The sequence below is a fragment of the Pseudomonadota bacterium genome (genome assembly GCA_039024915.1).
GTDB lineage: Bacteria > Pseudomonadota > Alphaproteobacteria > Rhizobiales > MH13 > MH13.
Genome location: JBCCPK010000009.1, coordinates 57,672 through 108,890, shown reverse-complemented (window position 1 = coordinate 108,890; position 51,219 = coordinate 57,672). Strand labels below are relative to the sequence as shown.

Annotated in this window: 43 protein-coding genes and 1 riboswitch (1 of these 44 cut by a window edge); of the genes, 11 read left to right on the top strand and 32 right to left on the bottom strand. The window is 61.4% G+C overall.

The window, feature by feature from the left end; genetic code table 11:
• The coding region (locus AAF739_16525) for a calcium-binding protein (GenBank protein MEM6384280.1) at nucleotides 1-688 on the top strand (688 nt) is incomplete at its 5' end.
• A gap of 51 nt (nucleotides 689-739) precedes the next feature.
• On the opposite strand, the gene AAF739_16520 is transcribed toward AAF739_16525, so the two are convergent.
• From AAF739_16520 to AAF739_16470, 11 genes are all read right to left on the bottom strand, one after another.
• Entirely contained in the window at nucleotides 740-1,150 is a 411-nt protein-coding gene (locus AAF739_16520; protein MEM6384279.1) for a rhodanese-like domain-containing protein, read from the bottom strand.
• A gap of 15 nt (nucleotides 1,151-1,165) precedes the next feature.
• Nucleotides 1,166-2,320 (bottom strand): lytic murein transglycosylase, encoded by a 1,155-nt coding sequence (locus AAF739_16515; protein MEM6384278.1) that lies wholly within the window; start codon nucleotides 2,318-2,320, stop codon nucleotides 1,166-1,168.
• Between the two features lie 112 nt (nucleotides 2,321-2,432).
• Nucleotides 2,433-3,374, bottom strand: a complete 942-nt coding sequence (locus AAF739_16510) for an ABC transporter permease (protein ID MEM6384277.1) — start codon at nucleotides 3,372-3,374, stop codon at nucleotides 2,433-2,435.
• Between the two features lie 17 nt (nucleotides 3,375-3,391).
• A complete protein-coding gene (locus tag AAF739_16505; protein MEM6384276.1) occupies nucleotides 3,392-4,441 on the bottom strand; it encodes an ABC transporter permease in 1,050 nt (349 codons plus the stop codon).
• On the bottom strand, nucleotides 4,431-5,963 hold the full coding sequence (locus AAF739_16500) for an ABC transporter ATP-binding protein (GenBank protein MEM6384275.1): 1,533 nt from the start codon (nucleotides 5,961-5,963) through the stop codon (nucleotides 4,431-4,433). The genes AAF739_16505 and AAF739_16500 overlap by 11 nt, the downstream gene beginning before the upstream one ends.
• A gap of 38 nt (nucleotides 5,964-6,001) precedes the next feature.
• Nucleotides 6,002-7,366 (bottom strand): amidase, encoded by a 1,365-nt coding sequence (locus AAF739_16495; GenBank protein ID MEM6384274.1) that lies wholly within the window; start codon nucleotides 7,364-7,366, stop codon nucleotides 6,002-6,004.
• Between the two features lie 11 nt (nucleotides 7,367-7,377).
• The gene (locus AAF739_16490) at nucleotides 7,378-8,304 is read right to left on the bottom strand and encodes a BMP family protein (GenBank protein MEM6384273.1); all 927 of its coding nucleotides are present in this window, start codon (nucleotides 8,302-8,304) and stop codon (nucleotides 7,378-7,380) included.
• Nucleotides 8,305-8,385: 81 nt separating this feature from the next.
• Nucleotides 8,386-9,705: an amidohydrolase family protein gene (locus AAF739_16485; GenBank protein MEM6384272.1), complete on the bottom strand. Its 1,320-nt coding sequence runs from the start codon at nucleotides 9,703-9,705 to the stop codon at nucleotides 8,386-8,388.
• 176 nt (nucleotides 9,706-9,881) lie between these two features.
• Nucleotides 9,882-10,211 (bottom strand): hypothetical protein, encoded by a 330-nt coding sequence (locus tag AAF739_16480; GenBank protein MEM6384271.1) that lies wholly within the window; start codon nucleotides 10,209-10,211, stop codon nucleotides 9,882-9,884.
• Between the two features lie 12 nt (nucleotides 10,212-10,223).
• A complete protein-coding gene (locus AAF739_16475) occupies nucleotides 10,224-13,403 on the bottom strand; it encodes an efflux RND transporter permease subunit (GenBank protein MEM6384270.1) in 3,180 nt (1,059 codons plus the stop codon).
• Nucleotides 13,403-14,653, bottom strand: coding sequence for an efflux RND transporter periplasmic adaptor subunit (locus AAF739_16470; protein MEM6384269.1), 1,251 nt, complete (start codon nucleotides 14,651-14,653; stop codon nucleotides 13,403-13,405). Before AAF739_16470 ends, AAF739_16475 begins: the two co-directional genes overlap by 1 nt.
• Before the next feature lie 102 nt (nucleotides 14,654-14,755).
• Between AAF739_16470 and AAF739_16465 the strand changes: the two genes are divergently transcribed.
• Nucleotides 14,756-15,376, top strand: coding sequence for a TetR/AcrR family transcriptional regulator (locus tag AAF739_16465; GenBank protein MEM6384268.1), 621 nt, complete (start codon nucleotides 14,756-14,758; stop codon nucleotides 15,374-15,376).
• Nucleotides 15,377-15,437: 61 nt separating this feature from the next.
• A complete protein-coding gene (locus tag AAF739_16460) occupies nucleotides 15,438-15,770 on the top strand; it encodes a hypothetical protein (GenBank protein ID MEM6384267.1) in 333 nt (110 codons plus the stop codon).
• On the opposite strand, the gene AAF739_16455 is transcribed toward AAF739_16460, so the two are convergent.
• The 5 genes from AAF739_16455 to AAF739_16435 form a co-directional block, all read right to left on the bottom strand.
• Nucleotides 15,752-17,461: a serine protease gene (locus tag AAF739_16455; protein MEM6384266.1), complete on the bottom strand. Its 1,710-nt coding sequence runs from the start codon at nucleotides 17,459-17,461 to the stop codon at nucleotides 15,752-15,754. The two genes, AAF739_16460 and AAF739_16455, sit on opposite strands and share 19 nt — an antisense overlap.
• Nucleotides 17,461-18,237 (bottom strand): hypothetical protein, encoded by a 777-nt coding sequence (locus AAF739_16450; GenBank protein ID MEM6384265.1) that lies wholly within the window; start codon nucleotides 18,235-18,237, stop codon nucleotides 17,461-17,463. Before AAF739_16450 ends, AAF739_16455 begins: the two co-directional genes overlap by 1 nt.
• An 18-nt stretch (nucleotides 18,238-18,255) precedes the next feature.
• A complete protein-coding gene (locus tag AAF739_16445; protein ID MEM6384264.1) occupies nucleotides 18,256-20,997 on the bottom strand; it encodes a S8 family serine peptidase in 2,742 nt (913 codons plus the stop codon).
• A 50-nt stretch (nucleotides 20,998-21,047) separates the two neighbouring features.
• The gene (locus AAF739_16440) at nucleotides 21,048-22,727 is read right to left on the bottom strand and encodes a hypothetical protein (protein ID MEM6384263.1); all 1,680 of its coding nucleotides are present in this window, start codon (nucleotides 22,725-22,727) and stop codon (nucleotides 21,048-21,050) included.
• A 136-nt stretch (nucleotides 22,728-22,863) separates the two neighbouring features.
• Entirely contained in the window at nucleotides 22,864-26,211 is a 3,348-nt protein-coding gene (locus AAF739_16435) for a toll/interleukin-1 receptor domain-containing protein (protein ID MEM6384262.1), read from the bottom strand.
• Nucleotides 26,212-26,514: 303 nt separating this feature from the next.
• Between AAF739_16435 and AAF739_16430 the strand changes: the two genes are divergently transcribed.
• Nucleotides 26,515-27,369, top strand: coding sequence for a sugar phosphate isomerase/epimerase (locus AAF739_16430; protein MEM6384261.1), 855 nt, complete (start codon nucleotides 26,515-26,517; stop codon nucleotides 27,367-27,369).
• Here AAF739_16430 and AAF739_16425 read toward each other — a convergent pair.
• A complete protein-coding gene (locus AAF739_16425; GenBank protein MEM6384260.1) occupies nucleotides 27,321-28,220 on the bottom strand; it encodes a KpsF/GutQ family sugar-phosphate isomerase in 900 nt (299 codons plus the stop codon). The genes AAF739_16430 and AAF739_16425 overlap by 49 nt on opposite strands.
• A gap of 388 nt (nucleotides 28,221-28,608) precedes the next feature.
• Between AAF739_16425 and AAF739_16420 the strand changes: the two genes are divergently transcribed.
• Nucleotides 28,609-28,953 (top strand): hypothetical protein, encoded by a 345-nt coding sequence (locus AAF739_16420; protein MEM6384259.1) that lies wholly within the window; start codon nucleotides 28,609-28,611, stop codon nucleotides 28,951-28,953.
• Nucleotides 28,954-29,006: 53 nt separating this feature from the next.
• Here AAF739_16420 and AAF739_16415 read toward each other — a convergent pair whose 3' ends face one another.
• Nucleotides 29,007-30,626 (bottom strand): hypothetical protein, encoded by a 1,620-nt coding sequence (locus AAF739_16415; protein ID MEM6384258.1) that lies wholly within the window; start codon nucleotides 30,624-30,626, stop codon nucleotides 29,007-29,009.
• A gap of 392 nt (nucleotides 30,627-31,018) precedes the next feature.
• On the opposite strand from AAF739_16415, the gene msrA reads away from it, so the two are divergent.
• The gene (msrA, locus tag AAF739_16410; GenBank protein ID MEM6384257.1) at nucleotides 31,019-31,699 is read left to right on the top strand and encodes a peptide-methionine (S)-S-oxide reductase MsrA; all 681 of its coding nucleotides are present in this window, start codon (nucleotides 31,019-31,021) and stop codon (nucleotides 31,697-31,699) included.
• Between the two features lie 526 nt (nucleotides 31,700-32,225).
• On the opposite strand, the gene mepA is transcribed toward msrA, so the two are convergent.
• The 3 genes from mepA to AAF739_16395 all read right to left on the bottom strand — a co-directional run bounded on the left by mepA (nucleotide 32,226) and on the right by AAF739_16395 (nucleotide 35,180).
• Nucleotides 32,226-33,146: a penicillin-insensitive murein endopeptidase gene (gene mepA / locus AAF739_16405; GenBank protein ID MEM6384256.1), complete on the bottom strand. Its 921-nt coding sequence runs from the start codon at nucleotides 33,144-33,146 to the stop codon at nucleotides 32,226-32,228.
• Between the two features lie 388 nt (nucleotides 33,147-33,534).
• The gene (locus tag AAF739_16400) at nucleotides 33,535-34,194 is read right to left on the bottom strand and encodes a pyridoxamine 5'-phosphate oxidase family protein (GenBank protein MEM6384255.1); all 660 of its coding nucleotides are present in this window, start codon (nucleotides 34,192-34,194) and stop codon (nucleotides 33,535-33,537) included.
• Nucleotides 34,194-35,180, bottom strand: coding sequence for a LysR substrate-binding domain-containing protein (locus AAF739_16395; GenBank protein ID MEM6384254.1), 987 nt, complete (start codon nucleotides 35,178-35,180; stop codon nucleotides 34,194-34,196). The genes AAF739_16400 and AAF739_16395 overlap by 1 nt, the downstream gene beginning before the upstream one ends.
• 310 nt (nucleotides 35,181-35,490) lie before the next feature.
• Here AAF739_16395 and AAF739_16390 point away from each other — a divergent pair, with 310 nt between their 5' ends.
• The gene (locus AAF739_16390) at nucleotides 35,491-35,775 is read left to right on the top strand and encodes a DUF1127 domain-containing protein (protein MEM6384253.1); all 285 of its coding nucleotides are present in this window, start codon (nucleotides 35,491-35,493) and stop codon (nucleotides 35,773-35,775) included.
• A 61-nt stretch (nucleotides 35,776-35,836) separates the two neighbouring features.
• On the opposite strand, the gene AAF739_16385 is transcribed toward AAF739_16390, so the two are convergent.
• From AAF739_16385 to lepA, 4 genes are all read right to left on the bottom strand, one after another.
• Nucleotides 35,837-37,129 (bottom strand): D-amino acid dehydrogenase, encoded by a 1,293-nt coding sequence (locus AAF739_16385; GenBank protein MEM6384252.1) that lies wholly within the window; start codon nucleotides 37,127-37,129, stop codon nucleotides 35,837-35,839.
• 220 nt (nucleotides 37,130-37,349) lie between these two features.
• Nucleotides 37,350-37,463, bottom strand: a riboswitch (glycine riboswitch).
• Between the two features lie 141 nt (nucleotides 37,464-37,604).
• Entirely contained in the window at nucleotides 37,605-38,372 is a 768-nt protein-coding gene (locus AAF739_16380) for an SDR family oxidoreductase (GenBank protein MEM6384251.1), read from the bottom strand.
• 137 nt (nucleotides 38,373-38,509) lie between these two features.
• The gene (locus AAF739_16375) at nucleotides 38,510-39,373 is read right to left on the bottom strand and encodes an extensin family protein (protein MEM6384250.1); all 864 of its coding nucleotides are present in this window, start codon (nucleotides 39,371-39,373) and stop codon (nucleotides 38,510-38,512) included.
• A 504-nt stretch (nucleotides 39,374-39,877) separates the two neighbouring features.
• Nucleotides 39,878-41,737 carry a translation elongation factor 4 gene (lepA, locus tag AAF739_16370; GenBank protein ID MEM6384249.1) on the bottom strand — a complete coding sequence of 620 codons (1,860 nt, stop codon included), beginning with the start codon at nucleotides 41,735-41,737 and terminating at the stop codon, nucleotides 39,878-39,880.
• A 307-nt stretch (nucleotides 41,738-42,044) separates the two neighbouring features.
• On the opposite strand from lepA, the gene AAF739_16365 reads away from it, so the two are divergent.
• Nucleotides 42,045-42,719 carry a DUF3471 domain-containing protein gene (locus AAF739_16365; GenBank protein ID MEM6384248.1) on the top strand — a complete coding sequence of 225 codons (675 nt, stop codon included), beginning with the start codon at nucleotides 42,045-42,047 and terminating at the stop codon, nucleotides 42,717-42,719.
• Between the two features lie 68 nt (nucleotides 42,720-42,787).
• Here AAF739_16365 and AAF739_16360 read toward each other — a convergent pair whose 3' ends face one another.
• The 5 genes from AAF739_16360 to fabA form a co-directional block, all read right to left on the bottom strand.
• Nucleotides 42,788-43,834: a 2-oxoglutarate and iron-dependent oxygenase domain-containing protein gene (locus AAF739_16360; protein MEM6384247.1), complete on the bottom strand. Its 1,047-nt coding sequence runs from the start codon at nucleotides 43,832-43,834 to the stop codon at nucleotides 42,788-42,790.
• A 95-nt stretch (nucleotides 43,835-43,929) separates the two neighbouring features.
• A complete protein-coding gene (locus AAF739_16355; protein ID MEM6384246.1) occupies nucleotides 43,930-44,775 on the bottom strand; it encodes an SDR family oxidoreductase in 846 nt (281 codons plus the stop codon).
• A gap of 12 nt (nucleotides 44,776-44,787) precedes the next feature.
• A complete protein-coding gene (gene fabI, locus AAF739_16350) occupies nucleotides 44,788-45,606 on the bottom strand; it encodes an enoyl-ACP reductase FabI (protein MEM6384245.1) in 819 nt (272 codons plus the stop codon).
• Between the two features lie 12 nt (nucleotides 45,607-45,618).
• Nucleotides 45,619-46,833: a beta-ketoacyl-ACP synthase I gene (gene fabB, locus AAF739_16345; protein MEM6384244.1), complete on the bottom strand. Its 1,215-nt coding sequence runs from the start codon at nucleotides 46,831-46,833 to the stop codon at nucleotides 45,619-45,621.
• A gap of 76 nt (nucleotides 46,834-46,909) precedes the next feature.
• Complete coding sequence (gene fabA, locus AAF739_16340) at nucleotides 46,910-47,425, bottom strand: bifunctional 3-hydroxydecanoyl-ACP dehydratase/trans-2-decenoyl-ACP isomerase (protein ID MEM6384243.1); 516 nt, start codon at nucleotides 47,423-47,425, stop codon at nucleotides 46,910-46,912.
• 560 nt (nucleotides 47,426-47,985) lie between these two features.
• On the opposite strand from fabA, the gene irrA reads away from it, so the two are divergent.
• Nucleotides 47,986-48,381 carry an iron response transcriptional regulator IrrA gene (gene irrA / locus AAF739_16335; protein MEM6384242.1) on the top strand — a complete coding sequence of 132 codons (396 nt, stop codon included), beginning with the start codon at nucleotides 47,986-47,988 and terminating at the stop codon, nucleotides 48,379-48,381.
• A gap of 64 nt (nucleotides 48,382-48,445) precedes the next feature.
• On the opposite strand, the gene AAF739_16330 is transcribed toward irrA, so the two are convergent.
• Nucleotides 48,446-49,039 carry an SH3 domain-containing protein gene (locus tag AAF739_16330; protein ID MEM6384241.1) on the bottom strand — a complete coding sequence of 198 codons (594 nt, stop codon included), beginning with the start codon at nucleotides 49,037-49,039 and terminating at the stop codon, nucleotides 48,446-48,448.
• Between the two features lie 269 nt (nucleotides 49,040-49,308).
• On the opposite strand from AAF739_16330, the gene AAF739_16325 reads away from it, so the two are divergent.
• Nucleotides 49,309-50,310: a D-glycerate dehydrogenase gene (locus AAF739_16325; protein MEM6384240.1), complete on the top strand. Its 1,002-nt coding sequence runs from the start codon at nucleotides 49,309-49,311 to the stop codon at nucleotides 50,308-50,310.
• A 12-nt stretch (nucleotides 50,311-50,322) separates the two neighbouring features.
• Nucleotides 50,323-50,814: a cupin domain-containing protein gene (locus AAF739_16320; GenBank protein ID MEM6384239.1), complete on the top strand. Its 492-nt coding sequence runs from the start codon at nucleotides 50,323-50,325 to the stop codon at nucleotides 50,812-50,814.
• 101 nt (nucleotides 50,815-50,915) lie between these two features.
• Here the strand turns inward: AAF739_16320 and moeB are convergent, their stop codons facing one another.
• Nucleotides 50,916-51,219: the 3' end of a molybdopterin-synthase adenylyltransferase MoeB gene (gene moeB, locus AAF739_16315; GenBank protein MEM6384238.1), read on the bottom strand. Its footprint extends 434 nt past the window's final position; the window shows 304 of its 738 coding nt (coding positions 435-738); its start codon lies off the right edge, out of view — the gene reads right to left on this strand; the stop codon is at nucleotides 50,916-50,918.

The following is a 51,219-nucleotide window of genomic DNA, read 5'->3' as shown; positions in this document are numbered from 1 at the left end:
CTCCAACGATGTCCTTGATGGCGGTGGCGGGGATGACACGCTGATCGGCGGCGATGGTAATGACAATCTTAGCGGCGGCGGGGGTATCGATGATCTGTCCGGCGGCGCGGGCAATGATGTCATGGCTGGCGGGGCGGACAATGACACGCTGAACGGTGGCGACAACAATGACCGGCTGTTTGGCGGCGCGGGTGATGACACCTCGAACGGCGATGCGGGCGCTGACTTCATTTCATCAGGCTCGGGTGACGACATCCTCAATGGCGGCACGGGAGATGATTTCCTGTTCGGCGGCTTCGGTGCGGACACCATGTCCGGCGATAATGGCAATGATTTCCTGCAGGCCGGCGCGAGCAATGACATCCTCAACGGCGGCGCTGGTGATGACACGCTTCAGGGTCGCGAGGATAACGATATCCTCGACGGCGGAACGGGAACCGATACGCTGACCGGTGGTACCGAGACAGACACCTTTGTGTTCGCGCCCGGCTACGGGAACGACACCGTGACGGACTTCGAAGATGATATCGACCAGCTCGATCTAACGGCGTTTAACTTCGCATCCGTCAACGGAGCTCTATCATTTGCGAGCGAAGTTGCGGGCGATGTGGTGTTCACCTTCGGGCCGAACACGTTCACGATTCAAAACACCACCGAAGCCCAACTGGCTGACGACATTCTGATCTGAGGCGGCGACCGCTGACCTAGGCGGGCCGGCGCTCAATCAGCGCTGGCCCGTTCAGGCCCGATGATCGCTTTCGGGCCTCTCGACAGGTCCGCCTGCGTCAACCCAATCATTGAAGCCGTCTTTGAGGTGTGCCGCTTCAAAACCCATGTCCTGGAGCGTTGCGACCGTCAGCGCAGAACGCCAGCCGGAGGCGCAATGAAAGACATACCGTTTGTCTGGCTGCGCGAAGATGGGCTTGTGGTAGGGGCTCACGGGATCGACCCAGAACTCGATCATGCCGCGCGGCGCATGCACGCTGCCGGGTATCCAGCCTGAGCGCTGGCGCTCGCGCACGTCGCGAATATCGACGATCACCCAGTCGGGATCGCCGTGACGCTCAAGCAGCTGCGCTGTTTCAACCTCGGCAATACGCGCACGCGCTGCGGCAACCATGTCAGCGGCTGAGAGCTTCAAAGGGGCCATCAATTGCCTAAGGCGCTACGAGCGCAAACGCTCCAGCAGCGCCTGCGACGGCGTACCCGTCGCCTCAAGTCCCTGGCTTTGCTGATAAGCGCTTATGGCGCGCTGCGAGTTGGGACCAATGACGCCGTCGACCCCATCTGTGTCGAAGCCCGCCGCCGTCAGCCGCTCCTGCAACTCGGTGCGGTCTGCTTTCGTCAGCCCGTTGCGGTCGGGCGGAAAAGGCGTCTGCAGCGGCCCGCCGCCGGCGATCCGGTCAGAAAGGTGGCCGACGCCGATCGCGTAACTATCGGAGTTGTTGTAGCGCTTGATCACATCGAAATTGGAGGTGACCGCAAAGCGCGGGCCACCCGGCTGCGGTTGGATGATGCGTCCGCCTCCGCCGCCGCCGCCGCCGAGCGCTTCACGCCCCCATGGCACACCCCTGTCCCAGCCCATACGATTGAGGTAGGCGGCGGCTGAGGCGAGCGCATCGGTGGGGTCGTCCGACCAGATATCGCGGCGGCCATCACCGGTAAAATCAACCGCGTATGCCTCATAGGTTGTCGGGATGAACTGCGTATGCCCCATGGCGCCAGCCCAGCTGCCGGTCATCAGGTTAGCTGGAATGTCGCCGTTCTGGATGATCTTGAGGGCGGCGATCAGCTGCGCCTCAAAAAAGCGACCACGCCGACCATCATAGGCCAGCGTCGATGTGGCTGAAATGACGGGGATGTTGCCCCGGCGCTCGCCGTAAGAGCTCTCCAACCCCCAGATTGCCGCGATGACTTCGGCTGGCACGCCGTAACGGTCTTCGAGTTGGGCAAGCACAGTGCGGTGGAAGGTGAACGCCGTTCGCCCACCGCGCACGCGGCGGTCTGAAGCCGCGATGGCAAGGTAGTCTTCGAGCGTGCGCGTGAATTCAGTCTGGTTGCGGTCGCGGCTGACCACTCCCGGAAGAAAGCCCGCGTTGGCGAAGGCTACATCAAGGGTCTGCTGCGTAATCCCCTGCCCGCGTGCCCTGCCCTGGAATGAGGAGACCCAAGCGTCGTAGCCCGCGTTCGCGGTCGGCAGAAGATCGTCGTCCAAGCTGTTATTCGCATAGCTGTAGGCGTCGACAAGGCTGCCGCTGGCGCAGCCCGCGAGCCCAAATGCAAAAACACCAAATCCCATGGTCCGTCGTGTCAAGGTCATCGCATCACGCGCCGGCAAGCTCGCCGGTCCATCGCCTCTGATTGATGAAAAAGCTCTGATATCGATAGCTACGATTGATTAACCCTGTGTCAACGGCTCTCTTGGGCCGTCCCTAGCGCTCGCCACGTCGGTAGGGCGTCATCAACGCCTCGGGAACCTGTGCGCGGCGAGCGACAAGGATCAGCGCAGCGATCGACAACAGGTAGGGCGCCATGAGGAACAGCTGATAGGGTACGCCCTCGACGCTGGTCTGAAGCCGCAGCTGGAAGGCGTCGAAGAATGCGAACAGAAGCGCACCAAGCAGGGCCTTGCCAGGCCTCCACGAGGCGAAGACCACCAGCGCAATGCAGATCCAGCCGCGCCCCTGCACCATTTCCGGAAAAAAGCTATTGAACGCCGCCATGGTCAGGAACGCCCCGCCGACCGCCATCAGCGCCGAACCCGCCATAACCGCGCCGTAGCGGATGGCAAGCGGGTCAAGCCCTTGCGCGTCCACCGCGTGCGGGTTTTCGCCCGTCATGCGGATCGCGAGCCCCAAGGGCGTGCGGGCCAGGACATAGGCCACCACGACCACCGTCAGGAGCGCCAGGTAGGTCGGCGCGCTTTGCTGGAAGAGGACCTCGCCGACAAAGGGTAGGTCCGACAGACCTGGGATGTAGAGCGCCTGAAAGGGCTCGATGGTCGGCGGCAGATCGCCCACTTCAACGAGCAGGCGGTACAGGTAGTAGGACAAGGACGCAGCGAACAGCGTGATGCCAAGCCCGGAGACGTGCTGCGACAGGCCAAGTGAGACCGTCAAGCCTGAGTGCAGCAGCCCGAAGATCGCGCCCGATAACGCTGCGGCGAGAAGGCCTGTCCAGAGATCGGCTCCGAGGTAAACCGTCAGCCAGCCGACCATCGCCCCCATGGTCATGATACCCTCAATGCCGAGATTGAGAACGCCTGACCGCTCGCACAAGAGCGCCCCCAATACACCAAAGATCAGCGGCGTTGCGATGCGCAGAACCGCAGCCCACAGGCTGGCACTCGTCAGGATATCGATCGTCTCGGCCATGCTTTCGAGCCGCGCCCCTAGCGCCGTATCCGGTAGGTGGTGAACAACAGCGCGACGAGCATGCTCAACAGGCTGACCGATAGGATGACGTCGGCGATGAAGCTGGGCACACCCGTTGCCCGCGCCATCGCGTCGGCCCCGACAAAGATCATCGCGACGAAGACCGCTGCCGCAACGACGCCAATCGGGTGGAGCGCCGCCAGCATCGCAACGACGATGCCCGAATAGCCGTAGCCCGGCGACAAGGTCGTGGTCACATGGCCGGTCACGCCGAGGACTTCGACGACGCCAGCAAGGCCGGCCAATCCACCGGACAGGAAAGCGGTACCAAGGACGGTCTTGGGAAGCGCGACACCTGCGAAAGCCGCCGCCTTTGCGTTGTGGCCGACCGCGCGGCTTTCGAGCCCGAACCGTGTACGCGCCAAAACAAGCCAGACCAGGAGAGCAGCGGCGCAGGCGATCAGCAGCCCGACATGCAGACGCGAGCGTTGCACCAGATCCGGTAGCCGCAGGTCACCATCCACCGGGATCGAACGCGGCCAGCCGAAGGCGAGCGGGTCGCGCATCGGCCCCTCGATCATCAGGCCGACAAACAGGATGACGACGAAATTCAGGAGCAGCGTCGTCACCACCTCATCGACGCCAAAGCGCAAACGCAAAATCGCCGGCCCAGCGAGGAGAAGCGCACCGACAAACATGCCAGCGACAATGATGATGGCGATCGCGAGCGGTGCGGGCAGCCCGGTCACGATGGAATGGCCGAGCCATGCGGTCATCAGCGCGCCGACGTAGAACTGGCCCTCGCCGCCGATGTTCCAGAGCTTGCAGCGAAAGGCGACAGCCGCTGCAAGGCCCGTCAGGATCAAGGGCGTGGCGCGGGTCAGCGTTTCGGTTATCGCGAGCCGAGAACCGAGTGACCCTTCGATAAGGTGGACATATGCGCCCAGCGGGTTAACCCCGGCGACGCCGATGAGGATCGAGCCAAGTGCGAGCGCCAGCGCTATGGCAGCCAACGGCGCGGTGGCGATCAGTGCCAGCGACGTATCCGTCCGCCGTTCAAGCCGCATGGCTTTTCCCTTGCGGTCCAGCGTCCCGGTCTGGCACCGCATCCCACTGTCCGGCCATCATCAGACCAAGCGTCTGCGCATCGATGTCTTCGCTTGCGACGGGTGCGGACAGCTTGCCTTTGACCATAGCCTGTACCCGGTCCGCGAGTGCCGTCGCTTCCTCAAGTTCCTCGGTGATCAGCAGAACCGCCGCGCCTTGCTGGCGCGCCTTCAGCAGATGGCCGTGCACGGCTGCGATGGCGCCTTCGTCCAGGCCGCGCGTTGGCTGGTTGGCAAAAAGGAAACGCGGCCGCGCTTCGAGTACGCGGCCAAGAATGAGCTTCTGCATGTTACCGCCGGACAGGAGACGTGTCCGCGTGGCCGGCCCCGCGCCACGGATATCGTAGGTGTCGATGAGATTTTGGGCGTGCTGCCGTCCCGAGGCCTGGCGAATGAAACCAAGCGAGGAAAACCGCCTGCTGCGCAGCTGTTCGAGAACGGCGTTTTCCCAGACCGACAGATCGCCGACAACGCCCTCAGCGTGGCGGTCTTCGGGCACGCGACCAATCCCAAGCCTGACGCGTTCGCGCGGCGCCAGATTGCCAAGATCGATCAGCGCCCCATCGTCGCCGCGCACGTGCAAGGTTCCAGCGCTTGGCAGCTCCAGCCCGCTAAGAAGGCCGCCAAGCGCCGCCTGACCATTGCCGGACACGCCGACAATACCCAGGATTTCTCCCGCCCGGACGTCCAGCGTCAGCCCATCGAGGGCCCGCGCTTCGGGCGGGCCGACGCATACGTCCTTGGCAATCAAGACGGGCTCGCCAGACTGCTGCACCTCGCGCTTGGGCCTTGTGACCTGCCGCCCGACCATCAGTTCGGCCAACTCTTGCGGCGAGGTATCAGTCGTCTTGCGCTCGGCCACAACCTTACCTCCGCGCAACACCGTCACGCGGTCGGAACCCGCCATAACCTCGTGCAGCTTGTGCGAAATGAAGATGATCGACAACCCATCCGCCGCCATCTCGCGCAAGGTGATAAACAGTTTCTCCGCTTCCGGTCGCGCCAGCACGGCCGTGGGCTCATCAAGGATCAGGATACTGGCATCCCGATAGAGGGCCTTGAGGATCTCAACACGCTGTCGCTCGCCGACCGAAAGGCTGGCAACGCGCGCGTCGGGGTTGATAGGCAGGCCGAACCGATCCGCGAGCGCTAGCAACTTCTTCCGCGCCGCGCGACGCCCGCTCGTCGGCGCGCTGAGACGTTCCGAGCCAAGCGTGATGTTGTCGAGTACGGTCAAATTGCCCGCCAGGGTGAAGTGCTGATGCACCATGCCAACCCCTGCATCGATTGCGGCGCGGGGCTTGCCCGGCGGCAGCTGTTTGCCGTGCACTTCGACGGTGCCGTCATCGGCCTTGTAGTGGCCGAACAGGATGTTCATCAGCGTGGTCTTACCCGCACCGTTTTCGCCCAGCAGCGCCAGGATTTCGCCCTTTGCCAGCGACAGCGAGATGGCATCGTTTGCGACCAGATCACCGAACCGCATGGTGATCCCATCAAGCTTGAGGACGGTGGGCTGTTCGCTCACGCGCTCAACCCCGCGATCGGATTGGGAAACGCGATCGGCGGCGCAAGCGCTTCGATCTTCGAGGCCAGTTCGAAAAGCGCCTCATCGCTCCCAGACGGCCCCATGATCTGAAAGCCGAACGGCAGATGAGCGCGTGGTGCCGGCATCATGCCAAAGGGTACGGCGAGCGCGGGTAGCCCCGTCACGTTCGCCACCGCAACATTCGGTGCCAGCGCGTTCATCTGGTCGAGGCGCGCCTCAACGTCGGTCTGGTTGGGATCGAAAAACCCAACCTGCGGCGGACCGTCCGCAAGGACGGGCATGATGAGCGCATCATGACCTTCAAACAGCCCGGCCACCTCGTGGCTGAGCCGCATCATCTCTGTGGAGTTCGCAAACAGAGTGGGTGCATCCATCGCCCGGCCGCGCGCTGCCATCGCGGCGTTGATCGGTGTGATCTGCGCATCGTCAATGCCAACGCCATCAAGCCAGTTCGCGAGAGACGCGGCGAAGATAGGGATCGTCAAGGCTTGCGCCCGCGTACCCCACTCGTCGATCGGCGGTAGGCGCGCAACATCGCATCCCGCTTCTGCAAGAGCGCCGGCCACCTCATCCATCTTTGCGGCGCTGTCGGCGCTCGCCGCTGCGGGGAGGCAGATACCAACCCGTTCGATGCTGTGTGCGGGCCCGGTATCAAGCTTCACCGCGTCGAAAACAGCGCGGGCATCCCGCACCGAGCGCGTGACGACTTGCTCGCTGGCGATCCCCATGAGGAAGTTGTTGAAATGGGGCGCTCCTGGCACCCTGCCCTGTGTGGCTTTCAGCCCAACCAGCCCGCAGCATGCTGCTGGCACACGCGTTGAACCGGCGGCATCGGTTGCATGGGCGATGGCAGCAATCCCAGCTGCGACCGCTGCGGCAGCACCGCCTGATGATCCGCCCGGCGACAAGGCCGCATCGAAGGGGTTCAAGGCGACGGGGCCCTCCGGCGGCTCGCTGGTCAGTGCGAGGCCGAATTCCGGCACCGTTGTCAGCCCGAATGACACGAGCCCCGCAGAACCGAACGCTTCGAACAACTCATCACTGGCTTCGGGGTCCGGCGAACGCGCTCGCAGCGCCGCGTTACCAGCAGCCGGGGCGAGGCCCGCGCCATAGCCGCCCAAATCCTTGGCGAGGAACGGCACGCCTTCGAAAGGACCGCGTTGTGATGCGTATCGCGCATCACTGGCGTCCGCGCGGGCAAGGCCAAGCTGCGGTTCGACCCGCGCAAGCGCGCCCAAATGCTGGCTCCGCTTAGCAGCATCGAGCGACGCCGCCATCGCGGCTTTCGCCGTCAGATGCCCCGCCGCGATCGACGCGGCGAGAGCGGTTGCATCATGCACGAAGGCGCGCCTTAGGCGGGTTCTTCATTGTTGATCGGCACGTCGAAGTCACCAGCCTCGATCATCGCCTGCTTTTCCAGCATGGGCGCGATCGCATCGGCGGGCACCATATCTTCAACGAAGATCAGCGCGTTGCCGCCGTGCACCATGAAGGAGAACTCGGTGTAGTCCTTGCCGACCGGATTGCCTTCGCCGATGTCGGCAACGATCGCATCAATGGTCGGGCCATAGTTCCAGATCGCGTTCGCAAATACCGTTTCGGGGTAGCGTGGCGTGTAGTCGATCAGCGAACCAATGGCTTTGATGCCCCGCTCCTGCGCGGCGTCCGCCGTGCCGATGCGCTCACCGAACAGGATGTCCGCGCCAGCATCGATCTGCGCCAGCGCCGCCTCTTTGGCGCGCGCCGGATCAAACCAGGCGCCGATGAAACCGTTGAGGAACGTGGCGTCCGCGTTGACCTCGGAAACGCCAGCGCGGAAAGCGTTGATCAACAGATTCACTTCCGGGATCGGGAAGCCGCCCACGGAGCCGAAGACATTCGATTCCGACATTTCCCCGGCGAGCATACCGGCCAGATACGCCGCTTCGTGGTTGCGGGTCCCGAAAACGCCAAAGTTGTCGCCCTGCGGTCCACCCGACGAGCCCATCAGGAAGGCAACATCGGGATAGTCTTCGGCGACCTCGCGCGCTTCATTCTCGACGGCGTAGCTCTCGCCCCAGATCAGCTTGACGCCAGACTCGGCATATTCGCGCATCGCGCGCGGATAATCGGGCGCGGCAACGGCTTCGGAAAACTCGTACATGATCTTGCCAGCTTCAGCGGCTTCCTGAAGCGCCAGATGGATGCGGGAGTTCCAGGCGTTTTCGACCGGAGAGTTGTGAACGCCTGCAACCTTGATGGGGTCCATAGCGGATGCGCCGCGCAAAACAGCCGGCATGGCGAGGGTGGTGGCTGCGCCAAGCACGGCGGTGCGGCGGGTGATTGTGAAGCTCATGGGTTCAGTCCTTCCTGTCAGTGTTCAATGTGTTGTTTGAGGAGCATAGCTAGCGGGGTCGACGGTCGGTGGCCGGCCTTCGATCGATAACGTCGTGACACGGGGCGGGGTGTGGGCGATGGGTTTGCCGTTGCGAATGACTGCGAGGCGTGTGGGCTTGAGGCGCACCGCTTCGATTGGTCCCTGCGCTTGCACGATGACCATTGATGCCGGCCCGCCGACGCGCAGAGTGGGGTCGGGCAGGCCCATCGCACGGGCGCCGCCGAGCGTGACGGAATCGAACGCCCACGCCATGCCCTCGCGCGCCGTCATCGGCAGCGCATGAACGGCCATGTGTGCGACCTCCAGCATGTCTGCGGAGCCCAGGGGGTACCACGGATCCATGCAGCAATCTTGCCCGAAGGCGACGTTGACCCCCGCCGCGCGCAGTTCCGGCACACGCGTAAGGCCACGGCGTTTGGGGTAGGCGTCGGATCGGCCTTGCAGAGTGATGTTGATCAGCGGGTTGGGAATGATCTGCATGCCGCTTTCCGCAATGAGCGGCATGAGCTTGGTGACATAGTAATTGTCGAACGAATGCATCGAGGTGCAGTGTGAGCCGACGACGCGTTCGCCCAATCCAAGGCGCGTGGTCTCATAGGCCAACGTTTCGATGTGGCGCGAGTTGGGGTCGTCGGTTTCGTCACAATGGATATCCACCTGCAGACCGCGTTCGGCGGCGATCTCGCATAGCTGTGTCAGCGAGCGGGCACCATCGGCCATGGTGCGCTCAAAGTGCGGTATCCCGCCGACCACATCGACCCCCATATCGAGCGCGCGAATCAGGTTACCCTCAGCCCCGGGAGACCGGTAAAGCCCATCCTGCGGGAAGGCGACCAGTTGCAGGTCAATGACGGGCGCGACCGTCTTCTGAACATCGAGGAGCGCCTCAACCGCCAGAAGGCGATCATCGCACACATCAACATGGGTCCGGATTGCGAGCAGGCCCTGCGCGACAGCCAGATCGCAGTAGCGCAACGCCCGCTCCTTGACGGCGTCCTGGGTCAGATGCGGCTTGAGTTCGCCCCACAGGCCTATGCCCTCCAGCAAGGTGCCCGATTGGTTGAGCCGGGGCATGCCAAGGCTCAGCGTTGCATCCATGTGAAAATGGGGATCCACGAAGGGGGGCGCAACGAGATAGCCACCCGCGTCGATCTCCTGGCCTGTACCTCCTTCAAGCGCCGGCTCGATGGCGATAATCGTGTCGCCTTGAACGCCGATATCGCGCAACTGGGGGCTCTCTGTCACCTCGCCCCCCTCCACCGGACGGTGGACGCGGGCGTTGCGGACGATGAGGTCAAACATCGCAGCCGCCGCTACGGTTTACGGGGCCAGGTGAGGAAAAAACAACGTCTAAAGCATGCATGACGCGCCACTGTTGCGCCCTGCCAACCCCAAGTCAATGTGCACCAACCGCTTGGCTTTGCATAACGCAGGGGCACGCTCAATTTGCGTGCATGGATATGGTTCGGTCAGGCTCGCTAGGCGGCCGTGGCGTCCCGCCGCCAGACCTCAAGCGCTTCGGACCAGTCGGGCATGCATTCGGCTCTATAGCCGCAAGTCCTGCCCATGCCGAGAGCGGGATAGGCTTTCATGGCCTCCCGGTGTGCACCCTTCCGCAAATAGGCAAGCATGGACTGCCGGTCATTCCAAACCGTGAGAGTGTGGTGAACGCCACCAAGCATTCGCGCATCGGTGAACAGATTGCCAGGTGCTTTGCTCGCCTGCGCAAACGCGCGCATGGCGTGCCACGCAAAGCGCGGCCGCTGCATGATCGAGCGCAATTGGAGACCGGTCACGGAAACGTACATGACTGCCTCTTCCTATTCAGCCGCCAACTGCGCATGCACCGTGACCGGCATGTGTGCGTCGCGATCATTGTCAGCGTTCAGCGGAGTTGCCTGCGGAAGGGCGGCTCGTCGCGCAGCCTGGAGCTTCTTCGCTTTCCGCGCATAGGCGAGCACGAACATCGGCGGTGTGAAGTAGAACGAGACGACAGTAGACAGGAGCACCCCGCCCGCAACGGACATTGCAAACGGTGGCCAGAAGCCCCCGCCTGCAAGGATCAGAGGAAGGAAACCGCCAAAGGTTGTTATGGTGGTCGACACGATGTGCCGGCTCGATCCCATGAGCACATCGACCATCGCAGCCTTGTCCCCGGCCATCGCATCTTCATTGGCTTGGAGCCCGGTCAGAATGATAATGGCCGCGTTGATGGACACGCCTATGGAGCCGATGACGCCGATGATGGCGTTTATGCCGAAGGGGTACTGGAAGACCGCCAGCGCCAGCATCGACAGCCCCGCTGACAGGCCAGCGACGACAAGCGCGATGGCTGTCAGACGGAACGCGTTGAAGGTCAGAGCGATAGCCGCAATCGACAAAGTCACGATGAGGCCGAGCGATGCGAGCAGATCGCTCAGCGTGCTGGCGCGTGCATCGCTGTCCCCGCCCAATTCCAGCCGGTAGCCCGCCGGTAACGCGAATCCGGCCTCGTCAAGAGCGGCCTGAACGTCGACCAGCGCTTCCTCGGGCAGGACACCGCGGAGGATGAACCCCTGAACCGTGTTGGCACGCTCGCCGTTGCGGCGGGTGATCGCGCTGGCGGCCGGTTCGAGGCGCACGTCTGAAATCGCCGACAAGGGCATGGCTGGCCAGCGGCCTGCCGCAGACAGTTGCGCCGCGTTGGGCAGCAGGATCGGCAGATCGCGAACCGCCTGCAAATCGTTGCGGTTCGCGTCCCCGAAGCGGACCCGGATGGGCAACTCTTCCGCCCCTTCGAGCATCGAACCACCGGTCACCCCTTCAAGGCTCGCCTGCAGCTGGCTGGCCACGCCGCCAAGGTCGAGGCCCAGGAGGCGAGCCTGCGCTTCATCCACATCGATGATGGCTTTTGGCGCACCCGGCCCGATCGTGCTGCGTGCAACCACAACACTGTCGACCCCGGCCATGATCTGCCGCGCCTGGTTACCCAAAGTTCGCAGCGTTTCAAGATCATCGCCGACAAGCCGGATTTCGACCGGCGCCGTCACGGGGGGGCCTTGCACAAGGCCACGAACGAGAACTTCTGCCTGCGGCGTTACCAACGAAAATTCGCGCTGAAGCTCAGGCAGAAGCTCTTCGGTCGCCGCTGCGGAGGCAGTCGTGATCAGTGCTTGGGCGTGGCTGGGGGCGTTCTCCCGCGCGCCAACGATATTGTAGTAAAACGCGGGCGCAGAGCGACCGATGCTCCACATGACCTGACGGATGCGCTCGTCACCGCGCAGGACCTCATCGAGCTCGCGCACTGCCGCCTGTGTCGCGGTGATCGCGCTGCCCGGCGGCAGTTCGACTTCAATGTAAAACTGGTCACGGTCCACACCGGGGAAAAACTGCGCGGTCAGAGTGGGCAGGCTAAGGAAGCCCATGATCGGCAGAACCAGCGACAGCGCGATGGAACGCAGCGGGTTGGCAACCGCCCAACGCAGCGACGCCTTGAATGCGGCCGCAACGAAACCGCCAGGGATGCCACCACGTTTGCCATTGGCGGGCAGCAGATGACCTGCCACCGCAGGAGTGATCGTGATGGCAACGATGAACGACCACACGAGCATGATCACCACCGCGATGGCGATGGAACCGACGAAGTCACCTGCCGGACCAGGCAGCAGGATGAGGGGCGTGAAGGACAGGGCCGTTGTGACGGTCGAGGCCAACAGCGGCGCAAACAGCCGCCTGACCGACCGCTTGACTGCGTCTACCCGCTTCAGTCCCGCGGCCAGCCTTTGGCCAACCTCATCTGTCATCACGATCCCCGCATCGACCAGCAGGCCGAGCGCGACGATCAGCCCGGTCACCGACATCTGGTGGATGGCGAGACCGATGAAGTTCATCGTGAAAAGGCTGGCGAGCGTGACGACCGGCAGGATCAACGCAACGATCATCGCTGAGCGCAGGCCAAGCGTCAGCAGAAGCACGCCAACCACAAGGCCCACGCCGATTGCCATGTTCCGGCCAACCTCAACGAGCCGATCAGCGGTGTAGCCGCTTTGGTCAAAGGTCAGATCAAGCGACAGCCCGCCGGGAACCACTTGCTGGTAGTCGGCGACGACATCACGGACAAAGCCCGCCCAGACGTCGACCTGCAGGCCCGATTCCAGCATGGCGCCAAGAAGGATGGCGTCCCGTCCATTGTAGATGGCGCTTTCGGTGACGGGCAGACGCGGACCGCGCGTGATCGTCGCGATCTGATCAAGATAGGTCACCGCCCCGTCGGCGCCCTGTCGGACAACGATCTGGCGCAAACGATCCAGCGCGCGAACCTCTCCTTCGACGTTGATGAGGAAGTCACTGCCTGTGCCGCGCACCCGTCCGGCCTGCCCCTTGGCGTCAGCCTGCGCGATGGCGCGGGACACATCAGCAGCCGTCAGGCCAAGCGCCGACGTTGCGAGGGGGTCAAGAGAAACCAGAACCTCGTCTTCCGGCACGCCGAAAAGATCGACCTCTTCGGTGCCGGGAATGTTGCGCAGCTCTTGCGCAAGGTCGCGGGCGTAGCGCGCGAGAATCGTAGGCGAAACGCCCGCATGGTTGGCGCTGACGGCGACGATCGCGGCGTAGGCGCTGCCACCTCCGGTGTCGAACTCCGGTTCCAGCGCATCCGCCGGCAAGGTGGGTGCAAGCTCGGCCAGATCGTCGCGTATCTCAGCCCAGACCTGTTCGATCCGATCATCGGGAACCGTGACGCCAAGCTCGACGGAGACAATGGAGATGCCTGTCGAGGACGTGGAGCTGATGACATCGACTTCGGCGATCTCGCGCAGCGTGTCTTCGATCTCGGACGTAACGAGCGCCTCCACCCGCGCCGGATCGGCACCCGGCATAACCGTGGTGACGGTTCCAAACAGATTGGTGATGGTTGGGTCTTCCTGCCTGCCGATCGCCAGAAGCGAAGATGCACCAGCGGCAATGATCACAAGGAGGAACAGCGCGATCAGGCGCGGCTGGCGAAAGGTGAGGCTTTCCATCACCGTGCCTCCCCATTGACGGGAGTCGAGCGGACAGCACCCGAGATCAGCACCGTCTCACCGGGTACAACACGATGGGTGCCGTCAGCGACGATTTTAGTTTCGCCGTTTAGCGTGCCCGCCACGAACGCCGTTTCGCCTTCAAGGTGCAGAAGCTCGACCGCTTCGAGCCCAACGGTGAACCGGTCTGCCTCACCGTCCGTCGGGTTCAGCGAAAGCAACGTCCAAAGCCCGCGAACGCCGTCCTGAACGGCGGCGAGGGGCACCAGATAACCGCGCTGGTCGACCGTCACGGAGAGCGTCAACGTGCCTGCCTGGCGGTAGACCGGCTCATCGGTTTTCAAGCTGAACAGCGCTGTGCGGGTGCGCGTCTGCGGGTCGAGATCGGGGCGGAAACTGTCAAAGGTCGCGTCGAAGGTCCGGCCGCCGATCTGGATGGACGCGCTCGCAAACGCATCGTCGTTAGCGAGGGTCGGGTCGATGCCAACGCGAAAAACGGGCTCCGAGGCTTCGAGCAGCTCAAGAACAGCCTGCCCGACGCCGACCACGGTGCCAGAATCGGCTGTCCGCGTGGCGATGACACCATCAAAGGGCGCAACCAGCTCGGTCTGCGAGAGCTGAACATCAATGCGGACAAGCGCCGCGTCGACTTCCGCGATCCGCGCTTCAAGGTCGGCCAGCCCGAGGCGGGCAGTGTCCAGCTGCGACTGGGAGGCAAAACCACGTTCACGCAGTTCCGACTGGCGATCTGTGGTCAACGCGGCCAGTTCAACCTGCGCTTCCAGCGCCCGGCGGGACGCCTCAAGGCGGGCGCGTTCGGCATCCAATATGCGGGTGTCGAGGCTGGCCAGCAGATCGCCTGCTTGAACCCGATCCCCCTCATCAACGGCGATACGATCGATCTCGCCGGGCTGCTGAAAACCAAGCTGAACCGTCTGCGCTGGCTCAACTTGGCCCTGGAAGGTCCGGGTCACCGTGTAGCTGTCTTGCGGACGGATCGTCATGGCGCGCACCGTGGGCACAGGTGCGGGATCAGGCCCCACCACGGCGTCCGCACGGTCGGCAAGAATGCCCGAACCGCCGACAATAAGGCCCCCAGCCACGACAAAGACCGTAGCAGTGACCGTGACGGTCACGGCTCGTCGGGTGAGGCGCGCGAACCAGTGCTGTTTCGGTGAGGAATGCGCTGACACGGCTGGCTGCCCGGTGGCGTCGGGTTCGTAGTCTTGCTTGGACGTGGCCTCGGTCATGCTGTATCCCTCTGGACAAGTTGACGATAATGTAAGTGGCACTTACTTGTCGCTCAGGTATATGTTAAAGCCACTTACATTGACAAGCCTACGCAGGAAAAAATGTCCAGATCACCCGCAAAACCGGAAAACACGGGCAATAAAGCCGCGTATCATCACGGTGATTTGCGCGCCCACCTGATCGAAACGGTTCGGCAATTGGTGGAAGAGAAGGGCGCGGACGGCTTCTCTATTTCCGAAGCCGCGCGGCGAGCGGGTGTTTCGAGCGCGGCGCCCTACAAGCACTTTCACGACAAGAATGCGATCGTTCGCGAAGTGGCTATCGACGGCATTCGCCGGCTCGGCCACGACATGCACACGGCAGCGGAGCGTGCTCCGACCCAGGAATTTGCGAAGATAAACGCCATTGGACAGTCCTATGTGGATTTCGCGCGCGCCCAACCTGGCGTATTCCGGCTTATGTTCGGGCTGACTGAGGGGCACACCGATCATGAGGAAATCAGGAAAGCGGGAGAAGAAACCTATGGCGTCGTGATCCGTGAAGTCGCGGCGGCGATGCCGCCCGGTAGTTCAGAGGACGATATCCGGTTCCGCTCCTACATGCTTTGGACCTTCGTGCACGGGCATTCATTTCTGCAGATTGATGGCAAGGTCGACAAAGGCGCACACGGGAAGAGCGAAGCGGACATGCTCTCGGAACTGTCCAAGCGTATTCTCGGCTGACCGAAGCTGCTAAAGGGTCGGACCCCTGTCCTGAATCCAATTGCCGAAAGGGAGGGCCGCCATGCTTCGCAGCACCGACCACATTCTAACCACCCATGTCGGTAGCCTGCCGCGTCCGCACGATCTGCTTGATGTTCTGAAGGCCCGGCTTGATGGGGAGCCTGTCGATCAGGCGGCTTACGACGCCAAGATCGCCGATGCCGTGGACCGGATGGTGCAGCAGCAGGTCGAGGCGGGGATCGACATTGTCGCTGACGGTGAGATGAGCAAGCCCGGCCACGCGATCTACAAGACGGAAGTTGAGAATTGCGTCGTCTGGGCAAAGCTCAAATCCCTCGCAGAAGGGGCGGAAATCGCCTCCAAGCAGCTCTGGGGTTACCGCGCGGCGAGCTGACGCTTGACGTCCGCAACAACGGACTGAATCCAATAGCCCTCGTTCGCCGCGTATGTGCCGGGCAGGCCATTGAGCTTGCGGATGCCGAACAGGCCCCACCCCGGGTCGACCCGGTAACCGGCATGGTGGAGCGCGATGCAACGCCATTGATCATCAAAGACAGGGCTGCCTGAGCTGCCTGGCTCGGTCGGCGAGAAATAGTGGACGCGGATGCGATCGGGATCCTTCGGCTTGCCGTCGTTTGGCCCCTCATGATCGAGCAGCCGGCTGTCGTGCAACGAAAAGGCAAGGCTGGTGCCGCTCTGCGGATAGCCGATGACATAGGCGCGCGCGGTTTCGCCCGGCTCCGGGATGCTGGCAGCAACCGCAAGTGGCGCGGGTCCTTTTGGTCTTCCCCGGTCTGCTTCGCCCTCCAAAAAAGCGCCTGCAGGTGCATCGATCTCGATTAGCGCGTAGTCGAGGCCTTCATGGACCGGCGACTGGGCGATAACCCCTTGCACGGCGAGGTCGATTTCCGACAGGGCGTCATCAGCGGCCTCGAAGCGGATTCGCGCGTCCGCCGGTGCGATGGCGAGATCGCCGTCGGCCTCACGATTGACCACATGATAGTTGGTCAGGGCGCAGACCGTCCCCGGTTTGGCGGACAACCCGAAGGTTTCGGCGTCCACGATGAAGCATGTGCCCTGACGACGGCTGCCGCGCCAGGTCACTAGGCCGACCGAGGCCGCCCGCTCCAGCCCCTGCCGATACCATTGCAACGATAGGACACCTTCCTGTCCGAGGATTGCTTCGAGGTTGACGGGTGCATCGTCGGGATCGGGCTCGCGCATGTCGCGCAGATGCTCCGGCGAGACGACGATCCGTGCGCCCACGCCGGAACTCGTCGCTTTGCTGCGCTCGAGATAGGTGGCCTCCAACATGCCCACCAGCATCTTTCCCGCTGCGCCCTGGTGGTGCACGTCCCAAAGCTCGGTGAATTGGCGCCATGTGCCGCCAAGCATGAAGACCGTGGTGCCAGGATGCTCGATATAGTCCGCAATATCAGCCAAAGCGTCATTGAGCCGGTCCATTGCGATCATCGCTTCGGCACGCGTCGCGAGCCACCAGGGGCTAGGAGGGTCGGCGCGGTCTTGGTGCAGCGCGTCGAGCACCTCCTGTCCAAGCGCCACGGGATCGGTGTCCGCATCGCTGGCAAGGACAAGCGCATTCGCCGCGTGCAGAACAGCCGCAGCGTTGATGCCGTGGTACCAGCTTGTGTTGTTCGACCGCCGAAAGGTGCCCAGATAGGCCTCAAGCGAGGCGCCTGCATAGTGTGCCGCGAGTTTCTTGTCCGTCGCCACGGTCGCCAGCATCAGATCCTTGTTGGCGCGGCCCAGGAGCCCATGGGCATCGATGACGTCTCCGTCGTCCGGAGCGCCAGCGGCTATCAGGGCGAGCAGCGCATCGCGGGCAAGGGAGGTCTGGCCGGTATCGAGAAGGGCCTGCGCCCGCAGCTTGCGCAGGCCAATGTCCTGCGGCGCAAGGCGCACGACATCCTCGGCCAGCGTGAGCAGCACCTCGAATTGGCGCGCCTGCTTCAGCGCCTCCATCAGGGCCCGCCCGGCCTCAAGATCGCCGCCGTCCTCGCGGTAGGTCTGGACGCGCTGAAGCAGGGCTGCGAGGCCTTCATCGTTCGCCGCCTCTGCGGGCATCAGATTTCAATCTCCGCAATCGAGGTTGCGATATGGGCACCAAGCTTCCAAGCAATCGGCATCGCGGCGTTCGTAAGGGTGGTCTCATCGATCGCATAGCCGCGCGTGCGGACGTGCAGTGTCCGCGCGTCCGACGCACCACCGATGAGCGGCACGCGCACGGACGCAGACCGACTGTCAATATCGATTGCAATGGCGGTCAATTTTACCGTCGCCGCATCCATGCGCACGTCGCTCAGTTGAAACAGATCAGCGTTCTGCTGCCGCACCTGGCGGTCGAAAAGTTGATACCACGGGTTCTTTGTCGATGTCTTGGTCAGACCCTTGAGAAGCTCGATGATCTGGCTGGCGAGCGACGCCGCCTGCCCCAACGCGTCGGTCAGCTGACGGATCAGAACATCGCGAACCTCAAACGACTGACCGGTCATATCAAGGTTCAGATCCTTCTTGTCTTCGAGCAGAAACCCGACCTTCTCGAGAACCTCAAAATAGGTGTCGAACCATGGCTTGATATCGTCTGCCGCCAACTGCTCCGATGCCTTGTTCGCAGCCAGTTGCGCAAGCAGAAGCGCATTCGACAGGTTCTGGCGGATTTCGGGCGGAACCGCCCCGGTAAATCCGGCGAGCTGGCCGGCTATGGCCACCGCCGACCCGTCGGGCGAAGCGAAATCCGGTTCGCTTCCTGCGCTTTCGAGGCCAAAATCGAGCGGCTGCGGTGGCAGGTCGAGCTGCTCGACAAAATGGGCCGCCTCTTCCGGGTCTGGGCGCGCAATCATCGGACCCTTACCACGCGATCAGACGGTACCGGGCGGGACGAGCAGGTCGAACAACCCTTTGGCATTCAAAACGCCAAAGCCTGCGCCGACATTGTGACGCCCGGGAAGCCCTTGCACCGTTCGCGCAAGCGCGGTCTGAAACTGCATGGCATTTGATAGCGGCACGCCCGCCTTGCTCTGAGCCGACAATACCAGCGCGAGCGCGCCGGTGACATGCGGCGCGGCCATCGAGGTCCCGCTGTCGGGGCGCGCCTCTTGCGGCGCACCGCCCGAGGCGGCCGAGACAACCCCGATCCCCGGCGCACATAGGTCCGGCTTCGGTCGCCCATCGCGCGTCAGACCCCAGGACGACGCGCCCAGAAGCCGGATGGGGATTGCCGAGCCAGACGCGCCGACGCAAATCACGGTGCGCGCCGTGCCCGGAATCGACAGCGTCATCTCCGGCTCCTCGACTCGGAACCGAACCGCGCGGCCTCGCGTCCGCTCGACCCACATGTTGAAGTTACCATTTTGGCTGATGATATTGCGGCCTTCCACCTCAAGCGTCCAAACGCCGTGCTGGATGGTGTTGGTCCCGCCCTGCACGGTGATGGTCAGGCGGTTGTCGCCATTGTCGCGATGAATGGGCCGGATGCCGATCTGCACCCGGTTACCGCCAAGCTCGGCGTTGACAATGCCACTGCTCGCATCGACTTGCGGACTGCGATTTCCCCCCGGATCGATCAGCGTGAACGCCATATCATCAAGGCCATTGTACCAGCCTTCGAAATAGTCGGCGTCACGGAATCGCGTCGAGCTTTCCCATTCCAGCGGCATGATCCCGCCCTTGAAAGCCGATACGCGCGCGTGGCCCGCATGGCCGCGCTCGTTGCCCGCCGATTTCACGATCACCACGCCGGGATCGCGCCCACCACCCGTGATCGCGTCGAACGCGGCTTCCAGCGTCGTTGTCCCATCGTGGGCACCGGCGTTGGTGCCTAAGCTGACATTGATCGCGATCGGTTTGGCTTGCGGCATGACGGCGTTGCCGCCTGCCGCCAGCTCTTTCATGAACGCCAGCGCATCGACATGGCTGACCGAATAGCCCAGCGCAGGCGGGTCCTGCGGATCGTGGCGGACATGGGCAATCACAAGCACGATGCCGGCTTCCGGCGCCATGCCATCGGCCATGCCCCCCTGGCCAGCCTGGCCAACCGCGCGGCCGGCAGCGATCCCGGCGACGTGTGTTCCGTGAGCGAAGGGGTCGCGCAGCATACGCGGGACAAGATGCGGGCTGCCGCCCATCAGCTCCTGGATCTTATCGGAGGTGTAGAGCGTTCCGTAGTTCTGTTTGAAGCGGGAATCGATGGCGTGCGGCGTTCGGAAGGGATCGTCGCGGGTTTGATCCCAGATCGCGACGACCCGCGTATTCCCTGATGCGTCATGGAACGCTTCGTGGAGGATGTCGACGCCGGTATCGATGATCCCAACCAACGCGCCGTCGCCGCGCTCGCCAAGCGGCGGCCGGTGGATGTCAGCGGCCTGAACGAAAGGAACGGAACTGTCGAGATCTTCATAGCCGCTGGCGTCACGGCTCAATTCGACGGACGCGACACTGGTGTCGTTCTCAAGCGCCGCGATTTGAGCTGTCGTCGCCATCACGGTGGCGAAATTGCTGAATTGCGAGCGGACTTCGACGCCTTGGGGAGCGGTCCATGACGCGCTGTGCAAGCGCAGCAGCACAGGGTGGCGGATCGGCGCGGCGCCCTGCTCCGGAGGCGGTGCGGCTTCGGTGCTCTCAAATCCGCTTTCAAAGCCATCGCTGCCGGTCTCGACACCGAAGTCCTCGGCGCTGTTCCCCACCGGAAAGTCACGCCGCGCATCGTCGCGTGCGGCTTCAAGTGCCTCAGCCGCCTCAAGCGTGCCACCACCACCGACCGAAGGCTGGACGCGGGTCCGCATCAGGTTGACATAGTTCTCGATCTTGTGCGCTGGCACGCCCGGTATCAGCCCTTCGGCGACGAAGTCAGGGTCACCGCCGAAATCGGCCTCCACATGCTTGAGCTGATCGGCGGTCTCGACCAGCGCGTTGAACTCGGCCTCGGGCAGGGGCGCGGGGCCGCCATCATCACCGGTCATCTCGGTGGCGCTTTCGATCAGGTTGCCGAGAAAATCGAAGTGCAGGAGCGTGCCGGTGTGCTTGTAGTTGGGCGGCACGCGCGGAACGACGTCGTCATCGTTGACGACCCGGATGTAGCTGTTGTCGAAGTTTGCATCCATGAACGCACGCGCATCGGCCTTGAGCATGCGCGGCTGGCCGAAGGTCACGACCCCTGCCGGACCGCGCGCCAAATGCGTCGCCGCCCCAACGACGGCGAGTGCGCCGCCAAGCGAATGTCCGGTGAACCACAGCGCTTTGCCATCGGTGCCCTCAATGGCGTCACTTATAACCTGGCTCGCCTTGCCATAGGCCTTGAGGAAACCGCCATGGACCTCGCCCTGGAAAGCGTCCGAGCGGTCCGGGCCGACGCGAATGTTCGACATCCAGTCCATGAAACCGGTCGTGCCCCGCAAGGCCACGACAACAGAGTTTTCGCCCTCGGCGACAAAGCCTTCGGTGTTGCTGATCTCGAAGGTGGTGGCCTTCATGCCCCAAAGGCCTTCGACGATGCGCTTGATTGCCGCCATGTCGCGATAGACCAGTGCACTGGCCGATGCGAGGCCGTAGCCCACCTGCCAGTTGAAGCTGCCGCCGGCAAGCCACTCGTCGCGTAGTTCCATGATGCCCCCCGTTTCTTGCCTACGTCCCGCCTCGTTTGGTGGGCGGACGCCTAATTGAGTGTCAGATCCGGTCTTAGAAGCCGCGCAGGCATGGTGATGTCGATCGGGCACATCTGTGCAACCGGCGCTTGCGATGCGTTTGATAGCAGACTGCCGCGGACCGGCATCGGCGGGTCAGACATCCCTGCGAGGCTTGTGTAAGTGAGGTAGTAGCCGGTCACATCGAGTGTTGAACGCACGACCGTTTCCGGGTCGATGTCCTCGGGCACGGCGAAATCGAACGCGACCGCTTCGCCCCAGCGGAAGATCGCGGGCTTGTCGTCGATTGCGGCCAGGTCCGGATGGTCCGTTTGCAGCGTGACGGACGTCCCATCATGAAGGTCGAGCGTCAGGACCGCCGCATCGATGAAGGCAACTTCCGGCTCGCGTTCTTCGAGCCGAAACTGCGTGCGTAGCCCCGGGAATTGCAAGGTTTCGGTATCGCTGCGGTCGGCGGAATTGGCAGCGTGCAGCACCTTGCCGTGCTCCACCCAGCCACCAACTTCGCCATCGAAAGCCTGCAGGTAGGGGCAGGAGCCGGCTTCTTCGAGAACTGATGACATCTCGATGAAGTTGGCGTTCCGCTCTTCGAAGGTCAGCTCCACATCGTTGACGAACATCCCGGCGATGGAGAGTTCCGTTCCGTAAACGTAGGTGGAGTTGGTGAAGGCGCGCATCGCATCCGACGGCGCAAACGACAGAGCCAGCGGCACCATCACGCGGGCGCCCGGCTCAAGCGGTTCTTCGAACCCGCGCAAGAACAGAAATTCGTCACCAGCAGGCGAAGGCAGGCGAAGGCCTCCTCTGGTCCGGGTCCCGACAAAACTTCCCACATCGATGGGACGCTCCGACAGGTTTTCGATGACCATTACATCCATGAGGATAACGCGCCCAAAATAAGAAAAGCGCCAGCCCGGCTCGAAGGCGCAAGCCGCCGTGATGAATTCACCGGCCATGACCATGAAATCGGGCGGCATGGGGTGTGCGCGCGTGAGGTGATCAAGCAACATGAGCGCGTCGTCGACCGGAGTTTGGCCCTCACGTTCGAGGCGGCCGCCGAAAAGCGTCTCATTGAGCGAACGCAGGCGCGGAACATATTGGCGAACATCTTCGCGCGTCATGAAGCGCCAAAGCATGCCATTGCGCTCTTGCAGGCCCGGCGCATCGCGTCCCCCCTCCAGAAAGCGCAGCTCGTCTATCGCGGGATAGAACCCGCTGCCAATGCCTAAAAGGTGAAGTGACCCCGCAGCGTCCTCGTCAAATCCTGTGGCAACATCGCCGCTTCCGCTTGCAACAACCCGGGTCACAGCAGGTGGAACGAAGCGTCTCGACCCGAACTGATTGCGCAGTCCACGAAATTCGAACCAGATCTCCCCTTCAACAATGCGCGGCGTGCCAAGAAGGGCCCCCAGTTCGGCCGTCGTCTTTTCTTCTTGCAAATTGGCAACTGTGTTCGATGACAGCCGATGAAACTCGACGCGCACGTTTCTCGTGAAAGTGTTGCAATCGTAGACGCGCAGATTGATTTCGCTGTCCGAGATGGTGGTCGGTCGTTCGGCGCGCGTGCATTCGGCGCGTGCACCCGATGGCAGGATCAGGCTGGCGAGGGCAATGAGAAGCCCGCCAAGCGCGGCCAGACCCCAGCGATGGGGCCGAGCGATAGTCGGGGCATGCGCATGCGTTTGTGTCATCTCACAGCCGCCCGCTGATCAAGCTTTCGAGCCTTGATTTTAGTCCTCTAGCAGGAACTTAACAAGCAAACTATTTGGGCAAAGCGCCGCAAGCCGTAAGGGAAAATACGGGGTCTATCAGCCCTCGCCTTTGGCCTTAGGGCTGCTCAAATGCTCCGAGGCGACGCGCGACTTGCTCGGCCAGCCGCTGCGTACTTGCATCAATGAGACCTTCGGCGCGCAAACGGTCCACCGTCTCTTGCGCCTGTCGCAAGTCTGGTAGCGGGTCAGCAGCCGTTTGAGAAATCGTGAGAAGCATGAAGATCAAGCTGCGCTGGATCGCGATTGCGCCGGGCTGCTCCTCCGCAAGATCTTCCAGGTAGCCCCGCGCCTCACCTAGCTGCTCTTGCGCGCTGGGCAGGTTGTCGCGCTGCCACGCAACGCCGCCCGATTTGGTCAGCGCGACGCCCAGCCGTTGACGCCATTCGGCGTTGCGTGGATCAAGCGCTTGCAGGGCGCGAAAGATATCGACCACCTCGGCTAACGTTTCCGCCGCCGCCTCGAGGTTTCCCAGCCGCCGGTCGGCGTCGGCTACGCTTTCGAGCGCCACCCCGCGACCTTCCTGCCAGTCCGCCCGCCCGGGGTCCTGCAGCGCCAGTTCGCGGAACAACCGCGCAGCTTCGGCATAACTGTTGCGCGCGAAGATCGGGTCACCGCCCATGGCGGCCGCCCGCCCGCGAAGCTGATGCGCCGCCGCAAGATCGCGCCGGTAGCCGGTATCGGTGGGCGCACGCACAACGAGCTGCCGCCGCAGCGCGAGGCTGGTCTGATAGCTGCGATCGGCGGAGGTGAAGTTCCCTTCGGCGGCGTCCACACCGGCAAGCTTGGCATGGCTGATCGCAAGATCGCGAATGAGCGCGGTTTCATCATCCGCGTCCTGACGATCATCGCTCTGAGCACTCCGCAAATCGCGCTGCAACCCCTCGCGCAGATCAAGGCTCTGCTGGTAAAGTGACCTCGCCGCAGCAGCATCGTCCGCCCGCATGCGCATGTCCCCGACCCGGTTCATCGCTAGCGCCCGTATCCTGACCGCCTCAAATCCCGCCGCCGCAATCTGTTCGTCGCTTTCGGCAAGCTCCAGTGCAGCCCGAAAGCGCGCTTCAGCCTGTCCCAAATCGCCTTCACGTCGAAGCACATCGCCAAGTGCGATCGAGGCGTTGATCCACGCCGTGCCGATGTCACTGTCGCCCGACGATGCCGCAACCAGCGGGTCCAGAAGCTCCAGCGCTTCTTCTGCAGCGCTTTTGGCAGCAGCTAGCCCGGCCTGCGCCTCGGCCGAACCACTTTGCAGATGTGCCAGCGCGATCTCAGAAAGGGCAGTAGCCGTTTGGGCGCGTAAAGCATCCGTATCCCCGCCAAGCGCCGCCATCTGCCGCTGCAAATCGATCGCGCGGCCGAGGATATCGCTGACCAGCTCGCTGCGCATCCCATCCTGGTCGCGAAAGTCACGCGCCAGTTCAATGGCGACCTGATTGGCAGTCTGCGTGCCGGCATCAAGCGCCTGGGTTGCAATCCCGCGTTGCCACCACGCGACGCCGCCCAACACCAGAAAGACCAGCGCCGCTGCGCACGCCCCAATGGTCAGCCGCCTCTGAAGCTTTGCAACACGGGCCTTGCGGTCTGCTTCCTGCCGCTTCCGCCGATCATCGTCGACAATCGATGCATCAATAAACGCGCGCTCTTCTTCGTTGAAGGCTTTCGGTCGCGTTTCGAGCCAGCTTCGGGCACGTTCAAGCAGAACATCACTCAACAGACCCTGACCGTGTGTCCGGTCGTCCAGCGTTTTTGCGTAGGCCAATTGCTGGCCGATAAGCGTCCGTCCCGTGAGGAAGTCTTTTTCCTCGCTGAGCCAGCCAGCCAACCGATCCCACACCGTGAACAGGGCCTCGTGGGCGACTTCGACCACAGCTTCACTGCCTGTCTCGCCACCGATGCTCTCATCGCCGGTCCCGCTGCGACGGACCAGAAGGCGCGCGGCAACCAGCTGGTCGATCGCCTGCTTGGCGTCGGACAGGCTGCTCTCGGGCGCGAGGGTCCGCACGAAGTTCCCGTTGTAGTCAACCGTCACGAGATGATCGACAAACGCGCGGCGCAGCGCCTCCGTCTGACCAGTGCCCGACGATGAGACCGGTACCGCTGCCTCGGCCACTTGCCGGATCGCATTTTCTATCGGGTTCAGACCCGCGCCGCCTTCACCGAGCGCCTGGTAACTCGCAAGCGTCAAACGGCCATCTGTCTTTTGGGCGTCAAACAAGCGTCGCAATGTGAAGGCGACCAGCGGCAACGCTTGTGAGGATTGCACATGTCCGCGCAAAGCGGCGAGCATGGCCTCCTCGACTTCAATACCGGTAACGCGCGCCGGGCCCTTAACGATCTGATCAAGGCGTTCAAGCGGCATTGGCCGCAAGGAGAAAGGTTCGAAGCCCTGCGGCAGTTCGGATACTGCTTGAAGGGCGGCGAGAAACTCGCTGCGCATGCTGGCGACAATAAAGAACGGCAGATCGGCACCGAGCGTTTGCGACAACAGTGCGAAAAACGCGTTGCGCGCCTCTTGCGGTGCGAGCGTGAAGACCTCTTCGAACTGATCGATCGCAATCAGGATACCCATATCGGGCTGCCCGGCGGCGTCGCGGATCGCGGTCGCAACGCCCCGCAGAGCGTCCGCTGGCGCCGGACCCAGAAGGTTGCGGACCAGCTCGTCGCGCTGGTCTTCCTCTGCGCTGCCTGCGGCCGCCTTGGCCAAAGTGCGGGCGAGACGTCTGCCTGGATCGGCCTCCGGGCGAAAGGGCTTGAGGACCTGCCAGTTTGCCCGGTCGCGCGAAAGGCGTGGCAGGAGGCCGGCTCGCAACAGCGACGATTTGCCGGAACCTGAACCGCCCACGATGGGGATGAACCGGCTGCCGCCCAAGGCACGGGCATGGCGGAAGCGCTCCATGAGGGCATTGATCGCATCATCGCGACCGAAGAAGACTGCCGCCTGCTCGCTGCCAAAGGCATCAAGCCCAGGAAAAGGCGACACGCCGTCTCGCAGGCGGAACCCTTGCGGACTTGCCAACGCGGTATCGGAGATGGCCCGCGACAGGCGCTGAAGGCCACCCTCGCGCTCGGTGGTCAGATCGATGGCCTGAAGATCGCTGCCCACGAGCCGTTCGCCAGTGGGTGTATCGATGACCGGGAAAATTTTCTTGCCCAGTGCGCGGGCATGGGTGAATTCAGCAAAGCACCATTTCGAAGCCATCCAGTGCTTGGTCAGCAAGACGATCACAGCCTGGGCACGGTCTATCTCGCGATACAGCCGACGTTCCCAGTCTTCACCGGGCAAAAGGCCTGCTTCTGTGTCGACATCGAGAAAAATATGCTCATGGCCCTGGCTTTGCAGCCAGTCGAACAGTTCCTGCGCCTTGGCATTATCGAGGCTGGAATGGCTGACAAAGACGTTGGCCATACGCGCGGGCCCTGCAACACGGGCCGACAAGCAGACCCAACGGGGAGAAAGTCCATGATCGTCAGCCGCGTAGACGGCTTCGATTTGCCAACTAAACGGCGCTGAACAGCAAAAGACAAGCGGACCGGTACTGCGCCCGTTTGGACGCCGACAGGCAATGGTCGCTCAAAGCCGGGGCCCAGTGCCGCGATTGGAAGGCGCCTGTGGATGAGTGTGGGTAACCAAATTGGCGCTGCGTCAAGTTCAGCGACGGGTTATGGTCAGTTCGAATCATCGCTCAGTCCAAAGGGATCGCCTGACCTCATGCCCGACCCGCACCCTGGCTACAGCTATCATCTGGGCACCTCGCGTCGCTTCGGACCGCTGCGTACGACGCTGCGCATGGCCAGCGATTTGGGCTACATGTCCGTCGAGGGTACGCCAGACATGTTGTCAGACGCGGCGAGTATCGCTCGGCTGGAGGTCGGACTTGGGGCGGCGGGCCTTTCCATGCCGACCTGCCATATCACCCAGACCCAGCTGCGCGCCGCGCCGCGGCGTACGGCTGCGATGGCTCGTCGGCTCGGGGTTCACACAGTCTTTGTGGGCGCGTCGACTGGCGATAAGGCGCCGCGCGACGCCGACGACTGGTTCTTGCTTGGCAGCCGTATGCGCCGCTACGCCGAGGCGCTGCGCGCGGCGGGCCTGACCGTTGGCTGGCACAACCAAACCGACGAGCTTGCACCGGTTGAAGCGGGCGCGTCGGGCCTGTCGATCCTGTTCGACACCGATCGCGACCTGGCCTGGCAGATTGATGTTGGCGCGATGGCGCTTGCCGAACAGCCACTGACGGAATGGATGGCCCGCCATGGTGAGAGGATCACCGCGGCCCACCTGCGTGACCTGGCCAAGCCCGGCGATAATCTGCGCGAAGATGGCTGGGCTGATCTGGGCAAGGGCACGGTTGACCTGCACGGCCTTCTGAGCAGCTTGCGCAGCCGTGGCGTCAACATGATGGTCATGGCCCACGCCAACCCATCGGACGATGAGCGGTTTGCGGCGCGGGCCATTGCGACGGTGCGGCGCATGGATCAGATGCTGGTGCCTGCGCTCGATACCGACCCGACACTTTATCCCAAGCCGGCCCGCAAACAGGCGTGCATGTGGATGACGCCCTGAAGTGTTCCACCTTCGTCGGTCACCGCCAGCGCTGTGATGCGATTGCTGTTCATGACATTGAGAGCCGACACGGCGAGCGCTTCTGGCTGGATCGTTTGTGGCCGCACGGTGGCAATGTCGGTGGCGCGCCGCTCCATGAGACCATCCAGATTGCGCCTCAGATCGCCATCGGTGATGACACCCTTCAGGTGATCGTCATCATCAACCATAAGCGCAAGGCCCAGACCCTTCGCCGTCATCTCATCGAGGACACGCTGCATGGGTGCGTCTGGGGCGATCCGTGGCAGACCGGGGCCGACCTGCATGAGCGCGGACACCCGGATAAGCTCTGCGCCCAGCCGTCCGCCTGGATGAAAATGCGAGAAGCTCGTCGCATCAAAGTCCCGCTCATTCATGACCGCAACGGCCAAGGCGTCGCCCAAGGCCAGCGTGCAGGTCGTCGAGGTCGTGGGCGCCATTCCGATGGTGCACGCTTCGGCAACATCGGGAAGCTGCAGGACGATATCTGCTTGGCGCGCAAGTGTTGAGCCGGGATCTTTGGTGACGGCGATCATCGGGATATCAAAACGCCGGGTATAGGCCACGAGGTCTGCAAGCTCGCGCGTCTCCCCGGAGTTTGAAATCAGAATGCAAGCGTCGCTCGAGGTGATCATCCCAAGATCACCATGGCTCGCTTCGGCGGGATGAACGAACTGGGAAGGCGTGCCGGTGGACGCAAAGGTTGCCGCGATCTTGTTGGCGATATGACCGGACTTGCCCATTCCAGATAGGATGACGCGGCCCTGAACCTGCAAGATCAGGGAGGCCGCCGTTGCAAACTGACCGTTCAGCGAGCTCTGCAGTGCCTGCAAACCTGCCTGCTCGGTCTCGAGCACGCCGCGCGCTGCGGCCAGGATGGAGGCCGCCTGATCAGGCAATGTCTGAACTGCGAACGCCGCTCGTTTGTGGGTTGTCAAACCAAGTTACCTCTGGATTTCTCGGCGATCACGCGCCGGACCGCGCTCGCTCACGCCGCATCACCTTCGCGTGCTATGGCGCGCGAGGTTCTTGCGTATACCGCGGCCAACCCATAGATCAACGCCAACGATCGCAGCAGCAATGTTTACCGACAACCATCGCGCTGTACGCGGCGGACCCAGCACACGCAACAGCTGGACAGCCAAAACACGGTGCTGCAGGACATGAAACTCATTCCTTGTAAGATATTCAGGGAAACAGAATGATTTACACGGAATAGTTATGTTTCTTATTCGCTATCCCATTCGCCTTCTTGGGCTCGTGCTTATTGCCGTAGCGCTCGTGCTTCTGGCCGATGATGTCGCTCAAATGAACTGGCCCGAACTGTCCGGCTTCACACCTGATCCCTTGGGTGAGCTGCTGTACAACATTATCCCGCAGGGCTTGAACCTGGCCCAGGCGATCATCCAGCGCTTCGTTTCACCGTTCCTTTGGGATCCGGTTATCCAGTCGATTTTGCGGCTTTGGGACTGGGGCGTGTTCGGTGGCCTGGGCCTTGTGCTTGCCACCCTTGCCCGCCGGCCACGCGAGAAGCAGGACCCCGCAGCGGTCGAAACCGCCGGCTGAGCCCTAGCGCTTGAACCAATGGCCTCGACGGGAGCGCTTGCGTCTGGTCGGGCCTATTGGAACATCCCCATCATGGCGCTCATATCGTTGCCGTTCAGCAAAACCTGGCCCGCTTCAGTGACAACCAGATTGAACGCTTTTACCGGGGTGCCGTCTTCGTCCGTTTCGTCCTGACCCATCGCACTGAACAGGCTGGCGACCGCAGCAACTTCCGCCGCATCGCCGCCCATGCTCTGCGCAAACGCGATGATCTCGGGGAGACCGGCGATGGCAATATCGATATCGGCCACCGCCTGAAACGGTGAGGCGGGCGCCGGTTCAACGGTGCCCGTTGCATCAATATGCCCGATCGGCGCATCAATATTCAGCCCCTCCAGAACGAGCACCGCATCTGACTGCAGAACGATCCCGAGCATCTCCATCGGATTGAGATCTTCGAGAGCTTCAAGATCGAAGCCGGTGCCCATGCGCCGCCCTTTCGGACCCATTTCGGCTTCGCCAAGATCGACCTGAGCGTAGACCCGGTCCAGAAGCGCTTCGAACGGCAGATTCTCGCCCGCCAGCGCGACAGAAAAAGCGGTCGGCGCGACCTCGACAAAAGGCGGCGGAATTTGCGGCGACGCTATACCGGCTGCGGCTGCGGCAATGCCGATCGATGACGCGTCACCGTCGAGACCGCCCGCGGACAGTTCAAATTCGACCCCGTCCACAGCAGCCACCAGATCAGGCGTGTCGATATCAAGTCCGGACATACCAAAGCGCATGGCGAACGATCCAAGCCATTTGTCCGCCGCGTGGTCAGCGAGGACCGCGGCGAAGGCTTCAAGCATCGCTTCTGTATCGTCGGGATCAATGTCGCGGGTCTGCTCGTTCAAAAGCGCAAAAAGATCAAACCGCTGGGCGGTTGTTGCGGCTTCAAAATCGATGCCTTCAAGCGCAACGCGCACCGCATCTTCCATGCCAGTGACGAGCAAATCCTGAATGACGATCGACCCTTGAGAATCGTACAGGTCGTCCATGGCGGGGTCGGCTTGCGTGGATGCCAGCACTGCTACGCTCGCAAGGGTAGCGTCGACCGCCTCGCCATCACTTTCGATTCCCAACTCAAGCGCTTCAAGCGACACATCGCCATCCATGAGAACGCCGTATTGAGGCGCGTAAACAACGCGACTGTCCGTTGGCTCAAACGAAAGCGTTGCACGCCCGTCTCCGCGCGGATCGAATGCAGTTGCCGGGCTCTGCAAGGTCCAGGCGATGTCCAGCCAGCCATCATCAAGGGGTCTGACGTCGGCATCAAATGGTGGTAGTTCGCCAACGAAATCGCCGCCGAACTCGAGAATCGTCTTAGGGATCGCCAATGCGTAGGCGTCACCGTCTGGCGTTGCCACGGGCTCTCCATCAAACCGCAGTTCGGCGTCGATGTCCTCGTTTGCCATGTCGGACAACAGGCGTCCAAAGGCATCGGTAAGCGCCGCTTCAAGTTGGCGTGCGCCATCTTCGCTTGGCGGCATCGCGAAACCTGCAACATCGCTTTCCTGCGCCAGCAGTGCGCTCGGCACCAGCAGCGGCGCGGCCAAAAGCACAGCGGTACAAGCGACCGGCAGGCGGCGGCGCAGTCTGTTTGAGGTTTGAGCGAACGGTAGGAGGGGCGCTAAAAATTCGGGCGCTGGCATAAGAAAATCCTTGTTGGACGTGTTTTCCGGGCCTTGCGACGCGCCATCCAGCTCAGAAGCGGATCAAAAAGGCTCCGTCGTACTCTCGTTCAAAACCGAACATGATGTCCATGGTTTGGCCTCCCCTAATGTGCAAACGCTGGTAACGCGCAATGAACGGCCGGCTCCGAGTTAAGCAGGCGAGCGGGCCATTCCCGCAAAACTGGGACCGAGAACCTCCTACCGGCACGCTCGCGCCCAATGCCCGAATAGAATGTACAAGGCAGAACACGCCTAAGGCGGCGAGGTGCGACGAAGACGAGCCGTTGACCGCGCTGCTGATCGTCCCCATCTTGGCGTCACCACGCTCCAAACCTTATGGAGCGACCACCAGACAGTTGGAGGCCCTCACCATGCTGAACCTTTTTGCCGGCCTATCCAAGAAAGTGTCGATGCCGGACCAGTCCGATGTCCTTCCCGGACGGGACGACGCCATCGAGACCGCCAAAACCCACTTTGTGAACGGCAATCCGCTCAAGCCACCCTACCCCGATGGCCATAAGGTGATCGACTTGGGCCTGGGCTGCTTCTGGGGAGCCGAGCGCGCATTCTGGAACCTTGACGGGGTCCATGTGACGGCGGTCGGCTACGCTGCGGGCATGACCCCGAACCCAACTTATGAGGAAGTTTGCAGCGGTCGTACCGGGCACAACGAGGTCGTGCGCGTCGTCTATGACCCGCAGGTGATCTCGCTCGAAAATGTGCTCAAGGCCTTCTGGGAAGGGCATGACCCGACCCAGGGCATGCGGCAGGGCAATGATGTCGGAACCCAGTATCGGTCCGGGATCTATGTTCACGATGCAACCGATAGGCAGATCGCCGAAGCTTCGCGCGACAGCTACCAGCTTGCGCTAAGCGGCGCCGATATGGGCCAGATCACCACCGAGATCAAAGACGCGGGCCCGTTCTACTTCGCTGAAGCGTACCATCAACAATATCTGGCGAAGAACCCAGCCGGTTATTGCGGCCTTGGCGGGACCGGCGTTTCCTGCCCGATCGGTACCGGCGTTTCCGGCGAAGCTGCCACTGCCTGACGCAGCCGATTTTCAGCCCAATCTAGGTAACGTTTGACACCATCTGGCCGCGCGCGTTTTGTGCGCGGCCCTCACCTTGGCGCACTCGCGGGCGTGACGGCGGTCGCCGCGAGGGCAGCGCCAGAGCGTGCGGAGGGGCTGCGTGCGGAGACGCGCGGCAACATTTGTCATCTCGAAATGCCCATATCGCGCACGCAACCTGCCGCGCCTGCAAATTGCCCCGCGTGCCACCGCGCCAAGGCCTGATGATCGCTTATGCTGTACCAAAGATCCGGTTCATCATCCGGTGCGCGCTGGGTTTCAGCACATGGCCAGCTGAGAACGGGCGCATGAACCGGTCAACTGCAACGGCCGAACAGCCCCACTGTTCTGCCACCAGCTGATTATTAGTTTAATCGATTTCTTATTAAAATTTGACCTTCCGGGCGTGTTAGCGCGTTGGAACAGAAGGGCGCTAATCGTTCACGAAAAGTGCGCCGTTACCCCGTTGTTTTTGTATGTTTTTATTATTTTAACTTGACTTTGATTAATTTGCTATAATGACCCGCGAACAAGCCGCTGGTAAGTCCGCAAGCGTTGTCTCACGCCGGGGTCGAGCGGGCGTGTCGCTCGGCGCCCAAGGCTCTGGGCCAAGCCACCAAGCCAGCTCATCGCCGCATCCATCGCCAGCTGGCGGCGGGTCTTGGTTTTCGCATCCGGCCATGCCGGGCGGGCAGCTGAGCCGAATGTGAAAATGATAGTGGTGGCCATACCATGGGCGGATCCGGCGCAACCAGGTGCGGTCACCGCTCGCCCAGTCACACAGCTGGCTCTTGATGGCGGGGTGTACAAAGATGCGCGCCACGCGATCATCCAGCGCCGCTCGGCGGATGATGCGTGCGTGCGCATCCGACCACCGGCTGGGGTCAATGGTCCGGGTGCCATCTCTGAGCATGGAGATCGCTGAGATGTCTTCGCGCTCCTGCCGGGTCAACGTACGCTCCGGCATTGGGGTCAGCCATATGTCCGCATCAAGGCCGATCTGATGCGAGCGATGCCCGGTGAGCATCGGGCCTCCCCTTGGTTGGCTCAAATCGCCAACCAGCAGGCCGTTCCAGCCATCATGTGCGCGACCCGCGTTCGCGAGGGCCTGCAGATAATCAATCAAAGCCGGGTGCCCCCAGTTGCGATTGCGGGACAGCCGCATCGCCTGCCATGCGGGACCATCGACCGCCAGTGGAACCGCACCGGCCAGACACCCGCGCGCGTAACTGCCTATAGACCGCGTCTCCAAGGGAGCAGGTGTCGGCGCACCCCCAAAAAGCTGCCGGGCGACTGCGTCGGGGCGGACTGCTCCGAGATCAGATGCATGTTCAGGCGGGTTGACCGGTTGGGTTTCGAGCGGCGGGCGGACGATCGGGTTGGGAACCTCCACACCCGACGCTTGAGCGAGATCGATCGGTGGCAAGTATGGTGTGGGCGATGGTAAACGTGCCGAGTGCAACGATTGGAGATGGGCATCCCGCGCCTGGCCATCTGGGGGTACGGCAGCGAATGTTGTCGCGACAAAAACGGCCGTTGTCGCGACAAAAAGGGGGTTTGTCGCGACAAACCTCCGCCTAATCTCGCGCGGCCGCCGCAGTCGCCGAAACATCCTTTGAACGCCTTGAATAACAGGCCTTTTCAACATGTTGCGCCGAATTTCTCCATTGAGTACCCGAAGGCGGCCTGCAGATCAGCTCCGCAGGCGAGTTGCCGATTCGTTTGAGACTAGCACGGTGTGATGGTGCGTCAGCGGAGACAAAGTCCCATTTTATCCACGGTCAAGCGCTGGCATCGGGAAGGGTACAGCCGTCTCACCACATGCTTTCGGCGGCGCGTTTCGGCCAGGCTTCGTCGTAGGCCCGACCACCTTCTCTGCCTTCGCTCGCTTCCGCCAGCAATGTACCTGGCGTCGGCAAAACGTTGAAATTAGGCCACTTTTCAGTCTGCCAGATTCCTGCACGCACGACGGCTCGGGCGCATTGGAAGTAAAGTTCACCAACTGCAATCCGAATGACGCAGCGCGGCGCTTTTCCGTCAACTTCAAACCGCCGCAGCAAGGACGGCTCGATCGTCAGGGACGCGCGACCATTGACGCGAACCGTTGTTCCACTGCCGGGAATAAGAAACAGCAACGCAACGCGGGGATCACGAACGATGTTGCGCAGTGAATCGATGCGGTTGTTGCCGCGGCGATCGGGCATGAGGATAGTCGTTTCGTTTTCGATATGAACTGTACCGTGCATACCTTCGCGGGGTGCATCGCCGCGTGGTGAGCAGTCCAGCCCCTCGGGTCCGCAGGTTGCCAAAGCGCAAAAGGGCGATGCCGCGATCAGCGTCGCATAGGCAGGGGTAATGCGATGCAAGACCTTGACCACCGATGCCGTGACCGGCACGCCGTACAGGGCGTTGAGCTCTTCGAGCGATGCGATGGTGTGCGGGTCTGTTTCCTGCGATGCCCTCGAAACGCTCATCACGCAGACCCTTCGGCGGCCACGTTTGTTTGGGTTCCTCGATCACCAGCGCTGGTGTTCGAGGGGTGCTGGGCGAACGATGTGCGAATGAGGTCCATCGCCGCTTCGACCGGTGCGGTGCGCTGCTCCCGCGCGATCATCCCCAGAGCCGAGGCCGGCAAAGGGGGAAGGCCGACAGCGTCCGGCACACGCGCGATACGGCCGCCAATATGGCTGAGAGCCAGCGGAGCGACGGCAACATCTGCCAGAATGGCTGCCCGGTGTCCGGATATGTTCGCACTCTGAATGGCGATCTGGTAGCTGCACGCATGCCGCTCGAGCGCCGTGAGAGCCGCCTGCCGCCACATGCAGCCATCTTCCCACATGGAAATCCGTAACGGCTTGTTCTCATGTGCAATTCCGCCAGCCAAACACGCCCAGACCATCGGCTCGCGGAACACAATTTCTGCCCTGTCCTCGGTCTTGAAACCCGCTTCACAGGTCACTGTCGCCAGGTCTAGGTCCCCTCGGTCCACGGCCTCTATCAAGCGAGCCGTCTCGTCGACCACGACGTTAAGAAGGACGCCTGGATACAAATCCGCGAACTGCCTGAGCATGATCGGCAAGAACCGCTCGGCAACATCATCCGGTGCACCGAGATGCACCTCGCCCACCAGATCAGGACGGATAAAGCGCGCCATCATCTCACCGTTGAGGCTGAGCAATCGCCGCGCGTGTTGCAGCAATGCTTCGCCATCGCGCGTCAACGATACGGACCGGCTATCGCGCACGAACAATGGACGCTCGACGAGCTGCTCCATCTTCTTGACCTGCATCGAAACCGCTGACGGTGTTCGTCCCAGCCGCTCGGACGCCGCCGAGAAGTTCCCGGTTTCGGCGATCGCAACCAAGCTGCGCAGCAGGTCCAATTCAAAAAGTGGGCCGTTAGGCGTGCTAGCCGTGGGCATGTCGGTGGATGTTGAGCCAACAGGGGTATGGACATTCATGGGTCACTCTCCGGCAAAGTCGCACGAGGCGTGGCTTCTGGTCGGCGCTTGCGACGTGGTCGCGCACGCCCGCACCTCTCCTCTATCAGAATTTCTCATAGTCTCAATCAGAACTATTCGTTTGATTGAAATATCCGTTTCGGGGGATAGCTGCACCCACAGACATCGCATCACCCAATGGCAGTCTCCGCAAAAACGCAGGGCAACACCAAGGGCTGAGCGCCGCGATGTCCTGGAACGCCGCTTCGGCGCGTGCGCGGTTGCCTGACGGTCAGCTGCGTTGCCGCCATCAACCCGAAGGAGATGACAGATGGCTCATAATACTCTGATTACCCGTCGTTTTTTCGGCGAGCGCATTGTTCGACCCGTTTTGACGTCGCTGGCTCGCCTTTGGTCGACCATAGAGGTTTGGCACACACATCTGCGCAACCGACAGGGCGTGGAAAGCCTTCTGAAAATGGATGACGCGATCCTTCGCGACATCGGCGTCACGCGAGACGATGTCCGGTGGGCCAGCAGGTTGCCCTTCAACGTGAGCGCGGGCGCCGCGTTGGCACAGGTCACCGGTCGGCGGTGCAACCGCCAGCGAGACTGATTGGAAACCTGCTCATGAATTGCGGGCGCCGCGTAACCGTGTTGCGCGGCGTTTGCTTCGCCTACTGCGTTGCAGCTTGCAGAACGTTCTCTGCCACAAGTTCCGCAGTCCCGCATGACATCGTCCAACCAAGATGGCCATGGCCACAATGATAATGGACGCCCGGCGCCTTACCTGGTGCGAGGCGCGGCATCATATCGGGCATCATGGGTCGCAGACCTGCCCAGGGAACGCAGTGCTCGGTCGGCATGTCCGGGAAAAGCTGGTTGCACCACTCGACCAGCGGACGAATGCGATCCATCCGGATATCCCGGTTAAACCCGTTGAATTCGGCGGTGCCAGCCACGCGGAAACGATCTTTGCCAAGACGGCTGGTCACAATCTTGGCGTCGTCATCGACAAAGCTCATCCAGGGCGCGGCCTTTTGCGCCGCTTTTCCATCGAGCATCACGGTGATCGAATAGCCTTTGACCGGGTAGACGTTGACCCGATCACCAAGCTGTTTGGCAAGGGCGTAGGAACCCACGCCAGCAGCAACCACGATCTGATCAAAGGATTCGGTTGCCTCGACACCGTCCTTGACAAAGCGAACGGACACGCCACCCGAGGCAGACACTTGCTTCACCTCGACGTCCTGTTCGAAGCGAACGCCGTGCCTCGCCGCAGCCTGCGCCAAACCAACGGTGAATTTGTGAATATCGCCGGTGGTGTCTGATGGGGTGTAAAAGGCACCCTTGAAGTCACCGGTCAGCGTCGGTTCAAGCGCGGTTGCTTCGGTCGTGGTGATTTCGCGGCGATCCAAACCGGCACGGTCCAGAAGGTCATTGACCATACGTGCGTGCTTGGTCGCTTTATCGGTGCGGTAGACATGCATGATACCGCGCTTTTCATGATTGAAATCTATGCCTTCATCGGCAGCCCACGCTTCAAGATTGGCGCGCGCGAGGATCCCAAGCTCGGCAGAGCGAACAGTGTTGGCCTCGTAATCCTTCATCGCCAGCATGAACTCGGCGATCCAGGAATATTTGTGCCAGGACGGTTTGAGGTTGAACAACAAGGGAGCGTCCTTGGTGAACATCCATTTGATGCCCTTCTTGATGTTCGATGGATGATTCCACACTTCCGCATTCGACGCCGACAGCTGCCCGCCATTTGCAAAGCTCGTGTCCATGGCCGGATACCGGTGGCGGTCAAACACCGTTACCTCCAGCCCGCGCTTCGCAAGCGCATAGGCGGCCGTCACGCCGGTGATGCCCGCGCCGATAACAGCGATTTTCTGGCTTCCAGCTTTCTTGACGACACGCGGGAACGAGCCGGCAACATCAAAATCTGTAGGTTTGGTGGGCGCGTTCATGGCAAGGCCTCTCTAGCGGTGCGTCCAGACGGGTTTAATCGTTTGGCGCCCAAGTCGCGGGCGCCGCGCGATCCCCATCTGTCCGCGTACCTGAGAGGTTGGGCCGCCCTGCCCCGACCCGATGGTCGGCCCCGCGCTGTTTCATGCACGGTTGGTGGGCGGCTTTGCTCCTTCGGTGGGCCAACGACGATTATCGACGCGGCCGCTCTCCAGATTGCCTTACCGCGCTACGGTCCTTTCGCCTGAAAGATTCCGGGGAGGTTGCTTCTTCGGCCTCACTTGACCCGCGCCCATTTCGAGCGAGTGATCAAGCAATGTCTCCCGTAACGCGCACTCAGCCATGCCACAGGCAGCATCGGCTGCCAAGAACGATCAATCGGCAAGCATGAACAAAGTATAGGCATTCACAAGCAATTAGACTGCTCGACGCGGGCCGGGCATACTGGTGGCGTGGGCCTCTAAATGCTCGCAGTCGTCAGGCGATCAGCCCGACGGCGCGGCGAACATCCTCATCTCGCAGGGAGATATCCGTGCCAAGGTAGGCGTCGGCGTCGGCCGTACACATCCACGTCAGGGCCCGACCAACCCATTCGGCGGGAATGTGCACCGCTGGGTCAAGCTGGCTCACAGGGTTGATCCCAGAGGCCTTGATATCGACCTGCATCTGTGTCGCCACCGTCCCCGGAGACAGGCCCAGCGCCCGGATACCCTGCTCGGCGAGCTCCTTGTGCAAGGTCGCAGTGAACATCTTCACTGCCGCCTTGGAGGTGCAGTAATGGCTCCAGCCTTCCATGGCACCGTTCGCAGCTCCCGAAGAGATGTTGATAATCGTTCCTTTTTGCGCATTTCGCATACCGGGTAACGCGAGACGGGCACAATTATAGACCCCCATCACATTGATCTCTATAACTTTTTGCCAGGCATCAGGGTCGCTGTCTTCGATCCGTTCAATGGGCTCGAGGATACCGGCATTGTTGATCACCACATCAATCGGGCCGAAAGCCCGACGCGCGGCATCGAGCGCTGCGCTGACCTGGTCGCGTTGGGCCACATCACAGGCGACAGCCAGCGCGTCTCCGCCGCTGTCGCGTATGGCCTGCGCATGCTGCTCGATCTCGCCATCGCTTCGCGCGGCAAGAACGACTTTTGCGCCCAGGTCAGCAAAGCAGATAGCGGCTGCAGCGCCTATGCCGCGGCTAGCGCCTGTGATGAAGATCGTTTGGCCGGAAACGAGGTGAGACATGCGAGCTCCTGGATTTGGTCTGGGCTACCCTTATCGCGCGCGGAGCACAGCGCAAATGGGGTAACTGACCAATACGAGAGCATATGCGGGAGACCCGATGGGCAACGTCGCGTGGGGCGTGCTGCGTGCTCAAGAACCTATCGGCAATAGGTCGAGCTGCGCTGGGCCAAATCGAAATGCAGATGGTCGGAGTGGAACCCGTCTGAACCCGGGCCAAGCACCGTCTTGAAAGGCCCGCAAGCTGCTTGCCGAACCTGGCGCTGGAAGCGACCTTCCGCCCCTCGGCCATTGCGCGGGGCAACATGCCAATGCTGCCCATTGGCCAGGGTCAGGGCTCGCACGTCGATCGCCCGACCAAAGCTGTGCTCGCTCAAGCGTGCGCCCGGCTGGTGGTTACGGGTTCGGCACACATAAGACGCAGCCACGTGGACCGTCTGCGGTTGCGCCCGCAAATGCTGGCGGGCAGCGGGTGTGATCTGTTCGCGCATGAAGCGAGCAAATGCCACGGCCGTCGGGCAGTTGATCGTCGCCGACGGCTCAAGACGCGCCCCGCCGATTTGGGACACCCGCACGGCGTCATCGATCCCGCATCGGCCAGCGCCCTGCACCGATCCTATGCGCTGGAACACAACGCCGAGGCTCGCCAGCTGGGCGGCGCAACTGCCGGCGGCCGCTCCAACGATCGTGGCCGCCGGGGCGGCAGGCGCAAAAGGTGAGAGCAGAGAAGAGGGGCTCCACCGGGTCTCAAGACGAGGACGGGGGACGGGGGCCGGCGCAAGAAACCGTGGACCGCCCGCGCGCGCCGATGTGTGCGGGGACCCCAGCACCGGAACCGGGTTGCCTTGCGACAGAGGATTCAACGGTATGGGAAGCGGCGGATAGAGTGGAGCGCTCGATTGTGCGGCAGCCCCATCGATACCCACGATCACGCTGCACGCTATAATCGCGGCAAACAGCGTCCTCGACCGGCGCGCGAGGGATGATGTGTAGGTTTGGATCATGGTCAGCGCGTGTGTCTGCGAAGCTCTTGAGGCTGCCGGTTCAACCCGACGAACAATGGTCTGAGCAGACTAACCGACAGAGCGTTGCATCGAAGTAAAGCGGCGAGACTGTGATCTTGGAGGCTTGCGTGCTGGTGGCCGTGGGCGAAGCGGCGGACCCGATAGCCAAAAAAGTCCGCTAGCGCTTGGACGCTCGCAAAGACGCCAATTGTTCGCGGAAAGCGACCGCGCCCTGGTCACAGTCAAACCGGCTAGGGCGCGACTGGTGTCGTTATTGGTTACATGTTGGGTGTACAGTGCGAGCGGACCCGGCAAGCATGGTGCAGATGGTGGCGGGGACAGATCGCGCGACGCTCCATCTCGTAATCAAGCAACCAGACTGGGAACGCGAAACGTAGCTGAACGCAAGTGCAGACTTTGCTGCCCCTACTTTTGGACGCAGGGGACTTGCTTGTTCATCTGACGGTTGAGCGGACCGCCTTTCTGCCAAAGGTTAACAACGCGTTAACCGTCCATCTTGAGAGCTTTGATGAAGGCTTCCTGCGGAATGTCGACCTTGCCGAACTGCCGCATCTTCTTCTTGCCTTCCTTCTGCTTTTCCAGAAGCTTGCGCTTGCGGGTTACATCGCCACCGTAACACTTGGCGGTCACGTCCTTGCGCAGCGCCCGGATGGTCTCGCGTGCAATGATCTTCCCGCCGATCGCCGCTTGGATCGGGATGACGAACATGTGCTGAGGAATGAGATCCTTGAGCTTCTCGCACATGGCGCGGCCCCGCCGCTCCGCCTGGCTGCGGTGGACGAGGGTCGAGAGCGCATCGACGGGTTCGGAATTTACCAGGATCTGCATCTTCACAAGGTCTCCGGCCTCATAGCCGGTGATCTGGTAGTCGAAACTGGCATAGCCTTTCGAGATCGATTTCAACCGGTCGTAAAAATCGAAGACGACCTCGTTGAGCGGCAGCTGATAAACCAGCATCGCTCGGGCGCCGACATAGCTGAGCTCTTTCTGAACGCCGCGCCGCTCCTGGCAGAGCTTCAGAATTGGGCCAAGATACTCATCAGGCGTCAGGATCGTGGCCGTGATCCACGGCTCACGGATTTCCTCGATTTTCATGACGTCTGGCATATCGGCCGGGTTGTGCATTTCGAGCACATCGCCGGAGCCACGCATGACCATTTCGTAGACGACCGAAGGCGCGGTCGCGATAAGGTTCAACCCAAACTCCCGTTCGAGCCGCTCCTGGATAATCTCCAGGTGGAGCAGACCCAGAAAGCCACACCGAAAGCCAAACCCGAGCGCCGCGGACGTTTCCATCTCAAAGGAAAAACTCGCGTCGTTGAGCCGAAGCTTGCCCATCGCGGCGCGCAGATCTTCGAAGTCCGCCGCATCGACTGGAAATAGGCCGCAGAAAACAACCGGCTGGGCCGGTTTGAAGCCTGGCAGCATGTGCGCAGTCGGCTTCTTTTCATCGGTAATGGTGTCGCCGACCCGCGTGTCAGCCACCTCCTTGATCGACGCCGTCAGGAAGCCGATTTCGCCGGGACCAAGCTCGCCCAGTTCCGCCAGTTTCGGCGTGATGACCCCGACACGGTCCACGTCGTAAGTGGCGCCGGTTCCCATCATCCGGATCTTCTGACCCTTCTTCAGGGTCCCGTCGATAACGCGCACCAGAACGATCACGCCCAGATAGGCGTCGTACCAGCTATCGACCAGCATCGCCTTCAGCGTCGCATTCGGATTGCCCTTCGGCGCGGGCAAACGCTGAACGATTGCCTCAAGCACGTCATCGACGCCAAGACCAGTCTTCGCCGAAATCATCACAGCATCGGTTGCATCGAGCCCGATAACGTCTTCGATCTGCTGCTGCACGCGCTCAGGCTCGGCGGCGGGCAAATCGACCTTGTTGAGGACCGGCACGATCTCGTGGTCGTTGTCGATCGCCTGATAGACGTTCGCCAGCGTTTGCGCCTCGACGCCTTGCGCGGCATCCACCACGAGCAGCGAACCTTCGCAGGCCGCAAGTGAACGGTTCACTTCGTAGGCGAAGTCCACATGGCCCGGCGTATCGATGAGATTGAGGGTGTACGTTATGCCATCTTGAGCTTTGTAGATCAGGCGCACGGTCTGCGCCTTGATCGTAATCCCCCGCTCGCGCTCGATATCCATCGAATCGAGCACCTGCTCCTTCATCTCGCGCTCGGTCAGCGACCCGGTCATCTGGATCAGGCGATCGGCCAGCGTCGACTTTCCATGATCGATGTGTGCAACAATGGAGAAGTTGCGAATATGGCTGATCTCGACAGCCGTATCGTCACTCGTCGGCTGTTGATCAATCTGGGGGGCAATGGCAGGGTGGTTCATAGTGGCGCATATAGCACCGAGCCCTTGATCGGCAAAGCAAAACACGCGCGGCGGGCAGTCGCGGTAGGGGCGGCAGAGGATCGGTGGAGTAAGGAGCTTTCAAGCGCCTCGATTGTGGCCACGACCTGGTCATCTGCGTTGTCCGTTCTTTGGGTTTTCCCCGGGCGGATACCGCTGGAAGAACGGCAGCGACGCATGGGCTTCGGTTTCCTTGGACAACAGGTTCCCGCTCTTTTATATGTCGTGCTGGCCCTTGTTCGCGCGGGCCGTGTTTGCGGGGAAACAGTTGTAATGGCCGTCAAGAGCCATGGATAATTTCGATGCCACGCCAGTGGCGTGGAAACGCTATGAACAGATGCGCCCTCGGACCGAGATCGACGTCGATCCGAAAACGTTGGACGCGTATGTTGGCCACTTTGCGTTTGCCGACAGCCAGGTTGCAGAAATCGGGGTGCAAGACGGCCAGTTGACCATGCGTCTGGTCGGGCAGCCCGCGGTTGAACTGTTCCCCGAAGCGCGGGATGCCTTCTTCCTTAAAGCAGTCCCAGCGCAAGTGACGTTCCGGCGGGAAAGGTCAACGGTTACCGCGCTCACCTTGCACCAACATGGTCATGACCATCGAGCGCAACGATGTTCTGTTCGGCAATTTATCGAAGCCGAACTGGCGCGCAAAGCACACGCTAGGCGTCGGCAGCCCCTCAATGGCAGTGAAAGCACGCTCACGCGGATGCTTGAAGAGCAGCGCGCAAGCACGCCGGACTATGCGCGCATGACCGATGAACTCGAAGCACTTGTTCGAGAGCAATTGCCGCTGGCAAAGGCCGAACTTACGCGTCTGGGTACGCTTCAATCCCTGACGTTTCGTCGCGCAACGGAAGCCGGTTTCGATGTTTTCGATGCCCGGTTCGCCAATGGCACTGTCGAGGCCGGGATCAGTTTCTCCGGCGACGGTCGTGTCAACGGGTTCTATCTTCGGCCGTAAGCCTCTTTAGGGTTTAGCCCTGTGCCGGTCGCTTATCGCCCGAGCCGTCCCAAGTTGGCCCGCCTCGCCTAATCCGGCTCGGAGCGGTGGCTATACGTTTCATCGATACGCTTTTCGACATAGTCACCGGCGCGGATCGGTTCGTATCGGGGCAGGTTCGTTGCGGATTGGCAGCTATCCAACACTGCAATCTCGACATCGGGGTTCGGCCCGAAAAACAGTGGAATGGAGTAACGTTGACGCCCCGAACGGTTGATCGCGCGGTGTACGGTCGACTGGAAATAATCGTTTGTCCAGCGCGCCATCATGTCTCCAACATTGACAACAAACGCGCCCTCGACTGGGGGCGCTTCAATCCACTCACCGGCAGCGTTCAGAACCTGCAGTGCAGACGTCTCGTCGGTGCACAGGATGGTGAAGCACTCATAATCTGAGTGGGCGCCGATACCGATCTGCTTCTCATCAATGATCCCGTCCTGACTTGGGTAATGCAGGACCCGCATGACCGATAATGGCTTGGTAATCATCGGTTCAAAATAGCCCTCCGGCAATTCCAGAGCCAGCGCGAAGGCGCGAAAGATATCAGCTCCAAACTCAAGTGCGGCGGCATGATACGCCAGAAGCGCCTCGCGAAACCCGGGGACAGAGTTGCCATCGGGCCACTGGTTGGGGTTGTAACCGAACAAGCCCCGGTCGAGGTCCGGGTCGTCTGGCGAAAGTTCCAAAGCGAAATCGAACGCTTCATGCATATCGCCCTTGGCCGTCGGGTCGGTGTTTTCGCCAAGCAGCGGCGTGTACCCTCGATTGCCGGGATTGTTGTCGACAGGGATCGCCGTTTTGACCGCTTCGGGCGCCGCAAAGAAACGGTGGGCGGCATCAAATGTCCGACCGATGGTGTCGCTGGGCACGCCATGGCCGCTGGCGTAGAAGAAGCCAACCTGTGTGCAGGCCTCACGCACAAGCGCTCCAACCGCCATCCGCTCTGACAGCTCATCGCTGCGCATGGGCGCGAAATCTATGATCGGGATGTGCGAGAAAGCCGTTGGTTTGGCCCCAAGACCCGACTCGAAGAAGGCACGCGGCCCGTTCCCGGTGTTTATGGTTGGCGCATTCATAACCGATCCACTTTCAAAAAAGAACAGCCTGCCCGGTTCGTGCTAACAGGTCAAAGGGAAGCTCGCTCACCTCTGGGGACCGCATGCTGCAAAGCTTAATCGAGAAGCGACGCCAGCCCAGCTTTGTAATCGGGGTACAGATAGGAACCAAACAAGCGCTTGGATAAGGCGTTCGAAACTCGCTTGTTCTCGCCATAAAACGAACGGGCCATGGGCGTTAGATCGGCGGTTTCAAAATCAACAGCGGGCGGCGGAGCTGTGCCCAAGAGGCTCGCAGCATGTTCCAGAACGTCCTGAGGCGGGGCGGGCATGTCGTCGGTCACGTTAAGCGGTCCATTATACTCCGCGAGCAGGGCGGCGGCCACGACACGGCCGATATCTGCAACATGAATGCGGTTGAAGACCTGGCCGGGCTTGATGATGCGGCGCGCCTGGCCGTTAAGCACGCGTACGAGCGGATTTCGCTCCGGGCCATATATTCCCGATAAACGGTGACTGCTTAAAGGAATATCTTTTACAGAACATATTTTCTCCCACGCAGCCTCCGCCTCCAACCTGAGCACCGATCGCCGGCTTTCCGGTTGAAGCGTCGTCGTCTCGTCCACCCACGCACCGTCATGATTTCCGTAGACGCCAACGGTCGAAAGATACGCAACGCCCCGCAAGCGGTTGGCCGCAGAAAGGTTGTGGTGTCTGAGAAATGGGTCGCCGCCCTCGTCGGGGGCTGCGCTGATCAACAGATGTGTCGCGTCTTCAAGCTCGGCCGAAAGAGCATCAGACGGTTGCGTTGCATCGAACACGACAGCGCGCAGGCCATCGTTCGCTAATGCCTGCTGCTTGTCGGGCGTTCGCGTTGTTACGACCAGACCCTCAAGCTTATCGGTGAGCGCACGGTGCACCGACTGCGCGGAATAGCCATAGCCGATGACGAGCAGCCGCATGCCAGATCAGGGTCAGGCTTGCTGCTGCGCCTTAAGCGCGTCGAGCCGCGGCATGGAAATCGTGTTGTAGCCAGAATCGACGTAGTGAATCTCGCCGGTCACACCGCCCGATAAATCCGAAAGGAGGTACAGCCCGGCTCCACCGACCTCGTCCAGCGAAACCGTGCGCCCCAGAGGCGCGTGCTGTTTCTGGAAATTAAACATCAGGCGGGCATCGGCCACACCGGCGCCGGCAAGCGTCCGCATCGGGCCGGCAGAAATCGCGTTGACGCGAATCCCATCCAGGCCAAAATCGGTGGCCATGTAGCGCACGGATGCTTCAAGCGCGGCCTTGGCGACACCCATCACGTTGTAATTGGGCATAACGCGCTGAGAGCCGTCATAGGTCAGCGTCACCATGGATCCGCCGGGGGTATCGCCCTTGCTCATCAGTGCCGCCGCGCGCCGCCCTGTCTCAACAAACGAGAAACAAGAAATGGTCATTGTGCGCTGGAAGTTCTCACGGGTTGTATCCGCGAAGCGCCCGGTCAGCTCATTCTTGTCAGAGAACGCAACCGCATGGACGAAAAAATCGAGCGTTCCCCAATTGTGGTCAAGTGCATCGAAGACCGCATCAACCGATGTGATATCCTCCACATCACAATCCATGACCAGCGTGGAACCAACGCTCTGCGCCAACGGTTGAACGCGGCGCGCCATCGCGGCGCCCTGGTGGGTGAAGGCAAGGTCCGCACCATGATCGGCGAGCATCTTCGCAATGCCCCAAGCGATGGAATGATTGTTGGCCACCCCCATGATGAGGCCGCGCTTGCCCGACATTAACTTGGCCATAGTCAGCGGTCCTTACGCGTCGGGGTGCTTGAAAACGAGCGTGGCATTGGTTCCGCCAAAACCGAACGAATTGGAAAGCGCGACTGCGATATCCCTGTTCGTCCGCTCGCGCGGAATGGGTAAATCGGCGACATCGGGATCGATTTCATCGATGTGCGCGCTCTCGCAGACAAAACCGTTGTTCATCATCAGCAAGCTGTAGATCGCCTCCTGGACACCGGTTGCTCCAAGCGAATGCCCAGTCAATGATTTCGTTGCCGAAATCATAGGTACGTTAGAGCCAAAAACCTCACGAATTGCCTTCGCTTCGGTTACGTCACCAACCGGCGTTGATGTGCCATGCGGGTTGATGTAATCAACCGGCACATCGACCGTCTCCAGCGCTTGGTGCATGCAGCGCACAGCCCCTTCGCCCGACGGGGCAACCATGTCGTATCCGTCCGATGTCGCACCGTAACCAATGATCTCGCCGTAGATCGGTGCGCCGCGCGCTTTGGCGGTCTCATATTCTTCGAGAACCAGGACACCCGCGCCGCCAGCAATGACGAAGCCATCGCGGTTTTTGTCATAGGCGCGCGAGGCGCTCGAAGGTGTATCATTGTATTTTGATGACATCGCGCCCATCGCATCGAACAGGACCGACAAGGTCCAATCGAGGTCCTCGCAGCCACCTGCAAAGACGCGATCCTGCTTCCCCCATTGGATCATCTCATACGCACTGCCGATGCAGTGCGCCGACGTAGAGCAAGCCGATGAGATCGAGTAATTGACCCCTTTGATCTTGAAAAATGTCGCAAGGGTCGCCGACGCCGTCGAAGACATAGCCTTCGGTACAGCGAACGGGCCGACCCGCTTGGGGCCTTTGTCGCGGGTCGTATCTGCCGCGTCGACGATCACGCGCGTCGATGGGCCACCCGAACCCATAATGATGCCGGTGCGCGGATTGGATACCTCTTCATCAGATAGTTTCGCATCCGCAATGGCCTGATCCATAGCGACATGGTTCCATGCAGTCCCGCCGCCATGAAACCGCATATTGCGGCGATCAACCAGGGCAGCGACATCAATATCAGGCGCGCCGTGCACCTGGCAGCGAAAACCCAAATCCGCATAATCCTGGGCAAAAACAATGCCGGAACGAGCAGTCTTCAGGCTCGCCAGCACATCGTTGGTCGTGTTTCCAATTGATGAGACGATGCCCATCCCTGTGACGACGACGCGGCGCATTGCCATCTCCTGTTTGATAATCACAGCCCCAATGGGCCGGAACGGTGAGCGGTCCGATTAGGCTTTTGAGATGGGCTTAGGCGACAGCATCTTCAAACAGACCCACCCGCATACCGGAGACTGAGAAAATAGGCTTGCCGTCCGCTTTAAGCCAACCATCCGCAATCGCAAGCTTCAGCTTGGAGCGCATCACACGCTTGAGATCAACTCCATATTCAACGCGCTTGACGGACGGCTGAACCTGGCCGGTAAATTTGACCTCCCCAACGCCCAATGCGCGCCCACGGCCCTTTTCGCCGAGCCATCCAAGATAAAAGCCGGTTAGCTGCCACAGAGCATCAAGACCGAGACAACCAGGCATGACCGGATCACCAATAAAGTGGCATTGGAAAAACCAAAGCTCCGGATTGACCTCGAGTTCGGCAAGCACATGGCCCTTGCCATGGGCGCCACCCTCTTCAGCGATCGAGGTTATGCGATCAAACATGAGCATGGGCGGCGCAGGCAATTGTGCATTGCCGGGACCAAACATGCGACCCTCGGCGCATTCGATAAGTTCATCGTAGGTCAGCGATGAGGGACGGTCAGTCATGTTTTTTCCATGCGCTTTGTAGGCTGAAACGATGGCCGAGCATCACAGAGCACTGTGAGCGTACCAAAGACAGACGTGGTTCATTTGTGTGGCGCTGAGACAGAACACAAGCCCGTGCAATCCGGCCCACAGTCCAGCCACCTCAGCGAGCAGCAGCAACGCTGCGGGGATCGCTCAAATGACGACGCGCGTGGTAACAGCTTGGGACGCCAAAACAACCCCAAATGCATGTTGCGTTGCGGTCAAATGCCATGCGCGATCAGGTGATGCGGCGGCGGCATCGAAACCCTAGGTGATGACGCTATCTTGCAATTCATTGGCAGTTTATGCGATAAGCAGGCTGCCAGAGTAATTGACGCTCCCGCGGGAAACCGGCACAAAGGCGAGAAACTTAGGCGTTTTTGGTCTTTTGATCTCGCGCCGCCTCACTGGCGCCCGAACAACTGAGTAGATGCATAGACATCATGGCAACCGCTTCACCCTCCACCAAGGTTTCGCATTCTTTGCACGATTCGTCGTCGGCCGAGGACACATTGTTCGGTCGAGAACCAGCGCCGGCTATGATCGCGCGCCTTAGGAAAGCTGGCTTGCGTCCGACGCGCCAGCGTTTGGCTTTGGCGTCGATCCTGTTTGATGGACAAGATCGCCACGTATCGGCTGAATGGCTCCACGACGTTGCGAAGACAGCTGGTGCAGGGGTGTCCCTCGCCACGGTTTACAACACGTTGCACCAGTTCACCGAAGCGGGCTTACTTCGCGAGATTTCCGTGGATTCGGCGCGCACGTACTTCGATACCAATGTCGGGGATCATCACCACATGTTCCTTGAGCACGAAGACCGCGTTATTGATGTTCCCTCCGATGCGGTATCGGTTGACCGTTTGCCACCAATTCCCGACGGTATGGAACTTGTCAGCGTCGACGTTCTCATGCGCGTTCGCCCGAAAGCGGGCTGATACCGCAAGCTGCTGATCAGCTAGCAACACGACAATCCAGGATGTTTACGTTTTCTGTCGGGCCTCAATCGGCCGCAAATGACTCGTCTGGATACGCACCCCAGATCGCGCTTTGGCGAACATAGCCGCGCCAATCATTCGTCTCATTCGCAGCGGACACCGAACACCATTGGCCATCGCAGCTTTGCAGGCTCGCCAGGACGCGAGGCTCAAGGAGGAAGCGTGTCGACGCGTTGGCGCTGGGTGCGCGCCTCGCTGGGAGAGGGTCACCCTCGCTCCACGGTGCAATCACCGCCATGCGCCGTCCGGTAAGCAGGTCGTGCCGGATCCACCCTTCATCGCCATCCATGTCACGGATTTTGCGCCAGTTGCCGAACTCGGCGATGATCTCGACGGGAATTCCTGAGCGCTTGAAAGTCCAACGAATATCATAAGCACCGCCTGGCCCGACGCGGACGTTGGCTTCACTGGGGCGGATTGAAACGAAGCGCGGCAACGGCCAACCCGTCACAGGTCCTACCGTTACCCCGTTTTCGACCTGAGCCGCCTGGGCCCGTACTCGCTCGGCGAATAACAACGAAACGAGAGCAAGAACCACGACGCTGGCGAGAGTTATCCGCACGATCGGGACGTATCGAAGGGTGCTCAGGGCATTCATGGACGGAGCCTGTCTCTAAGGCGCCACAAGGCGCCGGGGCACGGCGGCTGGGGCCCGGGACGTTCGCTGCACTTGCCACCAGCTTGTGCGCTGCGGTACGGCAAGCGGTAACGGTGCCTGGCAGCCCTCGCGCCCATTCGAAGGATCACCACGATGCGTGGCGGTCCAATTGTTGACGACCGGCGTTAATTTTCGGTCAAGCGCAACAGGCAGCCATGCGAACTTCCAGACCCGCTGCGCGTTGGGGCGGGAACATAAGGTGTTGAGCGATGGTGAAGTCAAAACCGCAGGTTGTCGTCACGCGGAAGCTGCCCGACACTGTCGAGACCCGCATGCGCGAGTTGTTCGACGCGCGCCTGAACACCGAGGACAAGCCGATGAGCCAGGCGGAACTGGTCGATGCGGTGCGAAATGCCGATGTCCTGGTGCCAACGGTGACCGATCGGCTTGATTCGGCGCTTTTGGCGCAGGCGGGACCGAACCTCAAGCTGATAGCCCAGTTTGGTGCGGGCGTTGACAATATCGATGTCGAAGCCGCCAACAATCGGTCGATCACCATCACCAATACACCTGGCGTGCTGACTGAAGACACTGCCGACATGACAATGGCGCTGATGTTGGCGGTCCCACGTCGGTTGAAGGAAGGCGCTCGCTTCATTCAGGACCATGCAGAAGACTGGGCCGGCTGGTCACCAACCTGGATGCTTGGACATCGGATTTGGGGTAAAAGGCTCGGCGTTGTTGGCATGGGCCGGATTGGCCAGGCCGTCGCGCGACGCGCCAAGGCCTTTGGTCTGTCCATTCACTACCACAACCGTAGACGCGTTGCTTCAGCCATCGAAGAAGAGCTCGAGGCAACCTACTGGGATTCGCTTGATCAAATGCTGGCGCGAATGGACATCGTTTCCGTCCACTGCCCCCACACGCCGGCAACCTTCCATTTGTTGTCGGCGCGGCGCTTGAAGCTGCTCAAGCCAACGGCAATTCTTGTCAACACCGCCCGCGGCGAAATCATCGATGAGACGGCGATGATCCGAATGCTTGAAAACGATCAGCTGGGGGGCGCAGGCCTCGATGTTTTCGAGCACGAACCGATTGCGGATCCCAAACTTCTCAAGCTGGCGCGGGCGCACAAGGTTGTTCTGCTTCCCCATATGGGATCTGCGACCCTCGAAAGTCGCATCGATATGGGCGAGAAGGTTATCATCAATATTCGAGCATTCGCGGATGGGCATCGACCGCCCGATCGCGTTCTGCCGAGCATGCTCTAAACAGGCGCTACGATGCGCCGACCGATTGCCGCCAGTGAGCTTTCACCACGCACGTCAACGATCTATCCAGAGCCTTTCGCGTCAACCACCAAGGGGCGCGCGAAGCGTGCACTGGGTGATCAATTTGGCCTTGACCAATTCGGCGTAAACCACACCACGCTCGCGCCGGGGTCCGCGTCGGCATTGGTGCATTATCACAGCTGCGAGGATGAACTCGTCTACGTCTTGAGCGGCACGCCGACACTCGAAACCGATGAGGGCAAAACGCTTTTGCGCCCCGGTGATGTGATTGGCTTCAAGGGTGGAGTTTCTGAGGGCCATAGAATCATCAATGATTCCAATGCACCAGCAACTATTCTGGAGATCGGTACACGCCGACCGGATGTTGATGAGGTTGACTACCCCGAGGTTGATCTGCGTTACGGAACGAATTCTGATCCACAGGCAGGCAGGGACGGTGTGCCTGTGCGGATTTTTACCCGTAAGGACCGCACACCACTGTGACCGGAGGCATGAAGCAAGGCTACCTCGTCTCCGTCGACTAGCCCGTTTGTTCGGTGGCTGTCATCGCTTTCGGCGGCAGGACAGTAACCACATCATGACCATCACACCTCAAGCGTTTCGAACCGCATCGTCAAAGCATCGACAAGCAAAACGCGGCCAATCAGCGGCTCCCCAGCGCCGGTTATCAGCTTGACCACCTCCATCGCCTGCATGGTGCCCATCGTTCCTGTCAGCGCGCCGACCACACCCGCTTCGGCGCAGGTGGGCAGCGATCCGGGTTCCGGCGCTGCGGGGTAGATGTCACCGAACGAGGGCGCCAAACGGCCATCTGCGAGAGACATGTGTGGCGCGATAACGGTCAGGGATCCATCCCAAACAGATACCGCGGCTGTGACCATCGGCGCT

What these genes read in the sequence shown, in the direction of transcription:
- AAF739_16520 (MEM6384279.1), bottom strand. Translation starts at nt 1,150, where the DNA reads ATGGCCCCTTTGAAGCTCTCAGCCGCTGACATGGTTGCCGCAGCGCGT.
- AAF739_16515 (MEM6384278.1), bottom strand. Translation starts at nt 2,320, where the DNA reads ATGACCTTGACACGACGGACCATGGGATTTGGTGTTTTTGCATTTGGG.
- AAF739_16510 (MEM6384277.1), bottom strand. Translation starts at nt 3,374, where the DNA reads ATGGCCGAGACGATCGATATCCTGACGAGTGCCAGCCTGTGGGCTGCG.
- AAF739_16505 (MEM6384276.1), bottom strand. Translation starts at nt 4,441, where the DNA reads ATGCGGCTTGAACGGCGGACGGATACGTCGCTGGCACTGATCGCCACC.
- AAF739_16500 (MEM6384275.1), bottom strand. Translation starts at nt 5,963, where the DNA reads ATGCGGTTCGGTGATCTGGTCGCAAACGATGCCATCTCGCTGTCGCTG.
- AAF739_16490 (MEM6384273.1), bottom strand. Translation starts at nt 8,304, where the DNA reads ATGCCGGCTGTTTTGCGCGGCGCATCCGCTATGGACCCCATCAAGGTT.
- AAF739_16485 (MEM6384272.1), bottom strand. Translation starts at nt 9,705, where the DNA reads ATGTTTGACCTCATCGTCCGCAACGCCCGCGTCCACCGTCCGGTGGAG.
- AAF739_16480 (MEM6384271.1), bottom strand. Translation starts at nt 10,211, where the DNA reads ATGTACGTTTCCGTGACCGGTCTCCAATTGCGCTCGATCATGCAGCGG.
- AAF739_16475 (MEM6384270.1), bottom strand. Translation starts at nt 13,403, where the DNA reads ATGGAAAGCCTCACCTTTCGCCAGCCGCGCCTGATCGCGCTGTTCCTC.
- AAF739_16470 (MEM6384269.1), bottom strand. Translation starts at nt 14,653, where the DNA reads ATGACCGAGGCCACGTCCAAGCAAGACTACGAACCCGACGCCACCGGG.
- AAF739_16465 (MEM6384268.1), top strand. Translation starts at nt 14,756, where the DNA reads ATGTCCAGATCACCCGCAAAACCGGAAAACACGGGCAATAAAGCCGCG.
- AAF739_16460 (MEM6384267.1), top strand. Translation starts at nt 15,438, where the DNA reads ATGCTTCGCAGCACCGACCACATTCTAACCACCCATGTCGGTAGCCTG.
- AAF739_16455 (MEM6384266.1), bottom strand. Translation starts at nt 17,461, where the DNA reads ATGCCCGCAGAGGCGGCGAACGATGAAGGCCTCGCAGCCCTGCTTCAG.
- AAF739_16450 (MEM6384265.1), bottom strand. Translation starts at nt 18,237, where the DNA reads ATGATTGCGCGCCCAGACCCGGAAGAGGCGGCCCATTTTGTCGAGCAG.
- AAF739_16445 (MEM6384264.1), bottom strand. Translation starts at nt 20,997, where the DNA reads ATGGAACTACGCGACGAGTGGCTTGCCGGCGGCAGCTTCAACTGGCAG.
- AAF739_16440 (MEM6384263.1), bottom strand. Translation starts at nt 22,727, where the DNA reads ATGACACAAACGCATGCGCATGCCCCGACTATCGCTCGGCCCCATCGC.
- AAF739_16435 (MEM6384262.1), bottom strand. Translation starts at nt 26,211, where the DNA reads ATGGCCAACGTCTTTGTCAGCCATTCCAGCCTCGATAATGCCAAGGCG.
- AAF739_16430 (MEM6384261.1), top strand. Translation starts at nt 26,515, where the DNA reads ATGCCCGACCCGCACCCTGGCTACAGCTATCATCTGGGCACCTCGCGT.
- AAF739_16420 (MEM6384259.1), top strand. Translation starts at nt 28,609, where the DNA reads ATGTTTCTTATTCGCTATCCCATTCGCCTTCTTGGGCTCGTGCTTATT.
- AAF739_16415 (MEM6384258.1), bottom strand. Translation starts at nt 30,626, where the DNA reads ATGCCAGCGCCCGAATTTTTAGCGCCCCTCCTACCGTTCGCTCAAACC.
- msrA (MEM6384257.1), top strand. Translation starts at nt 31,019, where the DNA reads ATGCTGAACCTTTTTGCCGGCCTATCCAAGAAAGTGTCGATGCCGGAC.
- AAF739_16400 (MEM6384255.1), bottom strand. Translation starts at nt 34,194, where the DNA reads ATGAGCGTTTCGAGGGCATCGCAGGAAACAGACCCGCACACCATCGCA.
- AAF739_16395 (MEM6384254.1), bottom strand. Translation starts at nt 35,180, where the DNA reads ATGAATGTCCATACCCCTGTTGGCTCAACATCCACCGACATGCCCACG.
- AAF739_16390 (MEM6384253.1), top strand. Translation starts at nt 35,491, where the DNA reads ATGGCTCATAATACTCTGATTACCCGTCGTTTTTTCGGCGAGCGCATT.
- AAF739_16385 (MEM6384252.1), bottom strand. Translation starts at nt 37,129, where the DNA reads ATGAACGCGCCCACCAAACCTACAGATTTTGATGTTGCCGGCTCGTTC.
- AAF739_16380 (MEM6384251.1), bottom strand. Translation starts at nt 38,372, where the DNA reads ATGTCTCACCTCGTTTCCGGCCAAACGATCTTCATCACAGGCGCTAGC.
- AAF739_16375 (MEM6384250.1), bottom strand. Translation starts at nt 39,373, where the DNA reads ATGATCCAAACCTACACATCATCCCTCGCGCGCCGGTCGAGGACGCTG.
- lepA (MEM6384249.1), bottom strand. Translation starts at nt 41,737, where the DNA reads ATGAACCACCCTGCCATTGCCCCCCAGATTGATCAACAGCCGACGAGT.
- AAF739_16365 (MEM6384248.1), top strand. Translation starts at nt 42,045, where the DNA reads ATGGATAATTTCGATGCCACGCCAGTGGCGTGGAAACGCTATGAACAG.
- AAF739_16360 (MEM6384247.1), bottom strand. Translation starts at nt 43,834, where the DNA reads ATGAATGCGCCAACCATAAACACCGGGAACGGGCCGCGTGCCTTCTTC.
- AAF739_16355 (MEM6384246.1), bottom strand. Translation starts at nt 44,775, where the DNA reads ATGCGGCTGCTCGTCATCGGCTATGGCTATTCCGCGCAGTCGGTGCAC.
- fabI (MEM6384245.1), bottom strand. Translation starts at nt 45,606, where the DNA reads ATGGCCAAGTTAATGTCGGGCAAGCGCGGCCTCATCATGGGGGTGGCC.
- fabB (MEM6384244.1), bottom strand. Translation starts at nt 46,833, where the DNA reads ATGCGCCGCGTCGTCGTCACAGGGATGGGCATCGTCTCATCAATTGGA.
- fabA (MEM6384243.1), bottom strand. Translation starts at nt 47,425, where the DNA reads ATGACTGACCGTCCCTCATCGCTGACCTACGATGAACTTATCGAATGC.
- irrA (MEM6384242.1), top strand. Translation starts at nt 47,986, where the DNA reads ATGATCGCGCGCCTTAGGAAAGCTGGCTTGCGTCCGACGCGCCAGCGT.
- AAF739_16330 (MEM6384241.1), bottom strand. Translation starts at nt 49,039, where the DNA reads ATGAATGCCCTGAGCACCCTTCGATACGTCCCGATCGTGCGGATAACT.
- AAF739_16325 (MEM6384240.1), top strand. Translation starts at nt 49,309, where the DNA reads ATGGTGAAGTCAAAACCGCAGGTTGTCGTCACGCGGAAGCTGCCCGAC.
- AAF739_16320 (MEM6384239.1), top strand. Translation starts at nt 50,323, where the DNA reads ATGCGCCGACCGATTGCCGCCAGTGAGCTTTCACCACGCACGTCAACG.